Source organism: Paraburkholderia tuberum STM678 (assembly GCF_902833905.1).
Classification (GTDB): domain Bacteria; phylum Pseudomonadota; class Gammaproteobacteria; order Burkholderiales; family Burkholderiaceae; genus Paraburkholderia; species Paraburkholderia tuberum.
This window is the reverse complement of the sequence record NZ_CADFGP010000050.1, coordinates 1-50367: the sequence shown is the minus strand read 5'-3', so window position 1 is coordinate 50367 and position 50367 is coordinate 1. Positions and strand designations below refer to the sequence as shown.

The window sequence follows — 50367 nt, the reverse complement described above, 5'->3', positions numbered from 1 at the left end:
CACGCCAAACGTCGTAGTCTTCATTTCGAGCCCTCCTTACCCTCAGTGGTCGTTTTGACACCACCACTTTGGCACTCTGATGCCGTCGGGTATAGCGAGGGCTCCGCCGTTCCTAATGCCTCTCCTATCCGACGCGGGAGGGAGGCGTCCATACCATCTCCTGTCGATGAATGGGCGATGCCGGAGGATGCCGATGCGTGTCGATGCAGGAACGATACGGCAAACGTGGTATGTTCAAAAGATCCACGACATGCTTATTCGATAGGTCCAGCCACCATGATCGAAATCATCGGACCGCTCGTCCATGCGGACGACGCGTTCGCCGCGAGCGGCGCCAGCGGGGCCAAGCGGCCCGCGCCGCTGCAAAAGCAGCTGATCGAACGTCTGCAGCAGGCGATTCTCGCCGGTCGTCTGCCGGCCGGGTCGCTGCTACCGTCGTCGCGGCTGCTCGCCGCCGAAATGGGCGTGTCGCGCAACACGGTCGTGATCGCATATGAGCATCTTGCCGCGGTCGGCTACGTGATCGCCGATCGCCAGGGCACGCGCGTGAGCCCGCTGTCGAGCCCCGCCGCGCGCGGCGAGCGGGCGGCGGCGTCGGCCGCGCCGGAGGTCGTATACGCGGCGCGCGTCGAGCAGTTCGCGGCGTCGCACAAGCACGCCGACAACGGGTACGCGCTGACCCCCGGCACGCCCGCGCTGGACCGTTTCCCGCTTGCCGCGTGGCGGCGCGCGCTCGAACGTGCGATGGAGCGCGCATTACCGCGCGCGCTCGGCTACGGTATGCCGGTCGGCGAGCCCGCGCTGCGCGACGCGATCGCCGCGCATCTGCGGATGGCGCGCGGCGTGCGCTGCGATGGCTCGCAGGTCGTGATCACCGAGGGCGCGCAGGAGGCGCTGAACCTGTGCGTGCGACTGCTGACCAATCCCGGCGATATCGCATGGATCGAGGACCCCGGCTATCGCGGCGCGAAGGCCGCTTTCAACGCGGGCGACTTGCGCACGCTGCCGATTCCCGTCGACGCCGAAGGCATGGCCGTGCCGGCCGACGCGTGGCACACGCATCCACCGAAACTGATCTACACGTCTCCCGCGCATCAGTATCCGACCGGCGCGGTGCTGTCGGTGGCGCGGCGGCTTGCGCTGATTGCCGAGGCGCGGCGCTGCGGCGCGTGGCTGATCGAGGACGATTACGACGGCGAGGTGCGTCACACTGGCGAGCCGATCGCGAGCATGCAGGGCCTCGTCGACGCGGCGCCCGTGCTGTACGTCGGCTCGTTCAGCAAGACGATGTTTCCGGCGCTGCGCATCGGCTTCGTCGTGCTGCCTCGCGCGATTGCCGCGCACGCCGCTGTTGCGCTGCAAGAGATGCTGCGCGGCGGGCATCGGCTGGAGCAACTGGCGCTCGCGCATTTCATCGAAAGCGGCGAATTCGGGCGGCATCTCGGGCGGATGCGGCGGCTGTACCGCGAGCGGCAGCAGGCGCTGCGCGACGCGCTGGCCGAGCATTTTCCGGCGGCGACGATTCTTGGCGGCGATTGCGGCATGCATCTGACGCTGCGGCTGCCGGCGTCGCTCGACGATCGCGCGCTCACTGCGCGGGCGCAGGCGTTGGGGTTGAGTCCGCGCGCGCTGTCGGGGTTTTCGATCGGGGCGTCGGAGCAGACGAACGGGCTCGTGATCGGGTATGGCAATACGGAGGCGGAGCGCTTGGGGCCCGCGGTGAAAGCGCTGGCGGAGGTGGTGCGGGAGATGGAGGGCGAGGCGCGACCGGCTGCGAAGCGCGCGTCAAAACGGGGCGGAAAAACCGTCGTCCGGTCCCGCAAAAAACCCACCCCGCCACGCCGTACGCCCGCCACTCCGGGCATGTAAGTTTTACGTCTGTCCGCTTGGCCCATGTCGCGCTATCGTGTCGTATGCGCGGCGACTTTGCAGGTCCAATGTGCTGGTTTGCCCGCATGTGCCGCGGTTGCCCGTCCCGTCGCGCGGCGGGTGTGGCGCCGGCGATGGGCACGAACAATGCGTTCAGTGTGGTTATCGATGACGATCTATCCGACCGGAGACGACATGAAGGAAATCGAACCGACCCCGTGGTTTGACCTTGCCATCCATACGCCCGTACGCGAAGGCTGGTACGAAGTGCAGTTGGCGAGCGGGGACACGGCGTTTGCGAAATTTGGCGACGGCGTGTGGACCGAAAAGCCGTTGCTCGTATTCACGCACTGGCGCGGCCTGTGCGCCGATCCCTCGAAAGCCGCGGACGGCGCGGCCGAGTCGGTCGGCGCCGAAGCCACCGCGGCGCAGGGCGTGCGCGCCGCCTGGAACGCGTTCTTCCCGGGACTCGGCGAAGAGCAGCACAAGCCGCTCAATGCGGTGCCGAACGGCAAGGCGCCGCATTGAGGGTCCCTTGAAATTCGTTTGAAGTCCGGTCGGGTGGCGGCTTGTGGGCCGCCGCCCGGCAGTTCGATTCGGCCGCCATCCGCGCGTGGTTCGAATCGCTCTCGTATCGCTCGGCCCTGCGCCGCATCGCATTTCTTCCGCCCCGCTACAATCAGCGTCATCCTTTCGACGCCATCACGATGCTATGAACGCCACCCGAGAAACCGTGGAATTGTCGCGCGCGACTCAACTGCTCAATCACGGACCCGTCACGCTGATCACGAGCGCACACGATGGTCGATCGAACGTGATGGCCGCGTCATGGGCCATGCCGCTCGACTTCAATCCGCCGAAGGTGGTGGTGGTCGTGGATAGCCGGACGCTGACGCGTCGCCTGATCGAGGCGAGCGGCGTGTTCGGGCTGCAGTTGCCGAGCCGCGGTTTCGCTGCGCAAACGCTCGCGGTCGGCACGCACGCGGGCGTCGAACTCGACAACGACGATCCCGACCTGCGCACATGCCATTACGTGGCCGGCGGTACCTTCTTCGCGACGGGCGATGCATTCGAGGTGGCGCCCGTCGCGGCGTCCGCGCAGTGACCGGGCTTAGGTGCTCCGTTCGGTTTCGCCTTCGGCGAATGCTTTGAGCGCGTCGCCGGCGAGACGATAGCGTACCCATTCGCTTTGCGGATTCGCGCCGATCGACTTGTAGAAGCCGATGGCCGGCTCGTTCCAGTCGAGCACGCTCCATTCGAATCGGCCGCAGCCCGTTTCGCAGGCGATTTGCGCGAGATGGCGCAGCATCTGTTTGCCCGCGCCGCTGCCACGCGATGCGGGCGATACGTACAGGTCTTCCAGATAAAGCCCCTGTTTGCCGAGCCACGTCGAATACGAAAAGAAGTACACGCAAAAACCGACTGGCTCGCCGTTCATTTCGCAGATCAGCGCTTTCGTGGGCGCGCCCTCGGAAAACAGGCTCTTCTCGATGTCTTCGACGCCGGCGACGACTTCGTGCTCGGCTTTTTCGTAGATCGCGAGTTCGGTGATGAAGCGCAGGATCAGGGGGGCGTCGGAAGCGGTGGCGGGGCGGATGTGGATCGTCAAGGTCTAGTGCTCGGTGAGTTCGGTGATGACTGCCGGCCGGCGGGCGCTACGCGCCAAATGCGCCGGCTTCGGAACAGACTCACATCGTAGCAAAGAGCCAAAGGCCCCGCCGCGAACGGACGGGGCCTCGGGCGTTTCCTACAGACCGAAGGCGAACAATTTCAGCGGCCCCGGTCCACTCGTCGAGCCAGAGCCCCAGAACACCACGCCGTCCGCAATGGCCGGCCCGGCATTGCATGCACCCCCGCTATTGAATGACCACAGGACTTTTCCGTTGGAAGAATCGAGCTCGTACATCGTGCCATTCGTGTAATCGAGATTGCATTCGAAGATCACGCCATTGGCGACACCGACGGCTGCCTCCGCGCGGCTTCCGAGCGGGTCCGGCGTGGTCCACGTCACTGCGCCGGAATTCGCGTTGAGCGACGCCCTTCTACATCCCTGCCGGGTTCGCCGGCGAGAGTATGACGGGGTGGTGCGATTCGCGGCTGATTGGATGATTGCCCGGCATGAGCGCGCGTTCGGACAGGAAGAGAGACCGAATCGGCACTGCCGCGCTTCAACCCTCCGGCAACACCGACTTACCGCGTCGCTTTTTCGGCTTAGGCTCGACACCCACTCGCGGGTCCCGCTCCAGCACGAGTGCCGTCAACTGCTCGACAGTGTCTTCAAACGCAGGATCCTCCTGCGGCACGTAAAGCCATTTCCCAAGCACCGGGTGAGGCTGCAACGCAGGCATATCGGTAATCAGAGCAGCATGGCGTTCCCGCGACGTACAGACGAGCAGCCCATTCCACGGCTTATCGCGATCGACGGCAACCAGGCACAATAGCCCATCGATATACGCAGCGTCGCTACCAAACATCCGCCGACGCATATACGTCGGATCGCGTTCGAACGCGTCGAAGATCCACAGGAGCGAATTGCTGATCGAAGAGGGCATCGGCGGACAATCTCAGGAAGCGCGGGTGAACGAAGATAAGTTTACGTAAATTCTCCAGGCTCGGCAGCGAGCCAATTGAAGATCGAGCAAGTCCCGCTAGGTAAGATGTGTCCAACCTCGGCGACCATATCGAAACTCGCACGATCCAGACCATGTTAGCTCACACAGACGCCGCCGCTGCCTACACAAAGCGCTTCGAAGCCGTTCTCGCCTATATCGATGCAAACCTCGAGGGCGATCTGTCGGTCGACGCGCTAAGCCGCATCGCAAACTTCTCGATGTTCCATTTTCATCGACAGTTTGTCGCGTATGTCGACGTGCCCGTCGCACGCTACGTGCAGTTGATGCGCTTGCGTCGCGCGGGCCGCCGCCTCGCGCCGCAGGCGTCGTGCCCGGTTCTCGATGCCGCGCTCGAACATTGTGGTTCGCTCGGACTCGTTAACGAGAGTGCGCGCAAGTTCATCGATTGGCGTATTCAAAGCGGACAATCACCGGTGGCGTCGAGCCGAACCTTCGGCATCCCGCACGGCAATCCAGACACCGTGCCAGCGGATGAATTCCGTTTCGATATCTGCGGAGAGATCGACGAGCCGGTCGCGCCGAATCTCTATGGCGTGCGCGAACTCGTGATGCCCGGTGGACGGTGTGCGGTGGTTCGGCACACGGGATTGACCGACCACATCGGCGAGACGATGTACCCGGTCTATCGCGACTGGTTGCCTTCGAGTGGGGAAGAGTTGCGGGACCATCCGCTGTTTTTCCACTACCTGAGCGTCTATCCTGAGACGCCGCTGGATCAGTGGCAGACGGATATCTACATTCCGTTGGTCTGATTGGGATGGGTGTGATGAGCATGTGAGATGCCTGCTAGCGCGAAGCAAGTCGCTCCCCATTCTTCGCGAAAGCTCATCTCCGAAGCCGCGGTTCGTTCGAAGTCCAATTCGATTTCGGCATCGGTATCAATTGCATTGAGCGAGGGTTGCCGGATTGCTAATTCGGCAAAAAATGCAATTTCGAAATGTCTCTGTTTTCGCTGCAGGTACCTCGCGTCCTCGCTGGAACCACGCAATACCTCAAATGTCAAAAAAAGACGTCACCCGTCCATTTTGGGGAGATATCAAATGGCTGCCACGCAATCAGGGGCGGTGCCCCTCTCGGATGAGGAGGCTCGGCGCCAGTTGCGCCGTGCTGTCATCGCCAGCACGATTGGTACCACAATCGAATGGTATGACTTCTTCCTGTACAGCATTGTCACGGGTCTTGTATTCGCGAAACTGTTCTTTCCTGAATCGGACCCGCTCGTCGGCACACTGCAAGCTTTTCTGATTTACGCTGTCGGCTTTATCGCGCGGCCGGTGGGCGCGGCGATTTTCGGCCACTATGGCGATCGCATCGGACGTAAAGCCACGTTAATCGTGACGCTCTTGCTGATGGGACTCGCGACGTTCGCCGTGGGCTTTGTTCCAACCTATGCGACGATCGGTATCTGGGGGGCAATCCTGCTCACGGCGCTGCGCTTCATTCAAGGTGTGGGCGTTGGAGGCGAGTGGGGCGGTTCGGTGCTGATGTCGATGGAGTGGGCACGTACCAACAAGCATCGCGGTTTCATCGCGTCCTGGCCGCAGTTCGGCGTACCGGCGGGATTGTTCGTCGCGAATCTGGTGGTGCTTGCCATCAGTCAGATCTCCGGCAGCGCATTTCTCACCTGGGGCTGGCGGGTGCCGTTTTTCCTCAGTATCGTGCTGGTCGCGATCGGCCTTTATATCCGCTTGAGTATCCTCGAGACGCCTATCTTCGCGAAGCTGCTCGCTGAGCGCAGGATCGAAAAGGCGCCGATGCGTGAAGTATTGCGCCGGCAGCCGAAAGACATTCTTCTGTCGGCTCTTGCGCGTATGGCGGAACAGGCGCCGTTCTATATTTTCACGGCCTTTATATTCACCTATGGTGTGATGAGTCTGGGCGTCACACGCGATCTGTTGCTCACGGCAGTGCTGGCCGCTTCGGTGCTGGAATTCTTCACGATTCCGCTGTTTGGTCACGTGTCTGATCTGATCGGACGTCGACGCATGTATGTGTTCGGTGCCGCTGCTGTCGGTCTATTCGGCTTCCTGTACTTTTTCATGGTTGGAACCCATAACCCGATATGGATCTTCGCGGCCATCGTACTTTCGCTGGTGCCGCATGCGATGATGTATGGTCCCCAAGCCGCGTTGATCGCCGAATCGTTCACGGGGCGCTTGCGCTACAGCGGTGCGTCGATGGGCTATCAGTTGGCTTCCGTCATCGCTGGCGGTCCGGCACCGTTGATTGCGACGGCGCTTTATGCTTACTTCCATTCGGGATTTGCGGTGGCGTGGTATGTCTTCGCGTGCGCGGTGATTAGCGTGGCCGCCGCCATGCGATTGGGCGATTACACGAATAAGGACATTTCGCGGGAATACGACGATGTGCATGCATTGCATGACAGCAGACATGCCACTCCGTGAACGATCAGGCGGATGGCCGGCCACAACGGCCATCCACAACGGCCATCCGCCGAATCGACCATCAACTTTTCAGCGGCAACCAGACTTCGACTCCACCCATCCCCGTCACCGGGTCGAACTGCTCGCCATACCGTTCGAAATGCGGCGCATCGGCAGGCACGTGCCCTGACGCGGGCAACCACTGATTCCAGATCGTATTCATCGTGCGACGAATGCCTGAGATGTGCTCGCGATGAGTGAACACCGCATACCGTTGCGCGGCGATGCGCACACGACTCAACTCTGGCGGCAATGCGGAAAAGTCGCTGACTTCGACGCCGCACATGTAGTCGAAGTTACCCAGTTCATCGGCGTTATAGCCAACGCCATAAGCCACCTTGCCGACCTGTCCCGGCACCCTGCCGTACCAGGCGCCAAAGCGCTGCCATTGGGATGGGATCGCCTTGCTGCTGTCGCACGTATAGCGCTCGCTCAGTCCAGCGACGAGAAACGGTCGCGCGTCTTCGAAGCGCGGCGGGTCCAGACGGGTGAGAAGGGTTTCGTCCATTTTGATCGGCTCCACGATGGTCAGGTTGTCGAGATGACCCCGCGCGCGCAGCGCGTCGGGCGTGAGCCCGAACTGTTCGCGAAACGCGCGCGTGAATGCTTCGTGAGAGCCGTAGCCGGCGTCGAGAGCGACCGCGAGGATGTCGGGCGCACCATCGGCCAGACGTCGCGCGGCCTCGCTCAAACGCCGTGCGCGAACGTAGCGCATCACCGGCATCCCGGTGGCCGCTTCGAACGCGCGCGCGAGGTGAAAGCGCGATACGCAGCCACAGCGGGCGATGTCGTCGAGCGTCAACTCGCCGGCGAAGTGGCTTTCGATATACCAGAGCGCTTTTCCAACCGGGTTCATCTCGGCTCTCATGTCAGCATGAAGCCAGCATAGTCAGCGGCGAACTCACGCATTTGATCGCGCTTGCGGTTTTGCAGCCGCGGCGGAGGGCCGAGACGATTCCGCCGCGTCACCATGCACGCCCGCGGCGCCACCCGCCTGCCCCGGCCTCAGCAACAGCCCACCCAGCACGCCGGCCGCCGCCGCAAAAACCGCCCCAAACAGAAACGCGACGTGATACCCGCTGTTCAGCGCAGCCGCCGCACTCGACGACGCCCGCATCGCCTCGCTACGCGCGGCGGCAAGACTCGCGAGCACCGCAAGCCCGAGCGCCCCGCCCATCATGAACGATGTATTGACGATGCCCGACGCGAGGCCCGAATCGGCGGGATCGACGTCGCTCATCGCGGCGAGCAGCAGCGGATTGAACGCGATGCCCGCGCCAAAGCCGAGCAGCAACATGCCGGGCAACACGTCGGGTACGAAGCTGCCGTCGACGGGCGCGCGCGCGAACAGCGCAAGCCCGCATGCCGCGATCAGCAGGCCGGCCGCGAGCGGACGACGCAGCCCGAAGCGCATCACCACGCGCGCCGACAATCCCAGCGAAAAGAGTCCCATGATCAGGTTCGCGGGCAGAAACGCGAGTCCCACCTGCAATGGCCGATAGCCGAGCACGCGCTGCAGATACAGCGCCGAAATAAAGAACCACGCGAACATCGCCGCCGCCCACAACACGCCGACCAGGTTTGCGGTCGCGACATTGCGCAAACGCAGCAGAGCGAGCGGCATCAACGGGTGTTCGATTCTCGCCTCGATTGCGAGGAACACGGCAAGCAGCGCGAGCCCGACGAACAGCAGGCCGAGCGTTTGCGCCGAAGTCCAGCCCGCTTCGTTGCCGTTGACGATCGCATAGACCGCCAGCATCAGCGATGCGGTCACGCTGAGCGCCCCGGCCACGTCGAGCCGTTCGCCGTGCGCGTGGCCGCGCGCGGCGGGCAGTAGCGCGAGGCACAGCGCGTACACCGCAATGCCGATCGGCAGATTGACCAGGAAGATCCAGTGCCAGCTCAGCAGGTTGGTGAGCAGTCCGCCGAGCAGCACGCCGATGCTGCCGCCGCCCGCGCAGACAAAGCCATACACGCCCATCGCCTTCGCGCGTTCGCCGGCTTCGGTGAACAGATTCATGATCAGCGACAACGATACCGCCGAGACGATCGCACCGCCCAGGCCCTGCACGGCGCGCGCGGCGACCAGCAGCACCTGCGAATTCGCGAGGCCGCAGGCGAGCGAGGCGAGCGTGAAGAGCGTAATGCCGCTGAGAAACAGCTTGCGGTGTCCGTACAGATCGCCAAGCCGTCCGCCGAGCAGCAGGCAGCCGCCGAACGTCAGCATGTAGGCGTTGACGACCCACACGAGCGAAGTTTCGCTAAAGCCGAGATCGGCTGCGATGGACGGCAGCGCGACGTTCACGATGGTCGTGTCGAGCACGATCATCAGTACGCCGAGGCAGAGCACGATTAGCGCGAGCCAGCGTTGCTTGCCGTGGAGGGAATGGGTCATGCGGACGCCCCTTTACGCGGATTCGGTCGATCACCGACGATGGGTTTTCGAGTCTAGCACCCGCACATTTAGCGTCCAACTACGAAATCCTGGGCGGCGGCGCTGCGCGAAGCCGCGCGCGGTGGCGGCTTCGAGCGGGAAGGAAGGCCATACCAGGGTCGCAGAAATCTCAGGTATCTACGTTTATATTAAGGATAGTTACGACTTCACCGACAAGCCTGGCGAGGCGTCGCAATATCTTGGCCATTGGAGCAAAAACGGAGTGATCGTTCTGGCGTACAACGGCGCGATGTCATATCTGAACGAACCGCGATTGTATTTTTCCTATCCCGTTGCACTGGGGAACCCGAAGGTCAGGGGCAACGTGTACTACCCGCTTCACAATAAGGACTTTAGAGAGTGGGCAATAAAACACCAGCGAGGAGGTGACTTCTTGATCTATTCGGATCGAAAGATTGTTCGAATCGACCCACCGATCAAGGTGTATTTATGAAACCGGGGCGATCGATCGGATGGGGCGCTGTAGTGCTCACAGTCGCGTTTGCCGTGCTTCTCGTCGCGACGCACACCGATCACAGGAGTGCGAGCGAATGCATCAAAAGCACGTCAAAAAACGGCCGCTACACTGCAGAGCGATGCCTGCTCCAATGGAGAGGCGGCAACGACCCGGCTTATCTCGGTCAGGTCTACGACGCCGCGTCAGGCAAACTGCTAGTGCGCAGAACCTTCAGCACACCGGTTCCTGAATTGATTTGGGTGGACGACGAAGGCGTTTCATTTTCCCGCGGCGGCGACGACGCGTCGTTTATAAAGCTGCCGCCGTCATTCTATGACCGCATGATCGCCAGATTTTCGTCGATTGGATGATGAGTTTTTCGGTCTTGCATGCCGCGATTAATACGCGCTGCCGGCGCGAGTCATTCGGATGATGCACAGCGACGGCAGCACCACTTCCTTAAACCTTCGACTTACCCCCCATCAACCCATTCGACGGCAACGTCTCATCGAGCAACTTCCTCGCACTTTCAATCCCCGCCACCGGCAAGCCCTCCGGATCGAGCAGCCCCACCTGCACGAGCACCGAAGCCTGATCCCAATAGATATGCTCGTTATAAAGCTTGTCGCCGCGGAAGCACACCACGGCGAGCATCGGCACCTCGAAGTACTTGCCGGTCGGCGCGACGCCCGGCAGCAGCCAGTCGATTTCGCAGCTATGCGTGCAGCTGAAAATGAATTCATCGACGACGCGATCCGAACCGATCGTGCGCGAAATCGGAATCAGCTTCGTGTCGGGCGGATTCGAGTTGACGAAGTGATGCGTGTAAAAGCGCTTCAGATTGTCATGCCCGACGCCGCCTGTCATCGTCGGCACGTGATTGACGTAGGGCTCGGCGACCATCGTCGGCATCACCGCGTCGACGTCGCGTGTCGCGAACTCGTGATAGCAGTGCGCTTCCCACAGCGCGTTCAGATCGTAGACCGGACCGAGCACCTTGCGCAGCAGCGCGAGCGTGCGCGAGTACGCCATCATCGCGGCGGGCTTGTCGTACTGTTTGCGCTGCGGCGCGGCGAACGCGTGATCGCAGCCGGGGTACACGTATTGCTCGATTTGCGCTCGCGTGCGCAGCGCGGCGCTGATGCGCTCGCGCGTTTCGGGTGGGCAGTGCGCGTCGTTTTCAGGGAAGTGGAACACCATCGGGCAGTTGATTGCCGATACTTCGTCGAGATGCGCTTCGAGGCCCACGCCGTAATAGCTGACCGCGCAATCGACGTCGGTGCGCGCCGCGCTCAGAAACGCGAGCTTGCTGCCGAGGCAGTAGCCGACCACGCCCACCTTGCCGGCCTGCTCGGGCAGTTCGCGCAACGCGGCGACGGTGGCGGCGATGTCCTTGACCGCGACTTCGGCGTCGAACTGACCCAGATAGCCGAGCGCCTCTTTCATGTCGGCGTCGCCGTAGCCAAGCGCAATGCTCGGCTTGATGCGCCAGAACAGATCGGGCACGAGCACGACGTAGCCTTCTTCGGCGTAGCGATCGGCGCTCGCTTTCATCGTGTCGTTGACGCCGAAGATTTCCTGCAGCAGCACGAGCCCTGGGCCCGAGCCCTGCGCGGGCCGCGCGACGTATGCGTTGAAACGGCCGCCATCGTGGGCGACGACTTCGATGAAAGAGCCGGCCATGCAGTCTGCCTCCAGTCTCACGAAAGATAGGGGTTACGTCATCATGCGCAACTCGAAACGTTTGAGCTTGCCGGTTTCGGTGCGCGGCAGCGCGCCGACGAACGTAATGACGCGGGGATATTTATACGGCGCGACGTTATTCTTAACGAAATCCTGCAGCTGCGCGACCAGTTTATCGTCGGCGGCGTAGCCCGGGTTCACCACGACGAAGGCTCGCACGATTTGCCCACGCGTTTCGTCGGGCACGCCGATCACGCCGCATTCGGCCACCGCCTCGTGCTGCATCAGCACGCTTTCCACCTCAGGACCGGAGATGTTGTAGCCGGCCGACACGATCATGTCGTCGGCGCGCGCCTGGTAGAACACGTAGCCGTCCGCGTCGAGATAGACCGAATCGCCCGGCAGGTTCCAGCCGTCGCGCACGAAGCGCGACTGCCGTTCGTCGGCCAGATAGCGGCAGCCGGTGGGGCCGCGCACCGCGAGTTTGCCGATCGTGCCGGGCGGCACGGGTTGCATGTCGTCGTCGACGGCTTGCACGACGTAGCCCGGCACCGCGCGGCCGATCGCGTTCGGCCGGATTTCCGCGCCTTGCGACGAAACGAAGATGTGGATCAGCTCGGTGCCGCCGATACCGTCGATCATGTCGATGCCGGTCGCCTCGCGCCACTGGCGCCGCGTCGAATCGGGCAGCGCCTCGCCGGCCGACACGGTCTTCTGCAGCGACGAAAGGTCATGTTGCGCGACGAGCGGCGCCATCTGCCGATAGAACGTCGGCGCGGTGAACATCACGGTCGCATGAAATCGTTCGACCACCTCGAGCAAGGTCTGCGGCGTCAACTTTTCGACCAACACCGTCGAGGCACCGACGCGCAGCGGAAAGCACAGCAGCCCGCCGAGCCCGAACGTGAACGCGAGCGGCGGTGTGCCGCAGAAGATGTCGTTCGCGCAAGGCTTCAGCACATGACGCGGGAACAGGTCGCACATCGCGATCATGTCGCGATGGAAATGCATGCAGCCTTTCGGCGCACCGGTCGTGCCGCTCGTGAACGCGATCAGGCAAATGTCGTCCGCGGCGGTGTCGCTGGCGGTGAAGTATTCGGGCTTGTTGACGGCGAGCGTGTCGAGCGAATCGGCGGAGTCGTCGTGAAAGCGGCGGGTCTGTTTCAGCACCGCGCAGTAGAACTCGTCCCGCGGATTCGTGCAGCGCTCGAGTTCCGCGCTCAGGCGCGCGTCGCAAAGCGCGGCGCTGACCTGCGCCTTCTCGATGATCTGCTTGAGCTCCTTCGCGCGCAGCAGCGGCATGGTCGGCACGACGACGAGCCCGGCCTTCAGCGCCGCGAGTGTGGCGACGGCCATCTGCAATGTGTTCGGTCCGCGCAGCAGCACACGGTTGCCGGGGCGCAAGCCCATTTCATCGACGAGCACATGCGCGCTGCGGTTGACCCGCGCGAGCAGTTCGCCGTACGTGGTGGCTTGCGGCTTGCCGTCCACGTCGGACCAGATCGCCGGCCGGTCGCGATGCCCCGCCTCGATGGTCCGCTCCAGCAGTTCGGTCGCGCAGTTCAGCCTCGGCGGATAGGCGACGTCCGGATTGTCGAGCAGCAAGACGGGCCATTGATCCTGCGGCGGAAGATTGTCGCGCGCGAAAGTATCGACGTGTGCTGACGGTTCCATCATGGTCTCCCGAGGCGTTGAGCCGGAAAATGCGCTTCGTTCGGTGTGAAGGGCTTGCCTGTGCGTTCGGTACCTGTACGACGTTCAGTACGGAATCACCGCGGTGGCTTCGATCTCGACCTTCGCGCGGTCTTCCATCAGCGCGACGACCTGCACCGCGCTCATCGCGATGTCGTAGTCGCCGATCAGCTCGCGAAACGCGCGGCCGATGTCCTTCAGCGATGCGAGATACTCGCGCTTGTCGGTCACGTACCACGTGAGGCGCACGAGGTGTTCGGGCTTGCCGCCCGCTTCGCGCAGCACGGCGAGCAGATTCTTCAGCGCCTGCTCGGACTGCTGCGCGAAGTCATCGGACTGGAACTGCGCCTGTTCGTCCCAGCCGATCTGGCCGGCGATGAACACCTGCGTGCCGCTCGCAGCGACGCCGTTCGCATAGCCGCGCGGCTTGACCCAGCCGGCGGGAAGGAGAGCCTGTTTCATGAGCGATGCGCCTCGATGGAGGGGGCCGATGGAGCGTACGCCGCGAGCGCGCTCGCGACATCGCCGGGAATATCGATGGATTTGCCGCTGTCGAACGATATGAACACGAGCACCTGTTTAGAGCGGAAACGCGTCTCGCCGTTGCAATGGCCGTGAATCTCGATGCCGATCGAACTGCGGCCGATGGTTCGGACCTTGAGCGTGAGCAGGATCGTTTCGCCCATCTGGCTCGGCCGCGAGAACTCGCAGTCGAGCTTGACGATCGGCAGTCCGATGCGGCGCCGCGCGATCATGTGCGCGTAGTCGATGCGCAAGCCCTCGTTGAACCAGTCTTCGACGAGCACGTTGGTCATCACGAGGTACTGCGGAAAGAACACGATGCCCGCGGGATCGCAGTGCGAAAAGCGGATGCGTATGGGCCGCTCGAACGAAGTGCTCATTGCGCATTCCCGTTCGCGGCGGCATGCGCCCTCAACAGATCGCGGCCGACGATCAACTGCTGCACCTCGGTCGCGCCTTCGTAGATGCGCAGCGCGCGGATCTCGCGGTACAGCATCTCGACCGCGCTGCCGCTTTGCACACCCATGCCGCCGTAAAGCTGCACTGCCGCGTCGATCACCTGCTGCGCGCCTTCGCTCGCGTGCCACTTCGCCATCGCGGCTTCGCGCGTGACGCTTTCGCCCTGGTCGCGCAGCCACGCGGCGCGATAGACGAGCAGCGCGCTGCTGTCGATCGTCAACGCCATCTGCGCGAGCTTCGCCTGGGTCAACTGGAAGTCGCCGAGCGTCTGGCCGAACATCTTGCGCGACGCCGCGCGCGCGAGGCCCTCGGCCATCGCATGACGGGCAAAGCCAAGCGATGCGGCCGCCACCGACGTGCGGAAAATATCGAGCGTGCGCATGGCGATCTTGAAACCTTCGCCTGGCGCACCTAGCATCTGGCTCTTCGGCACGCGCGCGTTCGTGAAGCGCAGGCGCGCGAGCGGATGCGGCGCGATTACGTCGATGCGCTCGGCGATGTCGAGGCCCGGCGTCTGCGCATCCACGATGAACGCGCTGATGCCGCGCGCGCCCGGCGCTTCGCCAGTGCGCGCGAACACCACGTAGAAGTCCGCGATGCCGCCGTTCGAAATCCACGTCTTTTCGCCGTCGAGCACGTATTGCTCACCCTCTTCGCGAGCCGCGAGCGCCATCGCGGCGACGTCCGAGCCCGCTTGCGGCTCCGACAGCGCGAACGCGGCGATCGCCGTGCCGCTCGCGACGCGCGGCAGATAACGCGATTTCTGCTCATGCGTGCCCGCGAGCGAGATCGCGCCCGAGCCGAGGCCTTGCATCGCCAGGGCGAAATCGGCGAGGCCCGAATAGCGCGCGAGCGTTTCGCGCAGCAGGCATACGGCGCGCGTGTCGATCGTGTCGCCGTGGCCGCCATAGGCGACACCGCCGACGCCGTATTTCAGCCAGCCGGCGTGACCGAGTTCGCGTACCAGCACACGGCAGGTCGCATCGGTGTCGCCATGTTCGTCATGCGTAAGATGCGCGCGGCACCATGCGTCGATGCCTGCCGCGAGTTCGCGATGACGCGGCTCGAAAAACGGCCACGCGAGCGGGCTGTGCAAATCGATCGGGATGTTCTGATGATCAGCGCTCAACTCAGTCTCCTTCGAACACCGGACGCGTCTTCGCCGCGAACGCGTTGTACGCGCGCTCGAAATCGCGCGTGCCCATGCAGATCGCCTGCGCCTGCGCTTCGGATTCGATCGCTTCGTCGATGCTCATACTCCATTCCTGGTGCAGCATCTTCTTCGTCATGCCGTGCGCGAAGCTCGGGCCGGCCGCGAGATCGGCGGCGAGCTTCTGTGTTTCTTCGATGAGCGCGGCCGGGTCGCACAGGCGGTTGTAAAAGCCCCAGGCGTGAGCTTCGTCGCCGCTTGCCGAGCGGCCGGTGAACAGCAGTTCGGCGGCGCGTCCCTGGCCGATGATGCGCGGCAGCATCGCGCACGCGCCCATGTCGCAGCCGGCGAGGCCGACGCGCGTAAACAGGAACGCGAGCTTGCTGCGCGCGGTGCCGAGGCGCAGATCGGAAGCCATCGCGAGGATCGCGCCGGCGCCCGCGCAGACGCCGTCGACGGCTGCGACGATCGGCTGCGGGCAATGGCGCATTGCCTTGACGAGGTCGCCGGTCATACGCGTGAACATCAACAACTCGGGCATCGGCAGATCGATCAGCGGGGCGATGATGTCGTGCACGTCGCCGCCCGAGCAGAAGTTTTCGCCCGCGCCGTGCAGCACGACGGCTTTCACGTCGGTCGCGTATGCGAGATCGCGGAACAGGTTGCGCAGCTCCGCATACGATTCGAAGGTCAGCGGGTTCTTGCGCTCGGGACGGTTCAGCGTGATCGTCGCGACCTTGTCGGTCACCGACCAGCCGACATGCTTCGCCTCGTAGCCTGCCAGGGTCAGGCGGTTGCCGGACAACAGTGCATCGGCGTTGGATCGTGTCATGTATTCCTCCAGTGCGAAGTCAGCCTCTCAGGCTGTCGAGCAGATGCTGCTTGAGCTTGCCGAGGTCCTGATGCGTCTTCATCTTTTCGTCGAGGCTCAGGCCGCCGAACAGTTCGACGACCCATTGCTCGTGCGCGACGGCCATTTTGTCGAACGCCTTGCGGCCAGCGGGCGTCAGGCACACGCTGATCGAGCGGCGGTCGTTTGGATCGGTGTCGCGCGTGACGAGCCCTTCTTTTTCGAGCTGATCGGTGATGCCAGTGACGTTGCCGCCCGTCACCATCAAACGGCGCGATAGCTCGGTCATCTTCAGGCCATCGGGATGTCGTTCGAGCTGCGCCATCAGATCGAATCGCGGCAGCGTGGTGTCGAATTCGGTGCGCAGACGTTTGCGCAATTCGGCCTGGACGAGGTTGGTGGTGGTCAGCATGCGCAGCCACAAACGCAGGCCCATGTGGCTGTCCGCTCCGGTGCTCATTTCGAGGTCCACGACGTTCTCCGCGGGTTGAGCCACGCCTTTGCGCGACAGCTTCGCATCCGATGCCGCCGCCGTCTTTTTTGCATTCGTTGATTTGCTCACATCACTTCTCCACCCGAAATGGAAATGGATTGCCCCGTGATCGCATCCGAGCCGGGGCGGCACAGCCACAACACCGCGTTCGCGACCTGCTCCGGATTCACGAAGCGGCGCTGCGGATTCGAGCGCAGCAGCGTTTCGCGCGCCTGTGCTTCGGTGCGCGAGGTCTTGCTCGTGATCTGTTCGAGCGAGGCATGCAGCAGCTCGGTTTCGGTGTAGCCGGGGCACACTGCGTTGACCGTGATCCCGCGCGTCGCGGTTTCGAGCGCGAGCGAGCGCGTGAGACCGATCACGCCGTGCTTCGCGGCGCAATACGCGGCGACGTACGCATAACCGATTTGCCCCGCGGTGCTCGCGACGTTGACGATGCGGCCATAGCCACGCTCGAGCATGCCGGGCAGGACGGCGCGCGTGCCGAGAAACACGCCAGTCAGATTCACGTCGAGCATGCGTTGCCACAGCGCGATATCGGTGTGCGTGAACGGCGCGGCCTGCGCCTGGCCCGCGTTGTTCACGAGGATATCGACGGCGCCCGCCTGCTCGAATGCGCGCGCCACCGAATCTTCTTGCGTGACGTCCACGCTGATACACGCGACGTCGCCGAGCGCCGCGCATTGCTCGCGCTGCGTGTCGAGGCGTTGCGCGTTGCGGCCCATCAGCGTGACGCGCGCGCCGGCGCGCAGCAGCGCCTGCGCGATGGCCGCGCCGATGCCGCTGCCGCCGCCGGTGACGACCGCGTGTTGTCCGGCGAGAGGAGTGTCCGAGGTGTTCACACGGTTCCTTCGGCGCGTTGCGCGCGTTGTTGCGCCGTGAGGCCGGCGTTGGCGATGGCCTGCGCACGCTCGCGTTCGAGGTTGCGTTCGAGCTGCATTTTCGCGGCGGTATAGGGTTTCGGCCACGCGACGTCGAGATAGCCGATCTTTGCCGCTTCGTTCAACGTCCACGACGGATTCGCGAGATGCGGACGCGCGATCGCGCACAGATCGGCGCGACCCGCCGCGATGATGCTGTTCACGTGGTCCGCTTCCGAAATCGCACCGACCGCGATCGTCGCGATGCCGGCTTCGTTGCGCACGCGATCGGCGAACGGCGTCTGGAACATGCGGCCAAACACGGGCTTTTCTTCCTTGCTGACCTGGCCCGACGACACGTCGATCATGTCCGCGCCGGCCGCCTTGAACGCTTGCGCGATCTTGACGGCGTCGTCGGGCGTGTTGCCGCCATCGACCCAGTCGTGCGCCGAAATCCGCACCGAGATTGGCTTGTCTTGCGGCCACACCGCGCGGATCGCGCTGAATACCTGCAGCGGATAACGCAGACGGTTTTCGAGCGGACCGCCGTATGTGTCGGAACGGTGATTCGTGAGCGGCGACAGGAAGCTCGACAGGAAATAGCCATGCGCGCAGTGCAGTTCGAGCCAGTCGAAACCCGCTTCGATCGACATGCGCGTCGCCTCGACGAACTGCTGCTCGATGGCGCGCAGTTCGTCATGTGTGGCTTCGCGCGAATGCTGGCTGATACCGCGCAGATACTGCTGCGGCGACGCCGAAACGAGTGGCCAGTTGCCTTCGTCGAGCGGCTGATCGATGCCTTCCCACGCGACGCGCGTCGAACCTTTCGCGCCCGAGTGGCCGAGCTGGATGCCGATCTTCGCATCCGATTGCAGATGGACCAGATCGACGATGCGTTTCCACGCGACCAGATGCTCGGGCGCGTACATGCCCGGGCATCCGGGCGTGATACGCGCTTCGGGCGACACGCAGGTCATCTCGGTCATCACGAGCGCGGCGCCGCCCATCGCGCGCGCGCCGAGATGCATCAGGTGATAGTCGCCGGCCACGCCGTTTACCGCCGAGTACTGCGCCATCGGCGACACCATCACGCGATTTTTCAGCTTGACGCCGCGCACCTTCAAGGGGGTGAACATCGGCGGAATCGAATGCCTGTTCGCGGCGCGCTCGACACCCGCGCGCTTCGCGAGCCAGTCCTCGAAACCGGACAGATACTGCGCATCGCGCTCGCGCAGGTTTTCGTGCGAGATGCGCTGCGAGCGCGTGAGCAACGAATACGCGAACTGTTCCGGCTCGAACGACGTATAACGATCGACGTGCTCGAACCATTCGGTCGAATTGCGCGCGGCGTTCTGGATGCGCAGCACGTCGACGCTGCGTACTTCGGTGTAGTGCTTCAATGCGGCGGCCAGATCGTCCAGGCGCGAACCCGGGTGCGCGCTGATGCTGTTCGCGAGTTCGATCGCGTCTTCGAGCGCGAGCTTGGTGCCCGAGCCGATCGAGAAGTGCGCGGTGTGCGCGGCGTCGCCCATCAGCACGATCGGCGTTCGTGTGCCGTTCGCGTTGCTGCGCCAATGCACCCATTCCTTGTTGACGACGCGCGGAAAACGGATCCATTGCGACGAGCCGCGCAGATGCGCCGCGTTCGACATCAGCGCGTTGCCGTCGAGGTACTTCGCGAACAGCTTCTCGCAGAACGCGATGCTGTCTTCCTTGCTCATTTCGTCGAGACCGGCGGCGCGCCACACGCGTTCCGGTGTTTCGACGATGAACGTCGAGGTTTGATCGTCGAAGCGGTAGGCGTGCGCCTGGAACCAGCCGAATTCGGTTTGCTCGAACGCGAACGTGAACGCGTCGAACAGCTTCTTCGTGCCGAGCCACACGAAGCGGCAGTCGCGCACGTCGATGTCCGGCTGGTAGGTATCCGCGTATTTCTGGCGCACGAGGCTGTTCAGGCCGTCGCTCGCGATGATCAGGTCCGCGTCGTACGCGCTGTCGTCCACGACCTGGGTTTCGAACACGAGCTTCACGCCGAGTTCTTCGCAGCGCGCTTGCAGGATATTCAGCAGACGTTTGCGACCGATGCCGCAAAAACCGTGGCCCGATGAGCGCACGCTGCGGCCGCGAAAGTGAATCTCGATGTCGTCCCAGTGATTGAACGCGTCGAGAATCGCCTCGGCGCTCGGGGCGTCGGCGGCGCGCAGATTGCCGAGCGTCTGGTCGGAGAACACGACGCCCCAGCCGAAGGTGTCGTAGGCGCGGTTGCGCTCGATTACCATGACTTCATGGCCGGGGTTGCGTTGTTTCATCAACAGACCGAAGTACAAACCGGCCGGACCGCCGCCGATACAGACTATGCGCATGCTGGTTCCCCAAAATGAACTCTGCGGTGAGATTAATTTAGGTTTTGATAGTTTAGATGTCAAGTAAATTTCGGAGACGGGTATCGAGTCCAGTGAAAAATAAAGAGTGTCACGCGTCTCTCATAATGCGGAATATCGGACTGACGTTTCAGCATGCGAAAGCAGGGGCGGGAGCCCCTTCGGGGACGCGCAACGAAGTCTGCATCGAAGCAGGCGAAAACTAGGAGGGCTTGGGCTACGCCCGGAGAAAAGCGCATTCGACTTGCAGCAAAAATCCGCGACGAACTTTTTTTGCGCACCGCAAAGGTTTCTGGCTATCGGGTTCTTCACTCATCGAAGGGCTACTTTGCTTCAGTCTTCCGCTCAAGTCGCATGCGTCCCGGCGGCTCGAAGTACGTGCCGAACCGCACCAGGCCGGCCTTCTTCATGTGGCACGTCATCTCGAAGCTCACGAGCACGCCGGGGTCCTGATTGTCGATGATCTCGACGTCGATCGCACGGATCCGGGGTTCGTACTTCAAGAGCGTTGCCTCCATCTGCTGCCTGAGCAGGTGGGACGAAGCGGGCAGCGCCTTGTAGATGTTCGTGAGGTCCGGCAGACCATAATCGGGCAGATGCTTGAGCGCGCCCGCGCGCGTGTTGAGGATGCGCCGCACATTCTGTTGCACGCTCATGATTTCCAGCGTTCTGTCGTCATAGGCGTCGAGCGACTCACCGCCGATCTGGCCAAGGAGCATGTCGTAGAGCGAGGGGCCTGCCATCGTCTGCTCCGTCAGGCGCTGGCGCCGGCCGGCACCGCGTCGCTCACATGCGCAACGGCTGCCGCAAATGCGTCACCACGATCTAGAAAGTCGATCGTGAGATTCCCTTCAGGCGAACTCGACAGCCGGATTTCCGCCGGCGCCGCGCCGTTCGCCATCCGCGTGAGCAGTTCGCGCGACAAGGCGGGCAGGATCCGCTGGTTGAGGAACGCATCGACGTTGCGCGCACCCGATTCACGCGCGAGGCAACGCTGCGCGAGTGAATCGGTCAGGGCGTCATCGGCGGTCAATGCGACGTCGTGCTGCCTGCGCAGACGGTCGGCGATTTTCGCGAGCTTGAGCCGCACGATCGAAGCGAGCGCACCTGCGTCCAGAGGGCGATACGCCAGCGTCTGGAAGCGCGCGAGCAGCGCGGGCTGGAAGTGCGCAACGAGCTGCGGATGGATCGCCTCGAGCAGTTCGGCCTGCGAGATGGCCGGGTTCTCCGCTGTCGCCTCGTCGATCTGCGCGCTGCCGAGGTTGGAGGTCATCAGGATCACGCAGTTGCGGAAGTCGATTTCGCGGCCTTCGCCGTCGCGCATCATGCCGCGATCGAACACCTGATAAAAGATATCGAGCACATCGCGATGAGCCTTCTCGATCTCATCGAGCAGCACGACGCTGTACGGGCGTTGCCGCACCGCTTCGGTCAGGATGCCGCCGCGGCCATAGCCGACGTAGCCAGGCGGCGAGCCTTTCAGTTGCGACACCGTGTGTGCTTCCTGGTACTCCGACATGTTGATGGTCGTGAGCGCCGCCTCACCGCCGAATAGCACATCGGCAAGCGCAAGCGCTGTCTCGGTCTTGCCGACGCCCGAGGGACCAGCCAGCAGGAACACGCCGAGCGGCGTGCGCTCGCTCTTCAGCCCCGCCTTGGCGGTGCGCAGGCTCTCCGCGAGCGCGGCCAGCGCATCGTCCTGTGCGACGACCCGCTTCGCGAGACTGTCCTCGATCGTCAGCAGGCTCCTGAGTTCGTCCTCGACAAGTTCGCCGACCGGCACGCCGGTCCACTCAGCGACTACGCGTGCGATCGCCTGCGCATCAACGTCCGCAAAAACCAGCGCTGTCCTGCCCTGTGCATCGGCCAGTGTCCGCTTCGCGCTCGCAAGCGCTCCGGCATCCGGTTTTGAATCTTTCGTGTCCCGCTGTACATGCAACGCCTGGACAAGCCCCAACTCATGCTCGTAGCGCGCCTGCAAAGCCATCAGTTCACTGTTCGCATCAGCAAGAGCAGCAATGAGCGCATCACGTCGCGGCGTGACGTCCGCAGTGACATTGCTAGCGCCGGCCCGTTCGTCCGCGTCGAGCGTCGAGCGTTCAATTTCGATCGCGGCGACTGCTGCGCGGGCACGCTGCAGCTCGGACGGGGGCGATTCCAGCCCCATGCGCACGCGCGCCGCGGCCGTGTCGATCAGGTCGACCGCCTTGTCGGGCAACTGCCGGGCCGGGATATAGCGGCGCGAGAGTTTCACGGCCGCGACGAGCGCTTCGTCGCGGATATGCACGTTATGGTGTTTCGCGTAGCGGCTCGCGAGCCCCCGCAGCATCAGACACGCTGCTTCGTCATCGGGCTCGTCGACCTTGATGATCTGGAAGCGCCGCTCGAGTGCCGCGTCGCGCTCAAAATATTCCTTGTATTCCGACCAGGTGGTGGCCGCGATCGTGCGCAGTTCACCACGCGCGAGCGCGGGTTTCAGCAGGTTCGCCGCGTCGGCGCCGCCGGCGGCGTTGCCCGCGCCGATCAGCGTGTGGGCTTCGTCGATGAAGAGCAGGATTGGCACGGGCGAAGCCTGCACCTCATCGATCACGTTCTTCAGGCGCTGCTCGAATTCGCCCTTCACACCGGCGCCTGCCTGCAGCAGGCCCAGGTCGAGCGTCAGAATGCGTACGTCGCGGATCACATTGGGCACGCTGCCTTCAGCGACGCGTAGCGCGAGGCCTTCGACCAGCGCGGTCTTGCCAACACCCGGCTCGCCGACGAGGATCGGATTGTTCTTGCGTCGCCGCGCGAGCACGTCGACCATCTGCTGGATTTCGCGTTCGCGCCCGAACACGGGGTCAATCTCGCCGCGACGGGCCTTGTCGGTCAGGTCGATGGCGAACCGGGCAAGTGCCTCGCCGTCGGTCGAGCGCGGCGGCGCATGTTTCGTGGGCGCACTCGTGGCCGACGGCGGTTGGCTTGCGTCGACTCCGGATGCTGGCGCTGTCGTTGGCGCCGCCGGTTCTGCTTCGTCGGGCTGGTTTTCGCAGGACTGGTGGCCGAGTCGCGGGATCAGGCGCTGGATCTGCGCGCTACTGACCGACAGCAGCGGCCACGCGTTTTGCGCACGCAGCACGTGCGGCGCGTCAACAATCGCCTGCAACAGATGACCAGAACGGATGGGCTGGTCGGCCTCCTGCGATGATGCCCAGTTCCAGGCATCCTGCAGCACGGTCGCCAGCTGCAGGGAAAGGGCGGGTTTGCCGCGCAGGTTGCGGGGCAGGTGATCGATCGCCGCGATCAGCGCGTCCCAGACGGCATTGATGTCGATTCCGTAGTGGCACAGGATCGCGGGAATGTCGCCGTCGTCCGCCTCGATAAGCTTGAGCAGCCAGTGCTCGACGGTGATCTCGTCCGCAAGGCGCGTCTGGCAGAGGCTCGCAGCGGCCTCGAGCGCTCTCGCGCAGTGCGGGTTGAGCCGGCGAAGCAGGTGGGTAGAGTCGCGCAGTGTCATATCAATGCCGTATCACGGAACGGGGCAGAAACGCCGCTCTACCCGTATCAAAAAAGTGCCAGCCCACGTACGGGGCTGGCAAACAAGGAACCGGCTGCGGGGTGCAGTACCGGTTCCGGCACAACATGGCTTGTGGCCAGGATCAGGAACGCTCGTTCCAGGTATCCTTGTGGATGATGTTGCCGTCCTTGTACGACCACGTGATCGTCTCGTAGCGCAACTCGACCTCTTCAATGTGGTTGTGCTTCTCGTAGTCCGGATTCTTGATATCGAGCATCTTCGGGTTGACCGCCACGATCTTCACATTGTCGAGCCTGGTGTTGAAGTACTCTTTCTCCTTGCCCGCGTCGTCGATCTTGTACCACTTGATCTCGACCGACTTCAGCGTCTGACCGCTCGTCACCGCCTTGTACAGGTACGGCGTCGACGCATCGGTTTCCTTGGTCAGCTTGATCGGCTTGTGCACGCGCGTACCGGTCAGCTTGCCCGTGTTGCCGTCGGTCGGGATGTTCACGCCATGGTCGAACGCGACGAGCTCGACGCTGCCTTCGCGACCCTGGACCGTCACCGAACCCTTGATGTCCGCACCACCGTCGTCCTTGACCCACATGTAAGCCGGAATTGCCATCTTTCACTCCCTTTTCTGGTACTACGACAATCGCCCGGAGCCAGCCCCCGAGCCTCTGAAACCCGAAGCGTTCGCTTCGAAGGCTAAAAAAGGTCCTGCTATCTGCTCGAATCCTCCGACGGGATTTCTTTTGGGGCGTCCGGCACCAGCGTGATTTCGACGCGCCGGTTCCTGGCTCGCCCCTCCTGCGTATCGTTGCTCGCGATCGGCCGCGTATCGCCGTAGCCCTGGATCGCGAACTGCGTGGCGGCAATGCCCGACACCTCGATGAGCCAGTCGCGCACCGCGCCCGCGCGTGCGACCGACAGCGTCAGGTTGCTGTCCGGACTGCCAACGTTGTCGGTATAACCGGCCACGAGAATCCGTTTGTCCGGATGCGACCTGATCATTTCAAGCGAGCCGACCATCGCGCGCGTCGAGCCGGGCTTCAGTTGCGCGCGGCCGCTGTCGAACAGCGACATGCTGTCAAGCGTGACCACCGCAGGTGGAGGCGGCGGCGGCTGGTAGGCTGCGATCGCCTGGTTGAGCGCCGGCATCAACTGCGCACCGCGGTACATGCCGAAGGAAAGTCCGAGCGGCACCCCTGTGCGTGAATAGCGGTCGAGCTGGTCGCGATCGGCCACGAGAGCCTGCAGCGCATCGCGCTTCGCGGCGTCGTGTGCAGCAGGAATCATCGAATATCTTCCGAGATCCGCGCCGATACGGGTGATCAGCGCCTGATTGTTCCTGGCGGCGCCCCAAAACGCCACCGCGATCGCGCAGGCAACCAGAGCAACGGCGTGGGCGAGAGCCGCCAGGCGCGGCGACATCCACAACCGCCGCGGCATGGCCTCGATCAACGGCTGGGGCAGCGGCCACGGCAGCGGGGACGCCGGCAGTGCAGGCGGCACGACCCGGGTCTGCATTTCGACGTCGCGCTCCCAGGGCCTGCCCGGACCGCTCGCCGGCCCGCAATCGATCCAGCCCGCGCCGAACAGTGCCCACGGCGTGGCCGGCTGCCGGCGGTCGCTTAGCACGCCGATCACGACGCGCTGGGTCCAGCCGACGATCGAAGCCAGGCTTGCCGCGCGTGCCGCCACGGCACGGTCGCCTCCGGCCCGCTCAACTTCAGTTTCGGCCACCTGGACCACGGCTTCAAAACGGCTTGCGTTAGCCAGGCGCGTAGCCGATGACACGCCATACCACTGTGGCATCGCGAGTGTGGCCGGCGCATTGGTGAGCCGCTGGTAAACGGCAACAAAGCCTGGCAGGCGCACGCCGAGCATGCGCGAGGCGTCAGCGACGGACTGCCGCGCGACGCGCAGATTCTGCGTCAGGACGTCTTCACCCGCGTGCAATGCCGGCGCAACCGACAGCACGACACCATCGGGTGCGCGCCCATCGCGCCACTGCTTCACGGCCACCGCAAGGCGGGGCAGATCCTGCAGCCGGTCGGCCCGTAGCCATATTGCGCCGTCGCCAACGTGTGCGAGACGCCGCTCTCCGGCAATCCGGTCGAACAGGTTCCCCAGGGCGTCGCCGGTCACGAGCACGAGAGGCATGCGGGTGCGCAGGTTGACCGGGATATTCGACGTAGCGGCGCCGAGTGCAGTCAGTACGTGTACGTTCTGTTCGCGCGCGCGTGAGAGCTGACGGGTGCGCAGCCAGATCAGTACCAGCCAGGACAGGACGATGGGGACAGTGAGCGTCCATGCGAGACCCTGTCCGGCGCCCCGTCCCACAGGGACTTCCGTTGGTCGAAGGAAGCCGCCCTGGGGGACAGGCAACACCAGCCAGATAACGGCCAGCGCGAGCGCGGCCATCAGTGTCACGATGGCACGGAACGGGTAACCCAAGCCCTCCAGCGCGCGGCTCTGCGCCTGGCCCCGCATCTGACCCGACCCGGGGTCCAGTGTGCGGCTCGTGTCCCCGAGCGCCGGTCCGGACGGTTCGTGCAGATCGGACTTCACGGCCGCGGCGCCGTCGGTACAGCTGGTACGAGGTGGGCGAGCTGCGCATCGAGCACCTGTGCCCATATCAGCCAGATCACCGCGGCCGCCACGCACGCGAGGCCGGCAATCGCCCAGGGCGAGAGGCGGTAGAACCAGTCCGAGAAGCGCCTGCCGGTACGATCGGCAAAGAAAGGGCGGGCAGCGACCGGGCGCCCCCCAAGGGGACTTCCTTCGGGGCGTAGTTTTTCGAGTTGCGTACTGAGTGAGGCGATCAGCACGGAACGCTTCGCTTCGCCTTCACGGGCGTAGCGGCCCATGAACCCCATCCCGAGGACCGCCGCGTAGCATTCGAGTAGGGCGACGTTTGGCGACGCTTCGCGCATCCGTTGCTCAAGCCGAATGAACACGCGCTCGCCCGCGTCGTGTTCCCCGAAGCGCTCGACCTGCAGCGGCTGTGCGTCCCAAACCGGCCTGTTCGTTGCGTTCAGGTGGCGCAACACCGCCTCATCGAGCAGGCCGCATTGGGTAACCTCCGCGTCTTCGCGGACGTCCGCGGCAAAACCGCGCTGATCGAGCGCGGTTGAGAAAGCCGCCATCAGCTGCTTGCAACGTTGACGCAGGGTAGCAGGGTCGTCCGTGTGGCCCCCCTCGGACAATCGCGTCACGAGCAGGGCCGTGTCGCGCAACAGGTCCCGGATACCACCGGCGGAAGTACGGTTCGCAGAGGCCGATCCACCCATCAGGGCGGTCTCGCCGCGGGCAGGGGTGAGCGTGTTCGTCAGCATGCTCATGAGCGCAACACCGCGTAAAGTTCAAGCGACGCATCGGGAACCGACGTCGGCAGGTAGATCTGGCAGGCGCGGGCGGCCAGCATCCGCGCGTGCGCGGGATCGCTCGCGTCGAGCGCGAAGTACTGGTTGTCCAGCCGCACCGGGATGGCGGCCGGCACACGCTGCACGGCCTTGAGTGGAATGCCTGGGAGCGCCGAATTGACGATGTGCTCGATATCGTCCGGCGCACCTATCTTGCAGAGCCTCGGGAACTGCTCGACGAGTTCGAATGCAGGCGACGCGGCGTGGACCGACAGGTACCAGTCGGCGGAACTCGCTACGATGCGCTCGTCGAGGAACTGGCCCGCCCACGTTGTCGGATTCCTGTGCGTGAGCCCAATCGACACCACACGCGACGGAATGATCGCGTCGAGCAGATCACGGATCTGCGTCTCGAGCCTGGCGAATACTTCATCGGCACGTACGTGGTCATACGCCGGAATGTCGCCGAGCTGCGAGCCGGTCGAGAACGTCATGAGGACGCTCGCGAGCTGGGCAAGCGTCGAGTACAGCCGCTCCGGAGGCTGGCCCGGATGCGTCGAGAAGAACCGCAGTTGCGGCCAGACCGTATGGATGCAGTGGAGCAACCAGAACAGCTGCACGTCGGCCACGCCGTATTCGGCAACCTGCTCGATCCGTTCGCTTCTACGCGAACCCAGCGCCGTGCTCTTCGCCTGCAGGATGTCGGCAAGACGATTGATCCGTTCGACGTGCAGCGCATGACTGCCAAGCGTCAGGCACGGTGGCACGTATCGGTGGTCGACCTGAAATTGCCCGCTCGTGGTACGCGTCAACCGGGCAATCGCACACACCGTGTCGTCGGCATGCGACTCGAAGTCGAACAGCAGTCGCACCGCATGGCGTTCGGCGGCAATCTCGGCCTCGCCGGTACCGTTGAGGTCGATGACCTTGACGAACTCCCGGTATGAGCGCCGCGGCCGCGCCAGCGTCGCTTCGTCGAACCGGCAGTTGCTGCCCGTGGCATTGAACAGCGGCAGGGCGGCCAGCACGACCACGCTCTGCACATCGGCTGGCAGTCCCTGCGTCAGATCACGTGCAGGCGGTAACGCATCGGTCACCGTGGAGTCGATCAGTGTGCCGTCCGGAAAACGCAGCTTCAGTCGGGTGAGCTTCAGACGCCCAGCTGCAAGCACTTCCTCGTCGATATCGATGCCCTGCGTGCCCCACGGCTCGGCGACGCAGGCGGCAGCGATCTGGTTCAACGTGAAGTCGACGTTTCGGCCCAGCTGCTGGAAGTGCTGTTGGGTCAGGATCAGCCCTTCGTGAAAGAGCGGTTTATCGATCCGCATGGGTGTGGTTGTGCCGTTATCTTGGATTATGGTGAGTGGCGATTCTATACGCGTGACTTGTGATCCGTATACAGTTGCGAATAGTTAAGCATGCGAACTACATGAAATAGAGGATGGTTATTTTTGAGATATTGTCCGTGCCAGAATAGGCAATATTCTCGCTGCATGGTTAGCGCGATGTTGCCATCGTACCGTCTTCATCATTGAAAGATTGTCAGAGAATGTCACGCCCTTGTAAGCCCATGCCAGCAACGGTTTCGTGAAAATTGTCACGCATTCTCATACCTCGTTTATCAAATTATTCATATTGACGAGTCTGAATGCGTATTGAATTGACGATAATTAACAATTATTTACGATGTCTTTATAATCCGTATCGTTTTCACAACGCCGACGTACTTTGACTCGGCGCGGGTAAACCTGTTTAATAGCGCGTGGCAATAATGATCGCATGAATGGAGGCCGCGCTATGGGGTACCACAAGGAGTCCTTCGCGAGCGAAACACGCATATGCGTGTGCGCCCGATTGAAAGAGGTCACCGCATCGCACCGGGCGAGTTCTGCGGGGATCCTGAACGTCGTTCAATAAGGAATACAAATGGACAGCTTCCAGCGCGAAATTCCGAAAAGTCGGGTTTCGATCACGTTAGATTTGCATACGGGCGGTGCCCAGAAGAAGGTCGAGCTGCCGTTGAAGCTGCTCGTCGCCGGTGACTTCAGCGCGGGCAAGGAACAGGCGCCGCTCGCCGAGCGCAAGAAAACGGACATCAACAAGAATAATTTTGATTCTGTTCTCGCTGACTACGCGCCGGACCTCAAGGTCGCTGCGGAAAACACCCTGGCTGGCGACGGCTCGGAACTGCCGGTGAACCTCTCGTTTCGCTCGCTGAAAGACTTCGAGCCGGAACAGGTGGCACGTCAGATCCCGGAGATGCAGGCGCTGCTGGCGGTGCGCAATCTGCTGCGTGACCTGAAATCGAATCTGCTCGATAACGGCACGTTCCGCCGTGAGTTCGAGAAGATTCTGAAGGATAAGCCGCTCTCTGACAAGCTGCGCGGCGAACTCGCACAGATCGCGACGGCGGCCACCCAGCCTGAAGGCCATGCCTGAACGGCGTCGGCCCAAGACGGCCTTCACCGCGTTCCATAACCGGACAGATATGCAGGTAGCGATAGTATCGCAGACAGGACACGAAATGAATCCCACTGAATCGCAGCAAGGCGGCACGACCGAAACCGTCGTGCTGGACGCCCCGCAAGGCAATCATGACAGCAGCAGCGACAGCGTCTACGCGTCCCTGTGCAGCAAGATCAACCTGAAGCCCGTCGCTGAAGCACGGCCGCTGCTGGCCTTCCGCGACAACGACATGCTCTCTGAAGCGTCGGCCGACGAGCGTATCGCGCGCGGCATGGGCGCATTCCTGGATCTCGTGAGCAAGGCGAGCAAGCCGGTCGACCGGCTCGACAAGTCGCTGCTCGATTTCCACATCGGCCAGATTGACCGCCAGATCAGCCGGCAGCTCGACGCAGTGATGCATACGCCGGAATTTCAGGCGCTCGAAGGTCGCTGGCGTGGTCTCAAGATGCTCGTGAGCCGGACAGACTTCCGTCGCAACGCGCGCGTCGAAGTGCTTGACGTGTCGAAGGAGGCACTGCACCGCGATTTCGAGGATACGCCCGAGATCATCCAGAGCGGCCTGTACCGCCTCACCTACATCGAGGAGTACGACACGCCGGGTGGTCAGCCGATCAGCGCGATGATCAGCGACTACGAGTTCACCAACTCGCCGCAGGACGTGGCGCTGCTGCGTAACGTCTCCAAGGTGGCCGCAGCCGCGCACATGCCGTTCGTCGGCTCAGTCGGCGCCGCGTTCTTCGGCAAGCAATCGATGGAAGAAGTGGCCGCGATCCAGGATATCGGCAACTACTTTGATCGCGCCGAGTACATCAAGTGGAAGAGCTTCCGTGACACCGATGACGCCCGCTACGTGGGCCTGACAATGCCGCGTGTGCTCGGTCGCCTGCCGTACGGCAAGGATACGACGCCGGTGCGTTCGTTCAACTATGAGGAAGCGGTCAAGGGTCCGGACCACGACAAATATCTGTGGGTCAACGCGTCGTTCGCCTTCGCGGCCAACATGACGCGCAGCTTTGTCAACAACGGCTGGTGCGTGCAGATCCGCGGCCCGCAGGCGGGCGGCAAGGTCGAGGACCTGCCGGTTCATCTGTACGACCTGGGCACCGGTGCGCAGCCGAAAATTCCGACCGAAGTGCTGATTCCCGAAACCCGCGAATTCGAGTTCGCCAACCTCGGCTTCATTCCGCTCTCGTTCTACAAGAACCACGACTTCGCGTGCTTCTTCTCGGCCAGCTCGGCGCAGAAACCGGCGCTGTATGAGACCAGGGAGGCGACCGCGAACAGCCGCATCAATGCGCGCCTGCCTTACATCTTCCTGCTCTCGCGCATCGCGCACTACCTGAAGCTGATCCAGCGCGAGAACATCGGCACGACCAAGGACCGGCGTCTGCTCGAACTTGAACTGAACAGCTGGATCAAGGGCCTCGTGACCGAGATGAAGGATCCGGGTGACGAGTTGCAGTCGTCGCACCCGCTGCGTGAGGCGAAGGTCACGGTCGAGGACATCGAGGACAACCCGGGCTTCTTCCGCATCAAGCTCTTCATCATTCCGCACTTCCAGGTGGAAGGCATGGACATCGGCCTGTCGCTGGTATCGCAGATGCCGAAAGCCAAGAGCTGATCCGCATTACCTGATGTAACCCCCGCCGGGGCGCTGAAACATGCGTCCCGGCGTTGTCCTTTGCGATATGACGTGTGTTCAAGGGGTCTTTAGAAAATGTCGATGGTTTTGCCTTCCCAGGCCTATGAGCTGAAACTGGCGCCGCACCCGGCGCCGTTCTCGATCCTGAAGTTCAGCGGGCGCGACGCGGTCGGCGAGCTTTACCGGTACGAGATCGAATTCACGAGCCCGATGGCCGGAATTCCGATGGATCAGGTGCTGGGGCGCCCCGCGAAGTTCATCATCGACCCGATCGACCCGAACATGGACTATCTGCGCAAGATGTTCGGCGAGAACGCTGGGCAGTTCAGCAAGATGCCGCCTGCACACACAGTCCACGGCATTATCACGAAGTTCGATGAACTCGGGACTTCGGCTGACGAGACGCGCTACAAGGTCGTGATGGAGCCGAAGCTCGCTGATCTGAATCGCGGCGTCACGAGCCGGCTGTTCCAGAAGCAGTCGGTCGAAGAAATCATTACCGATACGCTGCGCCACTATGGCTTCCGCGCGGGCGTCGACTTCGAGTTCAAGTTACGTGCGAAATACAAGCGGCCCGAGTACATCACGCAGTGCGAGGAAACGACGTTTGCCTTCATCCAGCGGATCTGCGCGGAGGAAGGCATCTGGTTTCGTTTCGAGCAGAAGCGCGATCACGCCGTGATTGTGTTCGGCGACGATCTGGACGCGTATGCCCGCAATCAGCGCGTTGTGCCGTTCCGGCTACACTCGGGACTCGAAAGCGTCGGCGTAGATGCGATCAAGACACTTGAGCGATATACGCAGCGTGTCCCGGAAGCTGTACGTCTGCACGACTATAACCACCGGCAGGCCGACGTGTCGTTGCTCGTCGAGGAAAACGCCGCACGCGGCGACAAGACGACCAACGCGGTTGACTATCGCTGGGGCGAACATTACGAGACGCCTGAAGAAGGGCGGCGCATTGCACGGCTGCGGCACGAAGCCTATCTCGCAACACAGATCACCTACAAGGCAACGGGCAACGCATTCGCCATCGAGGCTGGCGAGGTCGTACGGCTCGACCAGAATCCGGTCGATGCGCCGCATGGGCTTTTTATCACGTCGGTGGAATCCAGCGGTGGCCGCAGCCAGTCCTACACCAATACGCTCACGGCGATCCCGGCCGACCGGGTGTGGCGCACGTCGCTCGATACGATCAAAAGACCGGTGATCGACGGTATCCTGCCGGCGCGTATTACGTCGCCGGGCGGATACAAATACGCGTACCTGACCGAGCAGGGCTGGTACGTGATCAAGCTGCCGTTCGATCTCGACGAGTGGAGCCCGGGTGGCACCAGCCGGCCGGTGCGCCTCGCGAAGCCATACAGCGGCGACAATTACGGCCACCATTTTCCGCTGATCGATGGGGCGGAGGTCGCCATCATCCATACGGCGGGGGATCCAAATCGTCCCGTCATCATTGGTTCGATGCACGACAGTCTGCATCCCGACCTCGTCAATAACCTCAACAACACCCGGAACATCGTTCGTACCGCAGGCGGTACGGAGTGGCGAATCGAGGACAAGGAAGGTGTCGAGCATAGCCACCTGACGACGCCGTACCAGACCAGTGAGCTGAACCTTGGCCACATGGTCGACGCGGATAGTAAGGAACGGGGGCAGGGCGCAGAGTTGCGCACTGACGGACGTGTTGCTGTTCGGGGTGCTAAGGGCGTGCTCGTGTCCGCAGAGGCTCAACCCGCAGCCAACGGACAACAGCTCGGCATGCAGGGTGCGCAAGGCTTACTCGACCAGGCCTTGCAACTGATGAAGGGCCTGGCCGACGCAGCCAGCGCTGCGCAGGCTGTCGCTGCTGACTACCAGCAGCAGCGTGCGTTGCTCGACGATACACTGCGAGATCTCAAAAAGGCCGGCATTCTGGCAACTGCACCGGACGGAATCGGTCTGGTGTCCGGTGATGGACTCCAGTTAAGCGCAGAAAAAAATCTGATCGCAACGGCGGGAGGCAATGCTGATATAGGTGTGATGAAGCGCTTCACGGTTGCTGCCGGTGAACTGGTATCTATCTTCGCCCAGAAGCTCGGATTGAAGCTCTTTGCAGCGAAGGGGAAGGTCGAGATTCAGGCGCAGAGCGACGATATGAACCTGCTCTCCGACAAGAACATGCGAATCACCAGCGCTAACGGCCAAGTAATAATCGAGGCCAAGGAAGAACTGCTCCTCAAGTGCGGCGGATCCTATATCCGGCTGTCGTCGACTGGCATTGAGGATGGCACCAAAGGGAACCGAACGATCAAGTCGGCGGCATTCAGCCGGCAGGGGCCAAGCTCACTCGCAGAGACGGTCAACGCCTGGAAACACGCCCCATACGACGAGGAGTTCACCCTGAAGTGGCCACGTAGCAACGAGCCAGTTCGAAGCCAGGCGTTTTCTATCATTCGCGACGACGGTAGTGTGATCCGAGGCATGACTGACGCTGCAGGGAAAACTGGTCTCCAGAGGGCCATTTTTGCTGAAGGAGTTCGGCTTCGAATCGACTCGGATCCTGCAACCTGAGCGTGGTTTTGCGTCGCTTTGTTGCTTACATATCAAACTAGATCGGAGTCTCGAATTAGATGGCTGCTACTGAACGTGTCATTCAACCCAAAATCGCAGAAGACGGATCCGTTCATTTTTCCTCAGTGACGTCGGCACCCGACGACAGCACTGCGGTGTGCTATATGGTTCCGAAGCGGGCGATCCCTGTCATAGTCGTGCCGGGGGTAATGGGCACCAATCTCGCCGATCTCAAGGACAATCCAGTCTGGCTCGTTGACAGTTCGAAGACGCTCGCAAAATGGGCAATTAAAACTCCTACCTACAGGAAGAACACGCTGGATCCGTCGCGCACCAAGGTGTCAGACCAAGGTTCGATTCCGACTGGAACGGTCCTTTCTGAGGCAGAACTGCGTGGGCGCGGCTGGGGCACCGTCTCGAAGATGTTCTATGGCGATTTCCTGGTCTGGCTGGAAAACGCGCTGAACGATTGCAATCCGGCCACGGATTACGGCAACAACGGTTTGCGCGCCCAACTGGAGCAGGAACTCGTCGCGCCGAACCTCGCCAAGCTTTCGGGCTCAGAAGTCGACCTGTCCTACAAATATTACCTCCCCGTCCACGCCGTGGGATACAACTGGCTCCAGTCGAATGCCGAGTCAGCTCAATGGCTTGCCGATCAGATTGACTCGATCATCGACGGCTACCGCAAACGCAAATACAAATGTGAAAAAGTCATACTGGTGACGCATTCGATGGGCGGGCTGGTTTCCCGATACTGCGCTGAGGTTCTGGATGGCTATCGCGACAAGATTCTCGGTATCGTACATGGGGTGATGCCTGCGACAGGATCGGCCACGGCATATCGACGCGTGAAGGCAGGCACTGAACCAGGGGGGAACCTCATAAGTTACGGGACAAGTCTCGTGCTGGGCAACATGTCAAGCAAGGTGATGCCCGTGTTTGCCCAGTCTGCCGGTCCGCTTCAGTTGCTGCCAAGTCCAGAATACGGACCAGGGTGGCTAAAAATCAGGGACGGCGAGCGCTTGATCTCTTTACCGCTTAAGGGCAATCCATACGATGACATATACACAAAGCGTGGAGCGTGGTGGGGCCTCATTGACGAGGACCTGCTCGACCCTGAAACGAAGTCCACTTCGGACCAGAACTGGGCGAACTTCAAGGATTTGATCGCCAAAGATGTCCGCCAATTTCATCAAGCGATCAGTGGGAAATACCACCCGCACACCTACGCGTTTTGGGGGGACGACAAGGAACATAAAACGTGGGGCGACGTCGTGTGGAAACGCACGCAAGCATCGTCCTTCTGGAACAGTGATGCGTATGACGTCCAGAACAAACCGGTCAATGCAAATAACCTGATGGGCAGGATCGATGTTCTGGCTGGCAATCTCGGTCCGGTGGACGTTCACAAGACCTTCGAACTGCAGGCTGCGGGAGAAAATGGCGACGGCACGGTGCCAATCCGTTCAGGTAGTGCTCCAGCCCCATACGCACAGGCGGCTGTCGGCTACAAGGACGTCGACCACGGTGCGGCGTACACCAAACTCCCCCAACAGAAATTTGCCCTGTGGGGAATTGTGAAAGTCTTGCAGAACGTCGCGGGCACAACGCTGGAATACAAGAAGGCATGAATCTTCGTCATCACACCTTGATCGTGCTGGTGATGACGCTCACTGCCGCCTGTAGCAAACATCCCCTCCCGCTGACCGAACAGGAGAAAACTACTGTGAACGAGTTAACCTCGGATTTGAAACCCCGCTGCGTGGGGCGTTACCTGATTGATGTACCGGACGACGCGCTATCGATAGGTACCACGCGCATTCAGGGGGTCACCGTCGAGACGAAGCGCATGTCGGCCGACGAGTTCACTCGGGAATTGACCGCCTATGAGGCGAGTCTGAAGGCTACAAAGAATACGCACGGCTATCGCGTTTTATACGACTATGGACAGGTGCCCAACACGCCGCAGAGCCGCTACTTCGTGACGTTGAGTGATCTTGAAGATACCGCTGATCTGGGCCGTGCTATCGAAGCGTACAAATGGGACGCCGGATACCGGATCAAGTTTCGTATCGAAGCCACCGATTCAATTCATTCGGAATTCGAAGTTAGAATGAAGGGTACGCCGTACGAAGTGAAGGACTGGAAGGTGAACGACGTTCCTGAGAAAACCCGTCTGGTTCTCAGCCTGGCTGCGAATGTTCGAGGCCGCCCGGAGCATGAGATTCCCACCGAACCTGGTGTGTGCTTTCGGGATGGCTTTTTGCCGCGCAAGGCCGCGACTGGCGAAGAGGTTAGTGTCCTCTTCGCGCTGAAGAACCAGCCTGACGTGTCTTTTGATCTGCAATCCAACACTGACTTGCGGGATCCACAGAAAGACACCCTCCCAAATCGCCTGCCGCAGATAAAAATAGACATGAAGGACGCTAACGGTCGCATTATCCGGGCCGCCCCGGTATCCATCGGCGACATCAAGGCTGACGAGTTGCTGGCCTCTGCCACAACGGAGGCCAGGATTCCCGGGCATTTGTTCACGCTGGAGGCTAATACTACGATCAGCGGTGCCCTGACGCCGTATCTGGTGCTGGATATGAAGAATGGAGGCTTCAATGCCTTTACGGCAGACGACCTGAAAAAGGCTTCACTCACGGAAGGCGAGGCCATTGCCTTGTGGGACGCCGTGTCCCGCACGCTGCGCCCGCGCCCGAACGGGTTCTGAAGGAAGCCGCGGATGCCAGTCGACTTTTCGAAACTGCCGCCGAAGCAGCCCGTGCCAGATAACCCGCCCTCGCGGTGGCTCTGGACGGTCGTGTTCTTTGTGATTGTGATCGCGGGCATCTTCGCGGTTTTACAAACTCCTCCTCAAGTGCGGCGGATCCTATATCCGGCTGTCGTCAACTGGAATTGAGGATGGCACCAAGGGAAACCGAACGATCAAGTCGGCAGCATTCAGCCGGCAGGGGCCAAGCTCACTCGCAGAGACGGTCAACTCGTGGAAACACGCCCCATACGACGAGGAGTTCACCTTGAAGTGGCCATTCAGCGATGAGCCCGTAAAGAACCGCAAATTTTCGATCATCCGTGAAGACGGGAGTGTGATTTCCGGGGCCACGAACGCAGCGGGTAAAACCAGCCTGCAACAAGCGATGTTCGCCGAAAACGTCCGTCTGCGGATCGACGGAGAATCGTCAGCATGATCGGAAGCCGGTTCGAGATGATGCAAGCCAGAAATCGACTCTACCTGGGAGCCTCAGTAAATGGCCACTAATGAACGCATTATTCCCGCCACGATCGCTGACGATGGATCCGCGCACTATACATCCGTTACTTCTGCGCCAGACGACAGCACGGCGGTGTGCTACATGGTGCCTGACCGGATCATCCCGGTAATCTTTGTGCCGGGGATCATGGGCACCAATCTGAAAGCGGTCAGCGGGACGGACAAAGACAATCCTGTCTGGCTCGTAGATAGCGCAGCCAGTGTTGCGGGCTCATGGATGTGGCGCGGCCCGGAGATCCGCAAGAAGAAACTCGATCCGAAGAATACGGTCGTGTACGAGGACGGAAAGATCCCGTCGGGGACTGCGCAAAGTGAAACGGAGCTGCGCCGACGGGGCTGGGGGACGGTTGGAAACAGGAGCTATGGCAAGTTTCTGCCCATGCTGGAAAATGCGCTCAACGACGCCAGCGAGTGCAAGACCGGCCTTCGGGCGCAACTGATGCGCAAACTCGTAGCCACAGCGCCTGGCGTGAGCGTGCTTTTGCACGACGAAGTGGACCTGTCGTATAGATATCAACTTCCCGTTCACGCGGTGGGGTACAACTGGCTTCAGTCTAACGCCGATTCAGCCAAACACCTCGCGGACAAGATCGAGGAATTCAAGGATCACTACACGAAGCTCAGGAAGACCTGCGATAAGGTCATTCTCGTCACTCACTCGATGGGCGGACTCGTCGCGCGCTATTACTCAGAGGTGGATGGACATCGCGATAGCGTGTTAGGGATCGTCCACGGCGTGATGCCGACGACCGGAACTGCCACCGCATATAAGCGGGTTAAGGCCGGCACCGAAGGGGCGGTCGGATTGGCGCTCGGGCCGGATGCTGCGACGATGACCGCTGTATTTGCTCAGGCGCCCGGAGCGCTCCAGCTTCTGCCGAGCGTGGAATACGGGATGGGCTGGTTGAAGATTAAGGACGGCGGCAGTCTTGTCTCGAAACCATTGGCAGATCCATACGCGGAAATATACCTGCAGCGCGGAAAATGGTGGGCGCCGGTCAACGACAAGCTGATCAACCCGTTGGATCCGGCAAAGAAAGGCATTGACGCTGACTGGATGAGTTTCGCGGGCTTAATCAATAACGAAGTACAACCGTTCCACGAGGCCATGCGTGGAAAGTTTCACAGCACGACATACGCGTTTTATGGTGATGATGAGCAGCATAAGACTTGGGGTGATGTGGTGTGGAAGAGAACGATCTCGCCCGGTGGTCTCGTCGCCACGCCGGATCAATCGCCGTTAAGTGGTCTGATGGACAAGCAGCCAATACAGGATTCGGGTACCGGAACGCAGACTTTCGATAACCGCGTCAACCAGTGGCACACGCGCGAGGAGTTCGTTTTGCAGGACGCATCGGAGCATGGCGACGGCACTGTGCCAATGCGCTCGGGGCGCGCGCCATCTCGGCAGCCGGGTGTAAAGGCCTGTGTGCCTTACCCTAAAGTCGATCATGAGGGAGCATACAAGGAAAAGCCGCAACAACTCTTCGCGTTGTGGGCAATCACCCGGATCGTCATGAACGTCAAGGGGACATCGCTGGAATATAAGCAATGAGACATCGTCTGCGCGTATGGCTATTGTTGTTTCCATTGCTGATATTGATTGCGTGCGGACGTCACCCAGCACATTTGACCGAACAGGAGAAACAGACCGTGAGTGAACTGACAGCAAACCTGAAACCGCGTTGCGTCGGCCGATACCTGATTGATATGCCCGCCGACGCGTTGGTGTCAGGAGATGCCACGGTTCAAGGTGTAAAAATCGGATCGGTAGCGATGTCGCACGAAGCGTATTCGGAAGAGGTTGCAAGCCGTAGGTCAGAATTGAGGGGAACAAAGAGCATTGACCCGTATCCTTTTCTCTATGCTGATGATGCAGTACAGGGGCCAAATACCCACTATTTCATCTATCGGGGCAATCTGAGCGACGGTCCCGCAAGACGTCTGATTGAGGCGTACAAGTGGGATCGGGGATACCGGTTCAAACTCGAAATCGAGGGCAGTGATTACCTTCACCCGGATCAAACCAATAAGCCTTTTGTCAAAGAGCTTGCTGTGAAAAATGATGTCCCGGAAAAAACCCACCTTGTTTTCGACATGATCGGGAAGCTGCGTGGGCGCGTGGACGACGAAGTTCCGTCCGAACCCGGTCTCTGTTTTCAGGGAGGGTTTCTTCCGGGTAAAGCTGGTGATCGCGAGGACGTGGGGTTCCAGTTTGTCCTTCACGACAATCGAGACGTGTACATCGGCTTCGAAAGCGATTCTGGTATTCGGGAAACGACTACGCTGTTGCAGCGTGGTGACCAGATAAACGCAAGCCTGAAATCCCTAGACGGAGGGCGGACCATACGGAAAGGTGCGGTACCTCTTAACGAACTGGCCGCTGAAGAGTGGCTGATGGCGGGAAGAACCTCTCCGAAAGTATTGGGCAATATATTTACATTGGAAGCAAACTCGACGACCAGCAATGCCCAGTCTCCGCTGGTGACGCTGGATATGTCCACCGGTTCTCCCAATGCATTCATGAAGGCGTGGGATATCAAGTCTGCATCCTTGAGCGAAGGTGAGGCCATCGCCTTGTGGGACACCGTGTCCCGCACGCTGCGCCCGCGCCCGAACGGGTTCTGAAGGAAGCCGCGGATGCCAGTCGACTTTTCGAAACTGCCGCCGAAGCAGCCCGTGCCAGATAACCCGCCATCGCGGCTTCTCTGGACGGCCGTGTTCTTTGTCATTGTGATTGCCGGAATTTTCGCTGTTCTGCTCTTGTGGCCCAAAGGAGAGCCTACACAAACGCCCTGGTTCTGGACCTGTCTGATCGTCTATCCAATCGGGGTTGCGACCTTCGTTGTACTGCGCCGATACAGCATGTACGAGGGACGCCGCCTCGACGCCATCGCGTGGAACGACGCGTGTGAGCAATACGAAAAGGACATTTTTGACCGGGCCAGTATTCCCGTGGACATCCTCGCATCGGCCTACCGGTTTTCAAACGATAGCGAAGAGAATGAGTTGGGCGGTCTGCTTTCCGGTTCGCTCAAGCTGGAACCGCAGGTTGTGCCCGCTCCGGACACTCCGCCTGTCAGCGCTCGCTGGTTCACTCACCCGGATAGCGACGAGCGTGGAAACAAACACACAAATGACAATATTCGGCAACGCGATGTGCTTCGTTGGGTGTTCGGTGAATTGCTGAACGATGTCGCTGAAGCTGTTGGACGCTTGCCGGATGACCTGAAGCTTTCTACACAACTTGTGCTCTCCGACACTGCTATGGGGGATGAATCACTTCAGTGCTGGAACAGATTGTGGGCGGACCGCAAGTTGCGTTCGGCACGAACTTCCATTGTGACCGGTGCGATGGACATGATGTGGCTCGACGCGTGGCTTGATCGCATCAGCAAGCGCCAGGATCAGGAAGCACGACTTGTCGTGTTTGTTCGCCTATATCCGCTTCTCGAAAATGCTCCCCCCGCTGGCAGCTCGGAAGCCGCGATTGCAATCTTGCTGGCACCACAGTCACTGACCAGGCAGTTCCGTCTCACGCCTGTCGCTCAATTGCATCGACCGACGCGGACGGACGATCCGTCGATCGATGTTGCCCTGACCAATGCCCTGCGATGGGGGCGCGTATCGCCGACGGAAGTCAAGCGCGTCTGGCAGACAGGGCTTGATGCGGGTACTGCTGGAACGGCAACCAAAGCGTGGGTCAAGGTTGGCATTGCCGTAAAGCCGACAAATATTGACTACATGGTTGGTCTCGCGGGCGACGCCGCACCGTGGTTCGCTGTAGCCTGCGCATCGAAGGCCGCTTCCGTCGAAAATGCCCCGCAACTGACCGTTACCGGCTCAGTGAATGGTTCACGACTCTGTGTCGTTCGTATCTCATGAGTGCGATGCGGCAAAGGCGCCGAAAGAAGGACCATTCTGCCTATCCGCCCGTAGCGGATGGAAACAACGAAAAAGGGAAATCTGATCATGGTAAGACGCTACGACATTTTTAAGGGTGACAAAACAACAGAAGATGGCACGGTTACCGGAGGGGATCCGCTCGACAGGATTGGCGATCAGGAGCAAGCCTACGAAGGTGACGACGTCTGGTGCCCGAAGTGTCAATCAGTTGGTCATATCGTGTGCGACGGTCCACGCCGATCGATGAAGGGACCGGATGGCAGGGAGGGAGCACTGAGTGACGATCTGTGTGTCTGCAAATGCGAGCCCAGTCCACGACTGATTCCCTCCCAATACACGTCCTATGTCGACGCATAGGGGCAATGCAAGCGGCGGAATGGCTTTGCATTGTTGGGCCCATGTCTGTGCGGCTCACCAGGTACGCGACGATACATTCGTCTATTCCGATCGGACTCCACCTCAATCTCATTAATCGTTCATGCTTCGCAAATTTCGGATCGACATCCTGAGCATTGTCTTGCTGGTGGTCTTGCCTGGACTCCTGATCTGGTTCAAGGGAAGCGACTGGTTCGGCATCCACGCGGCCGAAAGGCGAGCCGAATGGATCGTTGTGTTATGCCTCGTTTTCGTCGTGCTGTTCGTCTGGCTCAGCTACGACGCCTCGTCACGACCCGCGACTGCGGCCCGGCGGATTCGTTACTGGGTCGCAAGGCAGTTCGGTTCAAAATCGGCGTCAGTTGAAGCTGGGACTGAAGCCGAACGCTCGCGCGCCGAGTCACTGCGCGAATTGCTTCGCGGCCGCCACGGGTGGAACTGGCGTTACCGCGACCGCTGGGTTGTCGTCGCTGGCGACGCGCCGCTCGTCAAGCGTCTTGCGCCGGGGCTTGCCGACGCCGGGTACGCGATTACTGGCGATACCGTGCTGCTCTATGCGAAGCAGACCACCGACAAGCTCGATATCGAATGGCTTGACCAGATCCGTCGTCTGCGTCGGAGACGCCCGGTCGATGCAATCGTAGCCCTGACGCGAAACCGCGGTTCAGCGAATACGCCGTTCGACGCGGAGGGCATTGCCCAGCGGCTCGCACGTCACGCCCGCGCGCTGCGCTGGGCTGCGCCCGCGTACCTGCTGAACGTCACCGACTTTGGTGGCGAACAGTCCGGACCAGACGAGGCGATCGGTTTCACCTGGGCGAATGAGCGCACGCGTCCCGACGAGGTCGAAGCGTCGCTGCGCGGACTCTCTGAAAATCTTGCCGACGCTGGAGTCGTGCGCCTCACGCAGGACCCGAACGACCGGTACCCGGCCGAGCTGTCGCGACACATTTCGGAACTTCGCGCAGCATTGTCGGACCTTGTGATGCAGACCAGGGCGTCACGCCTTTGGCGCAATGCGGTCCACGGGCTGCTGTTTGCTCCGCTGTTCAAGGAGCGGGAGGCAACCGCACCCGTTCCAGCTCCTGACGCTGAAGACGGTGACTCCCTACCGCCGCAGCAAAGGACGATCTGGCAAACGGTCGCCGACCACAGCCGCAAGATTCACGGCCGCCGTGTTGGCTTCTCATTGTCGACCACGGCCGCGTGGATGACGACGGCGCTCATTGGATGCTGGGTCGCCGGCACGGTGCTGTCGGGCATGATGAACCGCACGACGATCCAGGCGGCCACTGACACGCTCGCGAAACTGTCGACGACGCAGGACCGCACGCAGGGGGCACTCGCACTCGACAGCCTTGACAAGCAGATCGACACCCTCGAAGTCCGTCAGCGCGACGGCGCACCGTGGACTACACGCTTCGGTCTGAACCACGACGATACGCTGTTGACCGCCGCCTGGCCCGGCTACGAAAACGCGGTCAGCCGCATCCTCGTCGCACCGATCCGTCTGAAACTGGAGGAGCGCCTGCACCAGCTCGCCTCGCTCTCGGATGCGGAAATCGCCAGCGGCGGCAACGCGCAGGTCCAGGCCGCCTACGACACACTCAAGACCTACCTGATGCTCGCGAGGCCGGACCGCGCGGTTGCCGCATTCCTGACGCCGCAACTGATCGCCACGGCCGTGCCAGCGCGCCCGGCCAGTTCCCCGCTGACACCCGGCACGTGGGAAGACCTGCGCCAGCATGCAATCGCGTTCTTTGCGAGTCACCTGGGGCGCCATGGATCCGCCGGGGACTCATCGCTCGCGATCGTTCCGGACGGCGCGCTGGTGGCCACGGCGCGTCAGACCATCATCGGCGTGCGCGGCATCCAGAACTCGACTGACGCGATCTACCAGCAGATCCTCGACGACGCGAAGCCGAAATATCCGCCGGTGTCGCTCGCGACGCTGCTCGGCGATACGAGCAGCAAGGGGCTTTTCAATACCGCGGTGACCGTACCGGGCGTGTTCACGCGCACTGCGTGGGACGAGCGGATCTCGAAAGCCATCGACGACGCGAGCGAGCAGCGCAACGTGACCGGCGACTGGGTGCTCTCAGACGTCCACGCGAGCGCGCCGTCGACCGGCTCGCTGAAAGCCGAACTGCGTCAGCGCTATTTTGACGACTACGCGCGGGGCTGGGAGCTGTTTCTCAACAGCCTGCGCTGGCAACCCGCCCCGACGTTGTCAGGCACGGTTGACCAGCTGACGCTGCTTAGCGATCCGCAGCGCTCGCCGCTTGTTGCCCTGATGAACGCAGTGGTTTATCAGGCAGGTGCGGGCACCGCGACGCAATCGCTGTCCGACACCCTGATCAGCAAGGCCCAGCAGCTTGTCGGCGCCGACGAGAAAGATCCGTCGAAGCAGACCCAGCCGCAACTGGCACCGCTGGCCGTGGCCTTCGGACCGGTCCTGCGCCTGACGGGTAGCGACCTGGCTTCCCTGGCTTCGGGCGCGCCCGCAAACGCGAAGGCCGCCACGCAGCTGGCGGCCACGGGCGACCTGAGCCTCGCGCGTTATCTCGAACGGGTGAGCGCGATGCGGCTGAAGGCGCAGCAGATGGTCGACAGTGCCGACGCGGACGCGATGGCCCGCTCGGCCGCACAATCCGTGCTGCAGGGCAAGACGTCTGATATCGCCGACAGCCGGGATTACGCGGGCCGTCTGGCTGCGAGCCTCGGCGAGCAATGGGCAGGCTTCGGCGATCTCTTTCAGGCACCGCTCGACCAGACCTGGCAGGTCGTGGTGCAGCCGGCCGCAGCGAGCCTGAACGACATCTGGCGCACGGCGATTGTCGCGGACTGGAACCGGATATTCGGCGGCCGCTATCCGTTCGCCGACTCCGACAACGATGCCTCGCTGCCGGAGATGGCGCGCTTCATGCGTCCGGACAGCGGCGTCATCACCGGGTTCGTCACGACGCAACTGGCCGGTATCGTCGAACGTCAGGGCGACCGATGGGTGGCGGCCCAAGGAGCAAACCACGGCGCGCTCACGCTCGATCCGGGCTTCCTCACGGACCTGAACAGGCTCACCCGCGTGGCGACCGTGCTGTTTCCATCGGGCGACGCGCATGTGCGCTATGAGCTACGCGCAGTGCCGACACCAGGCGTGACCGACATGAAGTTCGTGCTGTCGGGCCGCGAGCTGCACTACTTCAACCAGAAGGAAGAGTGGACGCCGTTCGTCTGGCCCGGCGACTCGCTGGAGAATCTCTCGCATATCGAGTGGCAGACCGAGCAGGGCGGGGTGCGCTCGGGGCTCGACGCGCAGGGCCGGTTCGGGCTGATCCGGCTGCTTGAGCACGCGAAGGTGTCGCCGCAGGACAGCGCGCGCTATCTGTTGACATGGACGCCGGACCAGAGCCAGGGCATTCCGCTGCGTGTACAGCTTCGCAGCGAGGCTGGAGCGGGGCCGCTCGACGTGCTCGAACTACGCCACTTCACGCTGCCGCCGCGGATCTTCGTGACCAGCACGGCGAAAGGCGGACCGAAGCTCTCGGCCGTCAATCCGCCGCCACTGCCGCCGTCAGCGATTGCAGCAGCGAAACACGCTGCGATGCCGCTGCCGCATGGCGCGATGCCGGAGGTCGAATAAATGCTCTCCGGTCTGCTCAAAACCCTGTTCCCTTCGCGTGATGCGGAGCAACTGGTGCGCGCGCGTCTCGATGCGTGGGACGCGTGGCTGCACCCGTTACCAGGCGACCACGGTGTGGGCCGCGATCCGGGCTACGAGGATGCGTTCTTCGAACTGAAGGACGAGGCGAACAGGCTCTCCGGCATTGATGATGGCCTGATCGTGCGCTCCTGCGAGCAGCTCACGAAGGAAACCGGCAAGGATCTGCGGGTGGTGGGGTATTACGCGTTCGCGCGACTGCGCGAGGATGGGACGGCTGGCTTCGCGGACGGTCTGGAGCTTGCGGCCGCGCTGGTGGAGCGGTTCGGCGAGGCGCTGCTGCCCGCACGCGCCGAGGCGAAGAAGGGCGCGCTCGATATGCTGGCCACCACCCGCATGATCGATCTGCTGGACAGCCGCGGCGAGTTCGCGCCAGCCGATCTCGAACGTGCGATCGCCGCGCTCGATCTGCTTGTGACGCGCACCGGGGTGTGGCCGGAAGCGGCCCGTCCGAACCTGCGCCCCCTCGTGTCCCGTTTCGAGCGCAGCGACGATCCGGCACGCAGCGCGGAACCCGACTCGACCGCGCCCTCCGCTGTGGCAGGTTCCCCTTCAACATCCAGCGCGATCGGCTCCACACGCGATCTGCTTGACCAGGCGCGCACGATGGCAACGTGGCTGCGTGATCAGGAAAACGGCTACCTGCCGTCCGTGCGGCTCGTACGCAGCATCCGCTGGGACACACTCCACGAGGTGCCGCCAGCGGATGCGAGCGCACGTACACGCCTTGTGCCGCCGCGCGGCGAGCTTCGCCAGCAGATGAAACGGCTCGTGCTGCAGAAGCAGTGGCACGAACTGCTGGAACGCGTCGAAGGGGCGTACATGGAGGGCGTGAACCACCTCTGGTTCGACCTGCAGTACTTCCAGCACGTCGCGCTCGACCACGTCGGTGCGCCCTACAGCACGTGGCGGGAACTGCTGCGCGCCGACTTCGCGCTGTTCCTCGAAAGGTTGCCCGGTATCGAGCGGCTCGCGTTCAACGACGGCACGCCGTTCGCCGACGACGCGACGCTCGAATGGATCGCCCGCCACGCGGTCGTGCGTGATCTCGAGGCGGGCGAAAGCGTTGCACCACTGTCCGTATCCGCTGACAGCGACGATGGTGCTGCTGGCGACTGGCCCGAGATTGAAGCGCAGGCGCGCGACATGGTGGCCGGCGACGGTATCGAGGCAGCCTTCGCATGGCTCGACGCACTGCCTGGCATCCGGACCGAACGCCAGCGCTACCTGCAGCGGCTCGTGATGGCGCGACTCGCCGATCATGCGGGCCGCGCCGATACGGCGATGGCGCTGCTGACCGAACTCGATGCTGCTGCCCGCTCGTTGCCGCTGATGCGCTGGGAGCCGGCGCTCATCTTCGAGGTCAAGCACCAGTTGATGCGTGCGCTGAAAGCGGCAAGCAGCCGCAAGGACGCGGACAAGCCGGCGCTCGCGCACCGCATCGGTCAGTTGCGCGACGAGCTGACTGTGCTCGACCCGTCCCGTGCGCTGACGCTGTCATAAGAGAACGAAAATAAGAGAACACCATGGAAAACGAAGATCCGATCCTGCGCTACTACGAAGCCGAGATGCGCTATCTGCGCGAGTCCGGCAAGGAGTTCGCGAAAGCGCATCCCGACCGGGCGCGCATGCTCAACCTCGATCGCGTGGGCGAGCGCGATCCTTATGTCGAGCGCCTGCACGAAGGATTCGCGTTCCTGACGGGGCGCCTGCAGCAGAAGCTCGACGACGAACTGCCCGAACTGACGGAAGGTCTCGTGAGCCTGCTGTGGCCACACTACCTGCGCATGATGCCGTCGCTGTCGGTCGTCGAGCTGATCCCGCTGGCCGAGACACTGCAGAAGACGGAAAACGTGCCTGCCGGCGTGCCGGTGCGTTCCGCATCCATCGCCGTGCCGCCGGCAGCGGGCGCCGAGGGCACCACGCCCAGGACTGTGCAGTGCCTCTACCGGACCACGCAGGAGGTGACGTTGCAGCCGCTGCGCCTCACGCATGCGGGACCTACCGTGCGACATGACGGCCGCTCGGTGATCCGCCTCGGATTCCATCTGGACCAGTCTGCGCGACGCGAAGCGACGGACCTGTCCCGTGTGCGCCTGTATCTGAACGCCGATCTGCCGACCGCATTCGCGATGCATCTGGCGCTGACCCGCCAGGTTGATTCGGTTGCATGGCGGATCCCCGAAGTGCGTGATGGCGAGGTGCTGCCGCTGGCTGGCGTCACGATCGAACCGGCGGGCTTCTCAACCGAAGAGCGGTTATGGCCAAAAGCCGAGGCGTCGTTTTCCGGCTACCAGCTGCTCCTCGAATATTTCACGTTCCGCGAGAAATTCCTCTTTGTCGACCTGTGCGGACTCGATGTTACGAAGCTGCCGGTGAGCACAACGCGCTTCGAACTGGAGATCGTGCTCAAGCGGGCGTATCCGTCCGACCAGCGTTTCAGCGCGGAGAACGTGCGGCTCTTCTGCACGCCGGTCATTAACCTGTTCGAGCTTGATGCCGCGCCGATCGTGATCGATCACCACGAAACGGAGTACCGGGTCGTCCCGGCTGGGCACCAGGGCGAACATGTCGAAACCTATTCGGTCGACGCGATCGATTCGTTCGACCATGTGACGGCTGAGCGTTACGAGTATGTGCCGTTCGCCACCTTCCGGCATCGCGGCGGCATGCTGCGCCATGAAGCGCCCGAACGGTATTTCCACACCCGCGTGCGGCCAGGCGTGACCGGTCTGCACGAAACGTGGGTGATCCTCGGCGGCCACGCGTGGGAGACGATGGAGGATCTGCCCGAGGAGAGCGTATCGCTGCGCGTAACCGGCACGAACGGCATGCTGCCGCGCAAGGGTCTGCGCGAGGCCAGCATTGACGAACTGGCCGCAAGCACGCCCAATGTCGCGGGTGTACGCAACCTCGTGGCGCCGACGTTGCCGCTCTATCCGCCGACCGGCGATCGATTCCAGTGGAGAGTGCTGTCGCATCTTGCGCCGAACTTCCTGTCGATGATGGACGCGGAAGTGCTGCGGGGCGCACTGGCGCTCTACGACTGGACCAACGACGAGCTGAACCGCCGACGCCTCGCCGGCATCCTGCATGTGTCGGAGGAACTGCTCGAGGAGGTGTCGGGCGGCTCGGTCGAGCGGGGCGTACTGATCGAAGTCACGCTCGATTCGCACGCGTTCGCGGGCGAGGGCGACGTGATGCTGTTCGGCGAACTGCTGCACCGTTTCTTCGGGCTGTATGCGGAGATCAACCTGTTCACGAAGCTCGCCATCGTGAGCCTGCCTTCGCAAACCCGTACCGACTGGCCGCGCAGCAAGGCGCAGCGCGCTCCCCTATGAAACCACGCGAGTTGCCGAATCTTGAACCGCTCGTGGCGTCGTTGCTTGCGCGCGCGCCGAAGATGAATTTCATGCAGCTATGCAGGCTGCTCGAAGTGCGTGTACCCGAGCAACCCGGCTTCGGCACGCGAGACACGCCGGAGCACGAGCCGGTGAGGTTCCGGCCGAGGCCGCGGCTGGGGTTCCCGGCCGGTGAGATCGCCGCGGTGGAACTTAGTGACGAGCGTCCCGATGCGCCGCCGACCGTGCGCACGACCTTCCTGGGCCTGTATGGCGTCGACGCCGCGGTGCCATCGCACATGATCGATGAGATCGTCCTGCGCGAGGAAGGACATGAAGCCGTCGAAGCGTTTCTCGACCAGTTCAACCACCGCTACGTGGCGCTGCTGTACCGCGCCTGGAAGAAGTACCGCTACCCGGAGAGTTTCCAGGCGGGCGGCACTGATGCGCAGTCGCGCAACCTCCTGTGCCTCGCCGGCTTCGGGTGGGGCGAGAAGCCGGCCCGGTCGGGTCTGCCGGATTCACGCGTGCTCGCGCTGCTGGGTCTGCTGGTCCAGCGCACGCGCACGCCCGAGGGACTCGCTGGTGTGGTGGCGCTGGCGGTGCCCGGTGTCGAGGTGCGTGTCGACGAGTTCTGGCCGACGGTCAAGCGTGCCGGACAGCCGCAGCCCCTCACGTCGTCAGGCAGGCTCGCCGGCGCTCAGGAAGACAGCAAGCGCCGCGGACTTGGCGGGGGCTACGTGCTCGGCAACCGCCTCGAATATCGCAGCCGCGCCGTGCGGGTGACGCTGCGCCCTTCGGGCGGGCAGCAGGCGCACGACCTGCTGCCCGGCGCATGGCTGCATCGCGAACTGATGGCGTTCATCCGCCTGTATGTGGGCACGAAGGCCGACGTACACCTGCGCATGGAGGTGTCGTCGCGTCTCGCGCCCGCGCCGTCGGTCGGCACGGCTGCGACCGGCCCGGCACCGCGGCTGGGATGGACCGTCGTGTTGCCGTCTGATGAGGAACGCATCATCACCATTGCGCTCGGCGTCTACGAAGTCTTTCCCACGCCCGGACCGAACCCGCATCTGGTTCCGCGCGCAGCCTGAATCTGGAGAAACCATGCCTTTACGTTTAACCGTGGCCGCCCTCGCGTCAGGTCTGCTGCTTTCCGCATGCGGCGCCTGGCAGTCCGTATCTGATACGACTTCCAGCGCGTATCACTCGGTGTTTTTCAGGCAGGTCAAGGTGCTTGACGTCGACCTGACCGCGCGTGCCGAGCTGAATCCGGATGACGCGGGCCGTTCGACGTCACTCGCGGTCCGCGTCTATCAGCTCAAGGATCGAAAGCTGTTTGACGGCGTGTCCTACGACGATCTGCTGAAGAACGACAGGACCGTACTCGCGCAGGACCTTCAGGCCAGTATGGCAGCCGTCGTCAATCCTGGCGCGTCGGTCAGCCTGTCTCAGCCCATGCAGGCAGACACGAAGTACGTGGCGATCGTCGCGTTCTATCGCAATCCCGGCAATGGCGATGGCTGGAAATACGTGATCGTAAAGAAGAAGCTGTCTGCCGATGCCCCGCTGAAGCTCACGCTGATAGATCAGGAACTGGTCGCATCCGGTGATCGCCAGAAGGACTAGCCGGAATGACACGACGTCCGGAAGTGTCTGTGCCCAACGTGTTTGCATGACGGGGCGGCCCGATGAAGACGCTTCGCGAACTGCAGCAGGAACTCGACCAGCTGGATGTTGACATCCGGCTCGCCCGTGAACACGAAACCGGATCGGGAGGTCCTGCGAAGTCGACAGCCCGGCGGACCCGACCGATCGCGACGGCGGTCGGCCGGTCAGGCTGCACAAAAGGCTGATGGCATGGACTCCCGCCCTTTTCGGGGCGACATTTACCTCACCAATTCCCGGGAGAACGTCAATGCCTGCACTTACCATTGGTCTGGATATCGCAAAGAACGTGTTTCAGGTTGATGGCGTCGATCGTCATGGCAAGACCGTTGTGCAGCGGAAACTTCGCCGAGCTGAGGTGTTGAAGTTCTTCGCAAAACTGGAATGCAGTCTGGTTGGTATCGAGGCCTGTCACGGCTCCCATTTCTGGGCCCGTGAGCTGCGATCAAGAGCGCTGAACAGCAGTCGCTGCAGTCGGTTCATCGCATGCGCCAACGGCTCATCCTGGAGCGGACAGCGAAATCGAATCAGATCCGGAGCATGTTTGCTGAAGAGGGGGTGATCTTCGCGGTCGGGCTTCCGCAATTGAGAAAGGGAGTGGTTGAGCTCGTCAACAATCCC

General features: G+C 62.3%; 44 protein-coding genes and 1 pseudogene. 25 read left to right on the top strand and 20 right to left on the bottom strand.

What is annotated here, in order from left to right:
• The first annotated feature begins 276 nt into the window (after positions 1-276).
• The 3 genes from pdxR (at position 277) to HWY30_RS31675 (ending at position 2974) form a co-directional block, all read left to right on the top strand.
• Positions 277-1869 carry a MocR-like pyridoxine biosynthesis transcription factor PdxR gene (gene pdxR / locus HWY30_RS31685; RefSeq protein ID WP_090807912.1) on the top strand — a complete coding sequence of 531 codons (1593 nt, stop codon included), beginning with the start codon at positions 277-279 and terminating at the stop codon, positions 1867-1869.
• 195 nt (positions 1870-2064) lie between these two features.
• Positions 2065-2397, top strand: a complete 333-nt coding sequence (locus tag HWY30_RS31680) for a hypothetical protein (protein ID WP_090810299.1) — start codon at positions 2065-2067, stop codon at positions 2395-2397.
• A gap of 184 nt (positions 2398-2581) precedes the next feature.
• Complete coding sequence (locus HWY30_RS31675; RefSeq protein WP_090807910.1) at positions 2582-2974, top strand: flavin reductase family protein; 393 nt, start codon at positions 2582-2584, stop codon at positions 2972-2974.
• Between the two features lie 6 nt (positions 2975-2980).
• On the opposite strand, the gene HWY30_RS31670 is transcribed toward HWY30_RS31675, so the two are convergent.
• The 3 genes from HWY30_RS31670 to HWY30_RS31660 all read right to left on the bottom strand — a co-directional run bounded on the left by HWY30_RS31670 (position 2981) and on the right by HWY30_RS31660 (position 4421).
• Complete coding sequence (locus HWY30_RS31670; protein ID WP_090807908.1) at positions 2981-3478, bottom strand: GNAT family N-acetyltransferase; 498 nt, start codon at positions 3476-3478, stop codon at positions 2981-2983.
• Between the two features lie 138 nt (positions 3479-3616).
• Positions 3617-3880: a PQQ-binding-like beta-propeller repeat protein gene (locus tag HWY30_RS43130; protein ID WP_090807906.1), complete on the bottom strand. Its 264-nt coding sequence runs from the start codon at positions 3878-3880 to the stop codon at positions 3617-3619.
• A gap of 157 nt (positions 3881-4037) precedes the next feature.
• The gene (locus tag HWY30_RS31660; protein WP_090807904.1) at positions 4038-4421 is read right to left on the bottom strand and encodes a hypothetical protein; all 384 of its coding nucleotides are present in this window, start codon (positions 4419-4421) and stop codon (positions 4038-4040) included.
• 152 nt (positions 4422-4573) lie between these two features.
• Here HWY30_RS31660 and HWY30_RS31655 point away from each other — a divergent pair, with 152 nt between their 5' ends.
• Together HWY30_RS31655 and HWY30_RS31650 are read left to right on the top strand one after the other, a co-directional pair.
• On the top strand, positions 4574-5254 hold the full coding sequence (locus HWY30_RS31655) for an AraC family transcriptional regulator (RefSeq protein ID WP_090810297.1): 681 nt from the start codon (positions 4574-4576) through the stop codon (positions 5252-5254).
• Positions 5255-5542: 288 nt separating this feature from the next.
• Entirely contained in the window at positions 5543-6907 is a 1365-nt protein-coding gene (locus HWY30_RS31650) for an MFS transporter (protein WP_090807903.1), read from the top strand.
• Between the two features lie 61 nt (positions 6908-6968).
• Here HWY30_RS31650 and HWY30_RS31645 read toward each other — a convergent pair whose 3' ends face one another.
• Together HWY30_RS31645 and HWY30_RS31640 are read right to left on the bottom strand one after the other, a co-directional pair.
• Positions 6969-7802 (bottom strand): AraC family transcriptional regulator, encoded by an 834-nt coding sequence (locus HWY30_RS31645; protein WP_090807901.1) that lies wholly within the window; start codon positions 7800-7802, stop codon positions 6969-6971.
• A gap of 45 nt (positions 7803-7847) precedes the next feature.
• Positions 7848-9341 (bottom strand): DHA2 family efflux MFS transporter permease subunit, encoded by a 1494-nt coding sequence (locus HWY30_RS31640; protein ID WP_090807900.1) that lies wholly within the window; start codon positions 9339-9341, stop codon positions 7848-7850.
• Between HWY30_RS31640 and HWY30_RS31635 the strand changes: the two genes are divergently transcribed.
• On the top strand, positions 9340-9834 hold the full coding sequence (locus tag HWY30_RS31635; RefSeq protein WP_143037231.1) for a DUF6402 family protein: 495 nt from the start codon (positions 9340-9342) through the stop codon (positions 9832-9834). The genes HWY30_RS31640 and HWY30_RS31635 overlap by 2 nt on opposite strands.
• The gene (locus HWY30_RS31630; RefSeq protein WP_090807896.1) at positions 9831-10208 is read left to right on the top strand and encodes a hypothetical protein; all 378 of its coding nucleotides are present in this window, start codon (positions 9831-9833) and stop codon (positions 10206-10208) included. Before HWY30_RS31635 ends, HWY30_RS31630 begins: the two co-directional genes overlap by 4 nt.
• Before the next feature lie 88 nt (positions 10209-10296).
• Here HWY30_RS31630 and HWY30_RS31625 read toward each other — a convergent pair whose 3' ends face one another.
• The 15 genes from HWY30_RS31625 to tssK all read right to left on the bottom strand — a co-directional run bounded on the left by HWY30_RS31625 (position 10297) and on the right by tssK (position 28119).
• The gene (locus HWY30_RS31625; RefSeq protein ID WP_090807894.1) at positions 10297-11520 is read right to left on the bottom strand and encodes a dienelactone hydrolase family protein; all 1224 of its coding nucleotides are present in this window, start codon (positions 11518-11520) and stop codon (positions 10297-10299) included.
• A gap of 33 nt (positions 11521-11553) precedes the next feature.
• Positions 11554-13194 carry an AMP-binding protein gene (locus tag HWY30_RS31620; RefSeq protein WP_090807892.1) on the bottom strand — a complete coding sequence of 547 codons (1641 nt, stop codon included), beginning with the start codon at positions 13192-13194 and terminating at the stop codon, positions 11554-11556.
• An 84-nt stretch (positions 13195-13278) separates the two neighbouring features.
• Entirely contained in the window at positions 13279-13674 is a 396-nt protein-coding gene (locus HWY30_RS31615; RefSeq protein ID WP_090807891.1) for a RidA family protein, read from the bottom strand.
• Positions 13671-14114, bottom strand: coding sequence for an acyl-CoA thioesterase (locus tag HWY30_RS31610; protein ID WP_090807889.1), 444 nt, complete (start codon positions 14112-14114; stop codon positions 13671-13673). Before HWY30_RS31610 ends, HWY30_RS31615 begins: the two co-directional genes overlap by 4 nt.
• Complete coding sequence (locus HWY30_RS31605; RefSeq protein WP_090807887.1) at positions 14111-15322, bottom strand: acyl-CoA dehydrogenase family protein; 1212 nt, start codon at positions 15320-15322, stop codon at positions 14111-14113. The genes HWY30_RS31610 and HWY30_RS31605 overlap by 4 nt, the downstream gene beginning before the upstream one ends.
• Before the next feature lies 1 nt (position 15323).
• Positions 15324-16175 (bottom strand): enoyl-CoA hydratase family protein, encoded by an 852-nt coding sequence (locus HWY30_RS31600; RefSeq protein WP_090807885.1) that lies wholly within the window; start codon positions 16173-16175, stop codon positions 15324-15326.
• Positions 16176-16194: 19 nt separating this feature from the next.
• Positions 16195-16755 (bottom strand): MarR family winged helix-turn-helix transcriptional regulator, encoded by a 561-nt coding sequence (locus tag HWY30_RS31595; protein ID WP_090807883.1) that lies wholly within the window; start codon positions 16753-16755, stop codon positions 16195-16197.
• Positions 16752-17525 carry an SDR family NAD(P)-dependent oxidoreductase gene (locus tag HWY30_RS31590; protein ID WP_090807882.1) on the bottom strand — a complete coding sequence of 258 codons (774 nt, stop codon included), beginning with the start codon at positions 17523-17525 and terminating at the stop codon, positions 16752-16754. Before HWY30_RS31590 ends, HWY30_RS31595 begins: the two co-directional genes overlap by 4 nt.
• On the bottom strand, positions 17522-19906 hold the full coding sequence (locus HWY30_RS31585; RefSeq protein ID WP_090807880.1) for a bifunctional salicylyl-CoA 5-hydroxylase/oxidoreductase: 2385 nt from the start codon (positions 19904-19906) through the stop codon (positions 17522-17524). Before HWY30_RS31585 ends, HWY30_RS31590 begins: the two co-directional genes overlap by 4 nt.
• Positions 19907-20247: 341 nt before the next feature.
• Positions 20248-20667: a type VI secretion system baseplate subunit TssE gene (gene tssE / locus HWY30_RS31580; protein WP_090807878.1), complete on the bottom strand. Its 420-nt coding sequence runs from the start codon at positions 20665-20667 to the stop codon at positions 20248-20250.
• Positions 20668-20678: 11 nt separating this feature from the next.
• Entirely contained in the window at positions 20679-23420 is a 2742-nt protein-coding gene (tssH, locus tag HWY30_RS31575; protein WP_090807876.1) for a type VI secretion system ATPase TssH, read from the bottom strand.
• A gap of 142 nt (positions 23421-23562) precedes the next feature.
• On the bottom strand, positions 23563-24048 hold the full coding sequence (locus tag HWY30_RS31570) for an Hcp family type VI secretion system effector (protein WP_090807873.1): 486 nt from the start codon (positions 24046-24048) through the stop codon (positions 23563-23565).
• Positions 24049-24146: 98 nt separating this feature from the next.
• Entirely contained in the window at positions 24147-25850 is a 1704-nt protein-coding gene (locus tag HWY30_RS31565; RefSeq protein ID WP_425199416.1) for an OmpA family protein, read from the bottom strand.
• Positions 25851-25993: 143 nt separating this feature from the next.
• On the bottom strand, positions 25994-26764 hold the full coding sequence (locus tag HWY30_RS31560; RefSeq protein WP_425199415.1) for a DotU family type IV/VI secretion system protein: 771 nt from the start codon (positions 26762-26764) through the stop codon (positions 25994-25996).
• Positions 26765-26766: 2 nt separating this feature from the next.
• The gene (gene tssK / locus HWY30_RS31555) at positions 26767-28119 is read right to left on the bottom strand and encodes a type VI secretion system baseplate subunit TssK (protein WP_090807871.1); all 1353 of its coding nucleotides are present in this window, start codon (positions 28117-28119) and stop codon (positions 26767-26769) included.
• Positions 28120-28717: 598 nt separating this feature from the next.
• On the opposite strand from tssK, the gene tssB reads away from it, so the two are divergent.
• The 18 genes and pseudogenes from tssB to HWY30_RS41980 all read left to right on the top strand — a co-directional run.
• Positions 28718-29230 carry a type VI secretion system contractile sheath small subunit gene (tssB, locus tag HWY30_RS31550; protein ID WP_090807869.1) on the top strand — a complete coding sequence of 171 codons (513 nt, stop codon included), beginning with the start codon at positions 28718-28720 and terminating at the stop codon, positions 29228-29230.
• Positions 29231-29315: 85 nt separating this feature from the next.
• Positions 29316-30878 carry a type VI secretion system contractile sheath large subunit gene (tssC, locus tag HWY30_RS31545; RefSeq protein ID WP_090807867.1) on the top strand — a complete coding sequence of 521 codons (1563 nt, stop codon included), beginning with the start codon at positions 29316-29318 and terminating at the stop codon, positions 30876-30878.
• 96 nt (positions 30879-30974) lie between these two features.
• A complete protein-coding gene (locus tag HWY30_RS31540) occupies positions 30975-33455 on the top strand; it encodes a type VI secretion system Vgr family protein (protein ID WP_090807865.1) in 2481 nt (826 codons plus the stop codon).
• Positions 33456-33514: 59 nt separating this feature from the next.
• On the top strand, positions 33515-35089 hold the full coding sequence (locus tag HWY30_RS31535) for a lipase family alpha/beta hydrolase (RefSeq protein ID WP_090807863.1): 1575 nt from the start codon (positions 33515-33517) through the stop codon (positions 35087-35089).
• A complete protein-coding gene (locus HWY30_RS31530; RefSeq protein ID WP_143037230.1) occupies positions 35086-36177 on the top strand; it encodes a T6SS immunity protein Tli4 family protein in 1092 nt (363 codons plus the stop codon). Before HWY30_RS31535 ends, HWY30_RS31530 begins: the two co-directional genes overlap by 4 nt.
• Before the next feature lie 12 nt (positions 36178-36189).
• Positions 36190-36366, top strand: coding sequence for a hypothetical protein (locus tag HWY30_RS31525; RefSeq protein WP_167368730.1), 177 nt, complete (start codon positions 36190-36192; stop codon positions 36364-36366).
• 118 nt (positions 36367-36484) lie between these two features.
• A complete protein-coding gene (locus tag HWY30_RS31520; protein WP_176078978.1) occupies positions 36485-36655 on the top strand; it encodes a hypothetical protein in 171 nt (56 codons plus the stop codon).
• Positions 36656-36715: 60 nt separating this feature from the next.
• Entirely contained in the window at positions 36716-38293 is a 1578-nt protein-coding gene (locus HWY30_RS31515; protein ID WP_090807859.1) for an esterase/lipase family protein, read from the top strand.
• Positions 38290-39366, top strand: coding sequence for a T6SS immunity protein Tli4 family protein (locus HWY30_RS31510; RefSeq protein ID WP_143037229.1), 1077 nt, complete (start codon positions 38290-38292; stop codon positions 39364-39366). The genes HWY30_RS31515 and HWY30_RS31510 overlap by 4 nt, the downstream gene beginning before the upstream one ends.
• Positions 39367-39378: 12 nt before the next feature.
• Positions 39379-40623: a hypothetical protein gene (locus HWY30_RS31505; RefSeq protein ID WP_143037228.1), complete on the top strand. Its 1245-nt coding sequence runs from the start codon at positions 39379-39381 to the stop codon at positions 40621-40623.
• A gap of 57 nt (positions 40624-40680) precedes the next feature.
• Positions 40681-41001: a PAAR domain-containing protein gene (locus tag HWY30_RS31500; protein WP_341809948.1), complete on the top strand. Its 321-nt coding sequence runs from the start codon at positions 40681-40683 to the stop codon at positions 40999-41001.
• 121 nt (positions 41002-41122) lie between these two features.
• Positions 41123-44659: an ImcF-related family protein gene (locus tag HWY30_RS31495; RefSeq protein WP_090807851.1), complete on the top strand. Its 3537-nt coding sequence runs from the start codon at positions 41123-41125 to the stop codon at positions 44657-44659.
• A complete protein-coding gene (gene tssA, locus HWY30_RS31490; protein ID WP_090807849.1) occupies positions 44660-46240 on the top strand; it encodes a type VI secretion system protein TssA in 1581 nt (526 codons plus the stop codon).
• A gap of 23 nt (positions 46241-46263) precedes the next feature.
• On the top strand, positions 46264-48078 hold the full coding sequence (gene tssF / locus HWY30_RS31485) for a type VI secretion system baseplate subunit TssF (protein WP_090807847.1): 1815 nt from the start codon (positions 46264-46266) through the stop codon (positions 48076-48078).
• Positions 48075-49172, top strand: coding sequence for a type VI secretion system baseplate subunit TssG (gene tssG, locus HWY30_RS31480; protein WP_090807844.1), 1098 nt, complete (start codon positions 48075-48077; stop codon positions 49170-49172). The genes tssF and tssG overlap by 4 nt, the downstream gene beginning before the upstream one ends.
• A gap of 13 nt (positions 49173-49185) precedes the next feature.
• Positions 49186-49707 (top strand): type VI secretion system lipoprotein TssJ, encoded by a 522-nt coding sequence (gene tssJ / locus HWY30_RS31475; RefSeq protein WP_090807842.1) that lies wholly within the window; start codon positions 49186-49188, stop codon positions 49705-49707.
• Positions 49708-49769: 62 nt separating this feature from the next.
• Positions 49770-49934, top strand: coding sequence for a hypothetical protein (locus HWY30_RS31470; protein WP_167368729.1), 165 nt, complete (start codon positions 49770-49772; stop codon positions 49932-49934).
• A 62-nt stretch (positions 49935-49996) separates the two neighbouring features.
• Positions 49997-50367 (top strand): annotated as a pseudogene (locus HWY30_RS41980) (IS110 family transposase); the annotation flags it as partial.

Excerpts from the sequence above, each read along its gene's own strand:
- HWY30_RS31515 (WP_090807859.1), top strand. The coding sequence starts at position 36,716 with ATGGCCACTAATGAACGCATTATTCCCGCCACGATCGCTGACGATGGA.
- pdxR (WP_090807912.1), top strand. The coding sequence starts at position 277 with ATGATCGAAATCATCGGACCGCTCGTCCATGCGGACGACGCGTTCGCC.
- HWY30_RS31675 (WP_090807910.1), top strand. The coding sequence starts at position 2,582 with ATGAACGCCACCCGAGAAACCGTGGAATTGTCGCGCGCGACTCAACTG.
- HWY30_RS31570 (WP_090807873.1), bottom strand. The coding sequence starts at position 24,048 with ATGGCAATTCCGGCTTACATGTGGGTCAAGGACGACGGTGGTGCGGAC.
- HWY30_RS31470 (WP_167368729.1), top strand. The coding sequence starts at position 49,770 with ATGAAGACGCTTCGCGAACTGCAGCAGGAACTCGACCAGCTGGATGTT.
- HWY30_RS31645 (WP_090807901.1), bottom strand. The coding sequence starts at position 7,802 with ATGAACCCGGTTGGAAAAGCGCTCTGGTATATCGAAAGCCACTTCGCC.
- tssF (WP_090807847.1), top strand. The coding sequence starts at position 46,264 with ATGGAAAACGAAGATCCGATCCTGCGCTACTACGAAGCCGAGATGCGC.
- tssA (WP_090807849.1), top strand. The coding sequence starts at position 44,660 with ATGCTCTCCGGTCTGCTCAAAACCCTGTTCCCTTCGCGTGATGCGGAG.
- HWY30_RS31600 (WP_090807885.1), bottom strand. The coding sequence starts at position 16,175 with ATGACACGATCCAACGCCGATGCACTGTTGTCCGGCAACCGCCTGACC.
- HWY30_RS31505 (WP_143037228.1), top strand. The coding sequence starts at position 39,379 with ATGCCAGTCGACTTTTCGAAACTGCCGCCGAAGCAGCCCGTGCCAGAT.
- HWY30_RS31560 (WP_425199415.1), bottom strand. The coding sequence starts at position 26,764 with ATGCTGACGAACACGCTCACCCCTGCCCGCGGCGAGACCGCCCTGATG.
- HWY30_RS31615 (WP_090807891.1), bottom strand. The coding sequence starts at position 13,674 with ATGAAACAGGCTCTCCTTCCCGCCGGCTGGGTCAAGCCGCGCGGCTAT.
- HWY30_RS31585 (WP_090807880.1), bottom strand. The coding sequence starts at position 19,906 with ATGCGCATAGTCTGTATCGGCGGCGGTCCGGCCGGTTTGTACTTCGGT.
- tssB (WP_090807869.1), top strand. The coding sequence starts at position 28,718 with ATGGACAGCTTCCAGCGCGAAATTCCGAAAAGTCGGGTTTCGATCACG.
- tssJ (WP_090807842.1), top strand. The coding sequence starts at position 49,186 with ATGCCTTTACGTTTAACCGTGGCCGCCCTCGCGTCAGGTCTGCTGCTT.
- HWY30_RS31610 (WP_090807889.1), bottom strand. The coding sequence starts at position 14,114 with ATGAGCACTTCGTTCGAGCGGCCCATACGCATCCGCTTTTCGCACTGC.
- tssH (WP_090807876.1), bottom strand. The coding sequence starts at position 23,420 with ATGACACTGCGCGACTCTACCCACCTGCTTCGCCGGCTCAACCCGCAC.
- HWY30_RS31650 (WP_090807903.1), top strand. The coding sequence starts at position 5,543 with ATGGCTGCCACGCAATCAGGGGCGGTGCCCCTCTCGGATGAGGAGGCT.
- HWY30_RS31500 (WP_341809948.1), top strand. The coding sequence starts at position 40,681 with ATGGAAACAACGAAAAAGGGAAATCTGATCATGGTAAGACGCTACGAC.
- HWY30_RS31660 (WP_090807904.1), bottom strand. The coding sequence starts at position 4,421 with ATGCCCTCTTCGATCAGCAATTCGCTCCTGTGGATCTTCGACGCGTTC.
- HWY30_RS31530 (WP_143037230.1), top strand. The coding sequence starts at position 35,086 with ATGAATCTTCGTCATCACACCTTGATCGTGCTGGTGATGACGCTCACT.
- HWY30_RS31655 (WP_090810297.1), top strand. The coding sequence starts at position 4,574 with ATGTTAGCTCACACAGACGCCGCCGCTGCCTACACAAAGCGCTTCGAA.
- HWY30_RS31535 (WP_090807863.1), top strand. The coding sequence starts at position 33,515 with ATGGCTGCTACTGAACGTGTCATTCAACCCAAAATCGCAGAAGACGGA.
- HWY30_RS31565 (WP_425199416.1), bottom strand. The coding sequence starts at position 25,850 with ATGGCCGCGCTCGCGCTGGCCGTTATCTGGCTGGTGTTGCCTGTCCCC.
- tssK (WP_090807871.1), bottom strand. The coding sequence starts at position 28,119 with ATGCGGATCGATAAACCGCTCTTTCACGAAGGGCTGATCCTGACCCAA.
- HWY30_RS31510 (WP_143037229.1), top strand. The coding sequence starts at position 38,290 with ATGAGACATCGTCTGCGCGTATGGCTATTGTTGTTTCCATTGCTGATA.
- HWY30_RS31635 (WP_143037231.1), top strand. The coding sequence starts at position 9,340 with ATGCGGACGCCCCTTTACGCGGATTCGGTCGATCACCGACGATGGGTT.
- HWY30_RS31630 (WP_090807896.1), top strand. The coding sequence starts at position 9,831 with ATGAAACCGGGGCGATCGATCGGATGGGGCGCTGTAGTGCTCACAGTC.
- HWY30_RS31495 (WP_090807851.1), top strand. The coding sequence starts at position 41,123 with ATGCTTCGCAAATTTCGGATCGACATCCTGAGCATTGTCTTGCTGGTG.
- HWY30_RS31540 (WP_090807865.1), top strand. The coding sequence starts at position 30,975 with ATGTCGATGGTTTTGCCTTCCCAGGCCTATGAGCTGAAACTGGCGCCG.
- tssG (WP_090807844.1), top strand. The coding sequence starts at position 48,075 with ATGAAACCACGCGAGTTGCCGAATCTTGAACCGCTCGTGGCGTCGTTG.
- tssC (WP_090807867.1), top strand. The coding sequence starts at position 29,316 with ATGAATCCCACTGAATCGCAGCAAGGCGGCACGACCGAAACCGTCGTG.
- HWY30_RS31625 (WP_090807894.1), bottom strand. The coding sequence starts at position 11,520 with ATGGCCGGCTCTTTCATCGAAGTCGTCGCCCACGATGGCGGCCGTTTC.
- HWY30_RS31640 (WP_090807900.1), bottom strand. The coding sequence starts at position 9,341 with ATGACCCATTCCCTCCACGGCAAGCAACGCTGGCTCGCGCTAATCGTG.
- HWY30_RS31680 (WP_090810299.1), top strand. The coding sequence starts at position 2,065 with ATGAAGGAAATCGAACCGACCCCGTGGTTTGACCTTGCCATCCATACG.
- HWY30_RS31525 (WP_167368730.1), top strand. The coding sequence starts at position 36,190 with ATGCCAGTCGACTTTTCGAAACTGCCGCCGAAGCAGCCCGTGCCAGAT.
- HWY30_RS31620 (WP_090807892.1), bottom strand. The coding sequence starts at position 13,194 with ATGGAACCGTCAGCACACGTCGATACTTTCGCGCGCGACAATCTTCCG.
- tssE (WP_090807878.1), bottom strand. The coding sequence starts at position 20,667 with ATGGCAGGCCCCTCGCTCTACGACATGCTCCTTGGCCAGATCGGCGGT.